The sequence below is a fragment of the Pyxidicoccus sp. MSG2 genome (assembly GCF_026626705.1).
Taxonomy (GTDB): domain Bacteria; phylum Myxococcota; class Myxococcia; order Myxococcales; family Myxococcaceae; genus Myxococcus.
On sequence record NZ_JAPNKC010000001.1, the window covers coordinates 9609964 to 9666562 of the forward strand.

Annotated in this window: 51 protein-coding genes and 1 pseudogene (2 of these 52 running past the window's edge); 35 read left to right on the plus strand and 17 right to left on the minus strand. The window is 71.0% G+C overall.

All coding sequences use genetic code 11. The annotated features are described in order from the left end of the window. The 6 genes from OV427_RS37660 to OV427_RS37685 form a co-directional block, all read left to right on the plus strand. On the plus strand, nt 1-8 hold the end of the coding sequence (locus OV427_RS37660; RefSeq protein WP_267861058.1) for a sensor histidine kinase. The gene continues 1600 nt to the left of window position 1, outside the view; only the last 8 of its 1608 coding nucleotides appear in the window; its start codon lies beyond the left edge, outside the window; its stop codon occupies nt 6-8. A gap of 134 nt (nt 9-142) precedes the next feature. Next, on the plus strand, nt 143-742 hold the full coding sequence (locus OV427_RS37665; RefSeq protein ID WP_267861059.1) for an RNA polymerase sigma factor: 600 nt from the start codon (nt 143-145) through the stop codon (nt 740-742). Beyond that, on the plus strand, nt 739-3780 hold the full coding sequence (locus OV427_RS37670) for a zf-HC2 domain-containing protein (RefSeq protein WP_267861060.1): 3042 nt from the start codon (nt 739-741) through the stop codon (nt 3778-3780). The genes OV427_RS37665 and OV427_RS37670 overlap by 4 nt, the downstream gene beginning before the upstream one ends. 329 nt (nt 3781-4109) lie before the next feature. Next, complete coding sequence (locus tag OV427_RS37675; protein WP_267861061.1) at nt 4110-5006, plus strand: zf-HC2 domain-containing protein; 897 nt, start codon at nt 4110-4112, stop codon at nt 5004-5006. Between the two features lie 293 nt (nt 5007-5299). Continuing rightward, nucleotides 5300-5437, plus strand: coding sequence for a hypothetical protein (locus OV427_RS37680; protein ID WP_267861062.1), 138 nt, complete (start codon nt 5300-5302; stop codon nt 5435-5437). 111 nt (nt 5438-5548) lie between these two features. Next, the gene (locus tag OV427_RS37685) at nt 5549-6922 is read left to right on the plus strand and encodes a M24 family metallopeptidase (protein ID WP_267861063.1); all 1374 of its coding nucleotides are present in this window, start codon (nt 5549-5551) and stop codon (nt 6920-6922) included. Between the two features lie 16 nt (nt 6923-6938). Here the strand turns inward: OV427_RS37685 and OV427_RS37690 are convergent, their stop codons facing one another. Together OV427_RS37690 and rtcR are read right to left on the minus strand one after the other, a co-directional pair. Then, nucleotides 6939-7835: a hypothetical protein gene (locus tag OV427_RS37690; protein ID WP_267861064.1), complete on the minus strand. Its 897-nt coding sequence runs from the start codon at nt 7833-7835 to the stop codon at nt 6939-6941. Nucleotides 7836-8266: 431 nt separating this feature from the next. Continuing rightward, nucleotides 8267-9913 carry an RNA repair transcriptional activator RtcR gene (gene rtcR, locus OV427_RS37695; protein WP_267861065.1) on the minus strand — a complete coding sequence of 549 codons (1647 nt, stop codon included), beginning with the start codon at nt 9911-9913 and terminating at the stop codon, nt 8267-8269. Between the two features lie 144 nt (nt 9914-10057). On the opposite strand from rtcR, the gene OV427_RS37700 reads away from it, so the two are divergent. Next, nucleotides 10058-11293: an RtcB family protein gene (locus OV427_RS37700; protein WP_267861066.1), complete on the plus strand. Its 1236-nt coding sequence runs from the start codon at nt 10058-10060 to the stop codon at nt 11291-11293. A gap of 191 nt (nt 11294-11484) precedes the next feature. After that, nucleotides 11485-12501: an RNA 3'-terminal phosphate cyclase gene (gene rtcA / locus OV427_RS37705; RefSeq protein WP_267861067.1), complete on the plus strand. Its 1017-nt coding sequence runs from the start codon at nt 11485-11487 to the stop codon at nt 12499-12501. A gap of 82 nt (nt 12502-12583) precedes the next feature. Here the strand turns inward: rtcA and OV427_RS37710 are convergent, their stop codons facing one another. From OV427_RS37710 to OV427_RS37720, 3 genes are all read right to left on the minus strand, one after another. After that, the gene (locus OV427_RS37710; protein WP_267861068.1) at nt 12584-13645 is read right to left on the minus strand and encodes a hypothetical protein; all 1062 of its coding nucleotides are present in this window, start codon (nt 13643-13645) and stop codon (nt 12584-12586) included. A 131-nt stretch (nt 13646-13776) separates the two neighbouring features. Next, entirely contained in the window at nt 13777-14445 is a 669-nt protein-coding gene (locus OV427_RS37715; protein ID WP_267861069.1) for a response regulator, read from the minus strand. Further along, nucleotides 14423-17593, minus strand: coding sequence for a ligand-binding sensor domain-containing protein (locus OV427_RS37720; RefSeq protein ID WP_267861070.1), 3171 nt, complete (start codon nt 17591-17593; stop codon nt 14423-14425). The genes OV427_RS37715 and OV427_RS37720 overlap by 23 nt, the downstream gene beginning before the upstream one ends. 258 nt (nt 17594-17851) lie before the next feature. On the opposite strand from OV427_RS37720, the gene OV427_RS37725 reads away from it, so the two are divergent. After that, nucleotides 17852-18289: a hypothetical protein gene (locus tag OV427_RS37725; protein WP_267861071.1), complete on the plus strand. Its 438-nt coding sequence runs from the start codon at nt 17852-17854 to the stop codon at nt 18287-18289. Nucleotides 18290-18304: 15 nt separating this feature from the next. Here OV427_RS37725 and OV427_RS37730 read toward each other — a convergent pair whose 3' ends face one another. Beyond that, nucleotides 18305-18688, minus strand: coding sequence for a hypothetical protein (locus OV427_RS37730; protein ID WP_267861072.1), 384 nt, complete (start codon nt 18686-18688; stop codon nt 18305-18307). Nucleotides 18689-18746: 58 nt separating this feature from the next. Between OV427_RS37730 and OV427_RS37735 the strand changes: the two are divergent. From OV427_RS37735 to OV427_RS37755, 5 genes and pseudogenes are all read left to right on the plus strand, one after another. Next, nucleotides 18747-19355: pseudogene (locus OV427_RS37735) on the plus strand (serine hydrolase domain-containing protein); the annotation flags it as partial. A gap of 65 nt (nt 19356-19420) precedes the next feature. Beyond that, a complete protein-coding gene (locus OV427_RS37740) occupies nt 19421-19885 on the plus strand; it encodes a serine hydrolase domain-containing protein (RefSeq protein ID WP_267861073.1) in 465 nt (154 codons plus the stop codon). Nucleotides 19886-20116: 231 nt separating this feature from the next. Then, nucleotides 20117-20971 (plus strand): bifunctional DNA-formamidopyrimidine glycosylase/DNA-(apurinic or apyrimidinic site) lyase, encoded by an 855-nt coding sequence (gene mutM, locus OV427_RS37745; protein ID WP_267861074.1) that lies wholly within the window; start codon nt 20117-20119, stop codon nt 20969-20971. A 148-nt stretch (nt 20972-21119) separates the two neighbouring features. Beyond that, complete coding sequence (locus OV427_RS37750) at nt 21120-21356, plus strand: hypothetical protein (protein ID WP_163998428.1); 237 nt, start codon at nt 21120-21122, stop codon at nt 21354-21356. A 14-nt stretch (nt 21357-21370) separates the two neighbouring features. Next, on the plus strand, nt 21371-22744 hold the full coding sequence (locus OV427_RS37755; RefSeq protein ID WP_267861076.1) for a sigma-54-dependent transcriptional regulator: 1374 nt from the start codon (nt 21371-21373) through the stop codon (nt 22742-22744). A gap of 1 nt (nt 22745) precedes the next feature. Here OV427_RS37755 and OV427_RS37760 read toward each other — a convergent pair whose 3' ends face one another. Then, nucleotides 22746-23474, minus strand: coding sequence for a hypothetical protein (locus tag OV427_RS37760; RefSeq protein WP_267861077.1), 729 nt, complete (start codon nt 23472-23474; stop codon nt 22746-22748). Nucleotides 23475-23579: 105 nt separating this feature from the next. Here OV427_RS37760 and OV427_RS37765 point away from each other — a divergent pair, with 105 nt between their 5' ends. From OV427_RS37765 to OV427_RS37785, 5 genes are all read left to right on the plus strand, one after another. Further along, nucleotides 23580-24863 (plus strand): response regulator, encoded by a 1284-nt coding sequence (locus OV427_RS37765; RefSeq protein ID WP_267861078.1) that lies wholly within the window; start codon nt 23580-23582, stop codon nt 24861-24863. A 55-nt stretch (nt 24864-24918) separates the two neighbouring features. Next, a complete protein-coding gene (locus OV427_RS37770) occupies nt 24919-25668 on the plus strand; it encodes a YebC/PmpR family DNA-binding transcriptional regulator (protein ID WP_267861079.1) in 750 nt (249 codons plus the stop codon). Nucleotides 25669-25691: 23 nt separating this feature from the next. Continuing rightward, nucleotides 25692-26270 (plus strand): crossover junction endodeoxyribonuclease RuvC, encoded by a 579-nt coding sequence (ruvC, locus tag OV427_RS37775; protein WP_267861080.1) that lies wholly within the window; start codon nt 25692-25694, stop codon nt 26268-26270. Further along, complete coding sequence (ruvA, locus tag OV427_RS37780) at nt 26267-26875, plus strand: Holliday junction branch migration protein RuvA (RefSeq protein ID WP_267861081.1); 609 nt, start codon at nt 26267-26269, stop codon at nt 26873-26875. Before ruvC ends, ruvA begins: the two co-directional genes overlap by 4 nt. A 274-nt stretch (nt 26876-27149) precedes the next feature. Continuing rightward, entirely contained in the window at nt 27150-28682 is a 1533-nt protein-coding gene (locus OV427_RS37785; RefSeq protein WP_267861082.1) for an ELWxxDGT repeat protein, read from the plus strand. A gap of 7 nt (nt 28683-28689) precedes the next feature. Here the strand turns inward: OV427_RS37785 and OV427_RS37790 are convergent, their stop codons facing one another. Continuing rightward, nucleotides 28690-29769 (minus strand): hypothetical protein, encoded by a 1080-nt coding sequence (locus OV427_RS37790; RefSeq protein WP_267861083.1) that lies wholly within the window; start codon nt 29767-29769, stop codon nt 28690-28692. Between the two features lie 5 nt (nt 29770-29774). Next, the gene (locus OV427_RS37795) at nt 29775-31010 is read right to left on the minus strand and encodes a zinc-dependent alcohol dehydrogenase (RefSeq protein ID WP_267861084.1); all 1236 of its coding nucleotides are present in this window, start codon (nt 31008-31010) and stop codon (nt 29775-29777) included. A 99-nt stretch (nt 31011-31109) separates the two neighbouring features. Here OV427_RS37795 and ruvB point away from each other — a divergent pair, with 99 nt between their 5' ends. From ruvB to OV427_RS37825, 6 genes are all read left to right on the plus strand, one after another. Next, nucleotides 31110-32141, plus strand: a complete 1032-nt coding sequence (gene ruvB / locus OV427_RS37800) for a Holliday junction branch migration DNA helicase RuvB (RefSeq protein ID WP_267861085.1) — start codon at nt 31110-31112, stop codon at nt 32139-32141. A 19-nt stretch (nt 32142-32160) separates the two neighbouring features. Further along, nucleotides 32161-33636: a hypothetical protein gene (locus OV427_RS37805; protein ID WP_267861086.1), complete on the plus strand. Its 1476-nt coding sequence runs from the start codon at nt 32161-32163 to the stop codon at nt 33634-33636. 473 nt (nt 33637-34109) lie between these two features. Next, nucleotides 34110-35054, plus strand: coding sequence for a UDP-3-O-acyl-N-acetylglucosamine deacetylase (gene lpxC, locus OV427_RS37810; RefSeq protein ID WP_267861087.1), 945 nt, complete (start codon nt 34110-34112; stop codon nt 35052-35054). 47 nt (nt 35055-35101) lie between these two features. Continuing rightward, nucleotides 35102-36199, plus strand: a complete 1098-nt coding sequence (locus OV427_RS37815) for a thioredoxin domain-containing protein (RefSeq protein ID WP_267861088.1) — start codon at nt 35102-35104, stop codon at nt 36197-36199. A gap of 29 nt (nt 36200-36228) precedes the next feature. Then, a complete protein-coding gene (locus OV427_RS37820) occupies nt 36229-37464 on the plus strand; it encodes a DUF4388 domain-containing protein (RefSeq protein WP_267861089.1) in 1236 nt (411 codons plus the stop codon). A 56-nt stretch (nt 37465-37520) separates the two neighbouring features. After that, the gene (locus tag OV427_RS37825) at nt 37521-38165 is read left to right on the plus strand and encodes a hypothetical protein (RefSeq protein ID WP_267861090.1); all 645 of its coding nucleotides are present in this window, start codon (nt 37521-37523) and stop codon (nt 38163-38165) included. Here the strand turns inward: OV427_RS37825 and OV427_RS37830 are convergent, their stop codons facing one another. After that, nucleotides 38166-39776: a leucyl aminopeptidase gene (locus tag OV427_RS37830; protein ID WP_267861091.1), complete on the minus strand. Its 1611-nt coding sequence runs from the start codon at nt 39774-39776 to the stop codon at nt 38166-38168. Between the two features lie 135 nt (nt 39777-39911). Here OV427_RS37830 and OV427_RS37835 point away from each other — a divergent pair, with 135 nt between their 5' ends. The 3 genes from OV427_RS37835 to OV427_RS37845 all read left to right on the plus strand — a co-directional run bounded on the left by OV427_RS37835 (nt 39912) and on the right by OV427_RS37845 (nt 42198). Continuing rightward, a complete protein-coding gene (locus tag OV427_RS37835; RefSeq protein WP_267861092.1) occupies nt 39912-40805 on the plus strand; it encodes a hypothetical protein in 894 nt (297 codons plus the stop codon). 125 nt (nt 40806-40930) lie between these two features. Continuing rightward, nucleotides 40931-41713, plus strand: a complete 783-nt coding sequence (locus tag OV427_RS37840; RefSeq protein WP_267861093.1) for a sulfite exporter TauE/SafE family protein — start codon at nt 40931-40933, stop codon at nt 41711-41713. Beyond that, complete coding sequence (locus OV427_RS37845) at nt 41710-42198, plus strand: hypothetical protein (RefSeq protein WP_267861094.1); 489 nt, start codon at nt 41710-41712, stop codon at nt 42196-42198. The genes OV427_RS37840 and OV427_RS37845 overlap by 4 nt, the downstream gene beginning before the upstream one ends. A gap of 54 nt (nt 42199-42252) precedes the next feature. On the opposite strand, the gene OV427_RS37850 is transcribed toward OV427_RS37845, so the two are convergent. From OV427_RS37850 to fabF, 3 genes are all read right to left on the minus strand, one after another. Then, entirely contained in the window at nt 42253-43125 is an 873-nt protein-coding gene (locus OV427_RS37850; RefSeq protein ID WP_267861095.1) for a tetratricopeptide repeat protein, read from the minus strand. 7 nt (nt 43126-43132) lie between these two features. After that, nucleotides 43133-44803 (minus strand): helix-turn-helix domain-containing protein, encoded by a 1671-nt coding sequence (locus tag OV427_RS37855; RefSeq protein ID WP_267861096.1) that lies wholly within the window; start codon nt 44801-44803, stop codon nt 43133-43135. Between the two features lie 339 nt (nt 44804-45142). Then, on the minus strand, nt 45143-46387 hold the full coding sequence (gene fabF, locus OV427_RS37860) for a beta-ketoacyl-ACP synthase II (RefSeq protein WP_267861097.1): 1245 nt from the start codon (nt 46385-46387) through the stop codon (nt 45143-45145). A gap of 194 nt (nt 46388-46581) precedes the next feature. On the opposite strand from fabF, the gene OV427_RS37865 reads away from it, so the two are divergent. Then, nucleotides 46582-47106: a PaaI family thioesterase gene (locus OV427_RS37865; protein ID WP_267861098.1), complete on the plus strand. Its 525-nt coding sequence runs from the start codon at nt 46582-46584 to the stop codon at nt 47104-47106. Between the two features lie 12 nt (nt 47107-47118). After that, nucleotides 47119-47742, plus strand: a complete 624-nt coding sequence (locus OV427_RS37870; RefSeq protein WP_267861099.1) for a TetR/AcrR family transcriptional regulator — start codon at nt 47119-47121, stop codon at nt 47740-47742. 14 nt (nt 47743-47756) lie between these two features. On the opposite strand, the gene OV427_RS37875 is transcribed toward OV427_RS37870, so the two are convergent. After that, nucleotides 47757-48086, minus strand: a complete 330-nt coding sequence (locus OV427_RS37875; protein ID WP_267861100.1) for a hypothetical protein — start codon at nt 48084-48086, stop codon at nt 47757-47759. 177 nt (nt 48087-48263) lie between these two features. Here OV427_RS37875 and OV427_RS37880 point away from each other — a divergent pair, with 177 nt between their 5' ends. The 5 genes from OV427_RS37880 (at nt 48264) to OV427_RS37900 (ending at nt 52458) form a co-directional block, all read left to right on the plus strand. Then, on the plus strand, nt 48264-49730 hold the full coding sequence (locus OV427_RS37880; RefSeq protein ID WP_267861101.1) for a hypothetical protein: 1467 nt from the start codon (nt 48264-48266) through the stop codon (nt 49728-49730). A 93-nt stretch (nt 49731-49823) separates the two neighbouring features. Beyond that, nucleotides 49824-50447 carry a YceI family protein gene (locus OV427_RS37885; RefSeq protein WP_267861102.1) on the plus strand — a complete coding sequence of 208 codons (624 nt, stop codon included), beginning with the start codon at nt 49824-49826 and terminating at the stop codon, nt 50445-50447. A gap of 52 nt (nt 50448-50499) precedes the next feature. Next, entirely contained in the window at nt 50500-50769 is a 270-nt protein-coding gene (locus tag OV427_RS37890) for a hypothetical protein (protein WP_267861103.1), read from the plus strand. A gap of 58 nt (nt 50770-50827) precedes the next feature. Continuing rightward, nucleotides 50828-51724, plus strand: a complete 897-nt coding sequence (locus OV427_RS37895; RefSeq protein ID WP_420718315.1) for a DUF692 domain-containing protein — start codon at nt 50828-50830, stop codon at nt 51722-51724. Beyond that, nucleotides 51721-52458, plus strand: coding sequence for a DNA-binding domain-containing protein (locus tag OV427_RS37900; protein WP_267861105.1), 738 nt, complete (start codon nt 51721-51723; stop codon nt 52456-52458). The genes OV427_RS37895 and OV427_RS37900 overlap by 4 nt, the downstream gene beginning before the upstream one ends. A gap of 9 nt (nt 52459-52467) precedes the next feature. On the opposite strand, the gene OV427_RS37905 is transcribed toward OV427_RS37900, so the two are convergent. The 3 genes in view from OV427_RS37905 to OV427_RS37915 are tightly spaced (at most 3 nt apart) and all read right to left on the minus strand, a layout consistent with a single transcriptional unit that may run on beyond the window. After that, nucleotides 52468-55254: a PKD domain-containing protein gene (locus OV427_RS37905; RefSeq protein WP_267861106.1), complete on the minus strand. Its 2787-nt coding sequence runs from the start codon at nt 55252-55254 to the stop codon at nt 52468-52470. Between the two features lie 3 nt (nt 55255-55257). Further along, complete coding sequence (locus OV427_RS37910) at nt 55258-56349, minus strand: carboxypeptidase-like regulatory domain-containing protein (protein ID WP_267861107.1); 1092 nt, start codon at nt 56347-56349, stop codon at nt 55258-55260. Then, nucleotides 56349-56599: the final stretch of a caspase family protein gene (locus OV427_RS37915; protein WP_267863535.1), read on the minus strand. Its footprint extends 1390 nt past the window's final position; 251 of the gene's 1641 nt are visible here — the last part of the coding sequence; the start codon falls outside the window, past its right edge; it ends in the stop codon at nt 56349-56351. The genes OV427_RS37910 and OV427_RS37915 overlap by 1 nt, the downstream gene beginning before the upstream one ends.

Sequence of the window (56599 nt, forward strand, 5' to 3'; positions counted from 1 at the left end):
CTTCGTAGCGCGCCGCGAAGCTGCAAGGAATTGGTACCCCATGTGAGCCCGGTCACAGCGCCGTCACGCGTTTCTGTCTACGACACGGGTACGGGGGGTTGGATGAATTCTGGATAAGAAAACCAGCCCTCTGCGTCTGTTGATGGAAACGGAGGGGGCCGTGAGAGCGAATACGAGACTGTGGGTGGTGAAGTCACCATCCGGGGGTGAGTTCGAGGCTTTCGCGTGGCGCGTGCAACCCACCTTGTTCGCCATCCTGGGTAGGTATTGCGGAGGGATTGAGCACGAGCTCGAGGACCTGGTTCATGACGTCCTGCTGCGGGCGCTGCTGCGGTGGGACCAACTGAGGCATCTGGACGAGGACGCGCAGCGGGCGTGGACGGGGCGGGTGGCCCACAACTGCTTCCTGGACCGGTGCCGCCGGAAGGGGAGCGAGTCCAGCCGGATGGAGGCACTGCTGCGCGTGCACGTGCAGTCGGAGCAGCTCGACGACGCGTGGGAGCCGGAGTTGTGGGAGTTCGTCGGCCCGGAGGACCTGCTCCAGGCCGTCGAGCGGCTCAGCAGCCCGAAGCTGCGGCGCACCTTCGAGCTGTTCCTCCAGGGAAACTCGTACGCCGAGATTGGAAGGGACACGGGAGAGAAGCCCGGCACGGTGGGGGCGCGGCTGACGCGGGCGCGCCGGGAACTGCGGGAGCTGTTGCGTGAGACCGCGGAGCGGCGGCGGCGGGAGCGGCGGCGATGAACTCCGTCGGATGCGAAGTGCTGCCTCGCTTCCTGGATGGCGAGCTGCCACCCGAGGAGCAGGGGCGCTTCCGCGAGCACCTGGCCGGCTGCGAGGCGTGCTCCGAGGAGTTCCGGGACTCGCTGCAGCTGGAGCTGCTGGGGCAGTTCACGCTGGAAGAGGGCCCCGTGCGCTCCCCTCCGAAAGTCCCCCAGGCGCGCGCCGGGAGCGAGCGGTGGTGGAGCCGCCGGCGGGTGTGGCTGCCCGCGGGCGGCATGCTGGCGGCGCTCGGGGCGTTGCTGCTCCTGACGCTCTCGCGCCAGGAGGACGCGGAGGACGCGGCGTGGCTCGTGCCCGCGAATGGCCGGCACCTGGAGGCCCGGCTGACGTACGCGGCGGTGGACGGGCACTACCAGCGCTACGTGCCGGAGCGCAGCGGGCCCGAGGACGACGGCCCGGTGACGGCGCTGCCGCTGCACGCGCTGTCCCGCCTGGAGGCCCGGAAGGACTTCCATGGCATCGCCACGGCGTACCTGCTGCACGGCGCGCCGCTGCAGGCCCGGGCCTTCCTGGAGCGGATGCCGCGCTCGGCGGACCGGACGTGTGACCTGGCGGTGATTGCCCTGCAGCGCGCGAGAGGCACGCAGGCCTCGGGGGTGGAGGGCGCCTGGCAGAGGCAGGCCCACCTGGAGGATGCGCTGCAGTTGCTGGAAGGGGTGCTGCGTGATGAGCCGTCGCACCCGCAGGCGCTGTGGAACCGGGCGCTGGTGCTGCGAGAGCTGGGGCTGACGCTGCTGGCGGCGGAGTCGTTCGAGGCGGTGGCGAAGCTGGGCGAGTCCGGCTGGAGCGAGGAGGCGTGGGGACTGGCGCGCGGACTGCGTGACGGCACCGCGGCGCGAGGGCGCGAGTGGACGGATGCCTCGGCGGCGACGCGGGAGCTGCTGACGGACCCGGGCGCGCGGCTGCCGCTGGACGTGGCCCGCACGCATCCCGGCCTCGTCCGGCGGGCCTTCTACGACGTGGTGCGCGCGGCCTCCTCGCGCGAGGCCGTGCGGCGGCTGATGCCGCTGGCGGAGGCGCTCGACGCGGGCCCCGGAGGCGACGTCCATGTCCTCGCAGGCTACGTGCGGCGCGTGGCGGAGCGCGACTTCACCCTCCGGGGGCCCGCGGCACGGCGCTATGCGCGGCTCCTCCAGGAAGAGCCGCCAGCGAGCGCGGAGGCAGGCGCGGAGGTAGGCTCGGAGATGCTAGAGGCGCTGCGGCGCTCGGGCGAGGAAGACCTCCTCCTGGGCGCGCTCGTGCGCGCGAGCACGGCGGGAGTGGCGGTGGACGTGGAGCTGCTGGCGCGGCTCGCCAGGGCGCAGGGAGATTCGTGGCTGGTCCTCCAGGCCGAGCAGGCCTGGGCCCGGAGCGAGGCGCGAGCGGGGGCCTGGTGGAAGGCCGAGCAGCGACTGAAGGCGGCGCTGGAGGCCTGCCAGGGCGCGGCGCTCGTGGACCGCTGCCTCGGCCTGGAGCAGGAGCTGACGCGCCTGTACCTCGACCTGCACCGTCCGGCGGAGGCCCTCCCGTACGCGTGGAGCGGCTGGGAGCGGGCGAAGTTGACGCGGGACTGGCGCGTCGAGCAGGAGTTCCTCCTGGAGCTGGCGGACGTCCTGCGCTTCCAGCACGCCTTCGCGAGTGCCCGTGCGTACCTGGAGGAGGCCCTGGCGCGGATGCCGGAGGACTGTGAGCCGCGCTCGCGCGTCCACCGCACCCTGGCCGCCGTGGAGTGGGAGCGCTTCCACCCGGACGACGCCCGCCGCGCGCTGGACCGGGCCCTGGCCTGCGAGCGGCCGCTGGAGTTGACGGGCGCGCTCGTGCTGTCGGACCTGGCGCGTGTGCGGCCCGAGCCCGGGGACGTGGACCACCTGCGCCGCGCCCTCTCCGCGCTGCGCCGCGACGCCGGCCCGCCCGGCCGCGAGGCCCTGCTGCTCTCCCTCGAGGGTCAGTTCGAGCTGGCGCGCTCCCGCGGAGCGGGGCAGTTGCTGCTGTGGCGCGCCGTGGAGCTGGCGGAGCAGGGGCCCGACGCCGTGGACGCGCGCCTGGCCCGGGTCCGCGCCTACGGCGCCCTCATCTCCGAGGCGGCGAGGACGGACGGCTGGAGCGAAGTCCTGGCGCTGCAGGGCCGTCAGCTCCGGATGGCGGCGGTGCCGGAGCGCTGCGTGCTGTCGGTGTCCGTCCACCACGAGCGCACGGTGGTGGTGGCCCGGGGCCCCTCCGGCAGGCTTCAGGGGTACTTCGACGCGTCGCGCACCGGGCCCCCGCGCGAGGCCGAAGCGCTGGTGCCGGAGCCGCTGGTGGAGGCGCTGCGCGGCTGTGAGCACGTGGACGTGCTGGCCCTGCCGCCCGTGCACGGCTTCACCGGGCTGCTGCCCCCGGACCTGGCCTGGAGCTACCGCGTGGGTCGGAGCACTCCCGCGTGGCCGCCTCCAGCGCGGGACGCCGCGCGGCACCTCGTGGTGACGGAGGTGGCGGACCCGCCGTCGCTGAAGCTGCCGCGGCTGCCCCGGCTCCAGTCGCCCCGGGTGCCGGACCCCTTGCGCATGGAGCTGCGGGGAAGCCAGGCCACGCCGTCGCGCGTGCTGGAGGCCATGGAGGACGCCAGCGAGGTGGAGCTGCACGCGCACGGGATGTTCAGCTCCGCGGTGTCGGATGCGTCGCTGGTGGTGCTGGCCCCGGATGGGGACGGCCGCTATGCGCTCACCGCGGACCGGGTGCGCCGGGCCCGGCTGACCCGCGCGCCGGTGGTGCTGCTGGCCACCTGCAACGCGGCGCGGACGGCGCCCTACCTGAGCGAGCCTTCCAGTCTGCCGGTGGCCTTCATCGAGGCGGGCGCGAGCGTGGTGCTGGCCTCCACGACGGACATCCCCGACACAGCGGGCGCGTTCTTCGAGGAGGTGCGGGAGCTCATCCGCGGCAACGCCCGGCCCTCCACGGCGCTTCGTGACGCCCGCGCGCGGTGGCTGAAGGAGCACCCCGGCGACGCGTGGTGGCTCACCCACGTCCTCCTCTTCGAGTGAGCCTGCCCGGCCCCGCTGGAAGTCGGGGAGCGCTGTCGCTCAGGTGGCGCAAACCCGCGTGACTGCGTCGGTTTCCTGACGGCCACCCAAGGATTCACCCCGAGCGCGTTCCGAGAAGGCGTGCAAGGAGTGTGGAGGTCGATGACGGTTCAACGCAATGCCACGGGCAGCCCTCACCCCGTGGCCCGGGGTTTCGACGTACGACAGGGCGGCTTCGAGGCGCTCGCGCGGATGAGCAGCCAGGCAGGCGTCGACCCGGAGGAGCGGGGCCCATCGCCATTCGCACCCGGACCGCCGCGGACCGGCGGTGACGGCCGAGGGGAGGCGTCATGAGCTCCCAGTGCGACAAGCTGTACCTCTTCCTCGACGGTGAGCTGGGCCCGGTGGACGAGGAGCACTTCCGCCACCACCTGGCCCGCTGCGAGGCGTGCGCGACGGGGCTGCACGAGGCGATGCAGTTGGAGATGCTCAGCCTGTATGCGCTGGGGGAAGGGGAGCTCACGGCGAAGCCCGCGGCCGTGCCGCCGGTGAAGCCGGAGCGGGCGCCGCGCGGGCGCTTCCTCCGCGTGCTACCGGGAGGCCTCCACGTCGCGGGCGCGGCGCTGGCGCTGGTGCTGGCCGCGGGGCTGGCCGCGCTCGTCGTCTACGCCCCGTCCCCGGGCGCGGTGCCCCGGGAGGTGTGGCTTGCCCAGGCGCCCACGCGGATGCTGGAGGCCCGCGTGGCGTATGCCCGAGCGGACGGGCACCGCCCCTTCGCGCCCATGCGCAGCACCGGCGACACGTCCTCCGACATGCCTCGGCCGCCTCCGCTGCGCGAGCTGGCGGACCTGGAAGACGCGGGCGACCTGCACGGCATCGCCGCCGCGTACCTCGTCCGCAAGGACTGGCGGCAGGCGTCGGACTTCCTCCGTCGCTCGCCGCCGTCGCCGGACCGGGACAGCGACCTCGCCGTCATCATGCTGGAGGAGGGTCACCTCGAGGAGGCACTCGAGCTGCTGGAGGACGTGCTGCGCCGGGTGCCCACCCACCCGCAGGCGCTGTGGAACCGGGCGTTGGCGCTGCGGGATTCAGGCCACACGCTGCCGGCCGCCGAGGCCTTCGAGGCGGTGGCGAAGCTGGGCGAGCCCGGCTGGAGCGAGGAGGCGCTGATCCGCGCCCGGGCGCTCCGCCATGAAACACAGGCACGCGGGCGGGCCTGGAAGGCGGGCCTCGCGGTGGTGGACTGAGCCACGATTCCTGGACTCACTGGATTTTGAGCCGAATTTCCTGATTTTCGGAGCACTGCCCCATGGGGCGGTGCTCCGAAACTTTTTTGAGCAGGACGCACAAGAAAAAGGGCTGTGTACGTATTTGAAATGAAGGCAGACGCGGGGCGGAAGCGCCGCGAAGCCGACATCGCAAGGGGGGAGTGATGTTTCGTTGTGACGCGCGCGGCCATGGGGAGGCCAACGGAATGTGGGCGCCCGAGGAGGGACGTGGGGCGGTCGGGGGGCCGTGGGGGGCGAGGTCGGGAGCGGGCGTGGAGGAGTTGGCGCCAGTAGACCGGGGGGACGCGCGGTTTTCAGTGGGGGCCAGCGGGGACGATGAGGACGTGGGGGCGCTGGAAGTCGAGCTGTTCTACGAGGATGACCTGGAGTTCCAGATCGCCAGCTTCTGAAGCCTGGCGCGAGGGGGTCCGCTCCCGGAGTCTCCAAGGGCTCCGGGGGCGGGGCCCTTCGGTTTCTGGGAGTAGTAGGGTGCGGGCTCCTTCTCGATGGGGAGTCCTCGAATGCGTGGTGGATGCTGGGTGGTCCTCTCGTGCGTGCTGCTGGCCGCTTGTGCCACGCCGGCCCGGAGAGGCCCCGGTGCCGATGCGCCGCGACTGCTGACCTGGTCCGAGCAGATGTCCGTGCGCGAGGCCTGGCTGGAGAAGCGCCACGGGCTGCTGCTGGACATGATGCGCCGTCACGGCGTGGGCATGTGGATTGTCGTCAACGAGGAGTTCCATGACGACCCGCTCACGCAGTTCGTCGCGCCGCCGCGGCCGTACGCGGGCAACCGGGACATCTTCGTCTTCGTGGACGCGGGGCCGGAGGGCCTGAAGCGGGTGGCGCTGACGGGCTACGCGGAGGCCGCGCTCACGCGCTTCTTCGAATTGCCCGCCGAGGGTCGCACGACGCGCGACGTGCTGACGGAGTTGGACTCGCGCTATCAGCCGAAGACGATTGCACTGGGCATTGGCGGCAGGCGCGGGGTGACGCGCAGCCTGACTCGCGACGGGTATGCCTTCCTGGTGGAGACGCTGGGGGCGGGGGCGGAGGCGCGCTTCGTGAGTGCGGCGCCGCTCATCGAGGAGTACCTGGACACGCGGCTGCCCGAGGAGTGGGAGCACTACCGCGCGCTGGTGGCGCTGACGGACGCGGTGGTGAAGGAGGCCTTCTCGCCTGCCGTGGTGGTGCCGGGGAAGACGACGGTGGGCGACGTGCGTCGCTGGCTCTACGACAGGCTGTGGGAATTGGGTGTGGACACGTGGTTCCAGCCGGACCTGCGCGTGCAGCGCAAGGGGCTGGTGAGCTCCACGTCGCGCGGCTTCCTGGCGCCCTCGACGGAGGACGTCGTCATCCAGCGTGGTGACCTGCTCCACGTGGACTTCGGAATCACCTACCTGGGGTTGAACACGGACTGGCAGAAGATGGCGTACGTGCCGCTGGAGGGTGAGATGGACGTGCCCGCGGGGCTGAAGAAGGCGCTCGCGAACACGAACGCGCTGCAGGACGCGCTGATGCTGCGCAGCTCGCGGCCGGGCCGCTCGTCGGCGGACGTGTACGAGCAGACGATGGCGGAGATGAAGGAGAAGGGAATCGAAGCGATGGTCTACAGCCATCCGCTGGGCAACCAGGGCCACGCGCTGGGGGCGCACGTCGACTTCCGCTCGGCCAGCCGCAAGGAGGAGCCCAAGCTGCTGCGCGAGGGCTCATACATCGCGATTGAGCTGAACACGGCCACCGTGGTGCCCGAGTGGGACGGGCAGAAGGTGTTCGTGATGCAGGAGGACCCGGCGTACCTCACGGGCGAAGGCTGGAAGTTCTTCGTGCCGCGGCAGGAGGCCTTCTACTTCCTCGGGAGCCAGGTCTTCACGACGCGCGGTGCGCCCATCCACTGAGATGGCGTGAAGGCCCTCAGAAGCCGATGCCCGCGCCCACGCTGAAGGCCCACATGCGCGCGGTGCCGGCGGTGCGGAGGCCCTCCGGCGTGTCCACGTCGATGCGGACGCCAGCCCGCGCGAAGCCGGAGCCGAGGCGGGCGCGGACGAAGGGCTCGAGGGAGAGCTGGGAGTCCTTGCCGTCCCACGTCGCCTCGGTGAGGTGGGGCGAGACGAGCTGGGCGCGCAGGCCGGGCTCCAGCAGCCCGAGCCCGAGCGAGGCCTCGGCGCTGGCCTGGGCGACGAAGTGGGTGTCCTCCGAGGAATGTGAGACGGGCACCAGCATGCCGAGGGCGACGTCGGCGCGGAGCTGGAAGCCCGGCAGGTCCATGCCGACGGCGAGGGGCAGCACCACGGACGTGGTGTCGAGCGACCACAGCCACGGGTCCGCCAGCCCGCGCACGGCGGAGGCGGTGGCGTAGTTGGCGCCCTCCGCGGCGGTGGCGGACTCGCCGGCCTTCCGCGCGTCGGTGCGCAGGGCGACGGGAAGGGCCACGGCGGCACCGACGCGGACGAAGAGGACGTCCTCCGCGGCCGTGCGCGTGTGGTGGATGCCGAGGAGGAGGTTGGAGGGGCCGACATGGCTCCACTGGCTGCTGCTTCCGGTCGCGAGCGTGGTGTAGGGCAGCCCCCAGTCCACGCGGAGCTGTCCGTGTTCGGACACCTTGAAGCCCGCGGAGAGCGTGGGTGAGAAGTGGCGCGTGGACACGTCGTTCAGCCGGGGCGCCGACGAGAAGAGAAGGGTGGTGGCGACGAAGTTGTCGGGCTCGCGGACCTGTGCCGAGGCGGCGGTGCTCGCGAGCGCGAGGCAGGTGGCGAGGAGCCACGCGGCGGCCCGACGATGCGGGGCGCGACGGCGGAGAGGTGTCTGCATACGGTGTGTCCCGTGAGGCCTGTCCGGCTCACGGCCCCCTGTACTTCCTGGAACACCGGTAAAGACGCAGACGGTCACCCGTCCTTCAACGCGGCGGCTGATTTTTCGCCATCCGTGCACGAGCGGACACGACAGCGGCACGTCTCATCCTGCGACAGTCCGAGAACGCGCAGCCGGTGGCCATGAAACGACGCATGCCTGACGCGGAGAGGCGCTTCATGGCGCGGACGCGACGAGCCCCTCCGGCGACCGGCCATGCCGGAAGGAACGTTCATTCCGCGGGGCAGGTGCCCGGAGGTGTGCCTCGCCGACCTCCGGCGGCCGGTCATGCCGGAAGGAACGTTCATTCCGCGAGGCAGGTGCCCGGAGGCGTGCCACACCGACCTCTCTCCGGCGGCCGGTCATGCGGGAAGGAATGTTCATTCCGCGAGTCAGGCCGCGTCGGTGGCCCCGCGCCCGCTCACGTCCGTCCAGGTGAGGCCGAAACGCGCGAGGTACTTCTTCAGCCGGTCCGCGTCGTTGACGCTCTTCTTCTGCGCACGCGACTGCGCGAACAGCACGCGTCCGGCATCCGACAGCGTGCGCGAGGAGCGGCATACGCTCAGCACGTCCGCCAGTTGCACCCGGTCGAACCGGTCCAGTTCCCTGGCCAGGTCCTCGCCAAGAATCTCCGCCACCAGGTCCACCGCGCCACCGCGCGACTCGGAGCGAGCCCCGGCCGGGCGCCACTGCTCGCGCAGCCGGCCAAGCTCCTCGTCCACCACCTCGCGCGTAATCCGTCCTCCTGCGGCGAGCGTGGCCATGCGCAGCACGGCCGCATTGAGGTCTCGGAAGTTCCCCGACCATCGCGCATCCGGTGACGTGGCGAACCCGAGGAACCGCTCCTGCGCCTCCTTGTTCATGGTGACGCGCGTGCCCATTGCCTCGGACGCCTGGTCCAGCTCGTAGAGGAGGTTGGGCGGAATGTCCTCGGGGCGCTCGCGCAGCGCGGGCAGCCGGAAGGTCCACAGGTTGATGCGCGCGAGCAGATCTTCACGGAAGCGCCCACGCTCCACCTCGATTTGCAGGTCGCGGTTGGTGCCGGCGATGAGCTGGAAGTCGCTCTCCACCTCCCTGTCGGAACCCACCGGCAGGAAGCGCTTGTCCTCCAGCGCGCGCAGCAGCATGGCCTGCTCGTCCGCGCCCAGCTCGCCAATCTCATCGAGGAACAGCACGCCGCCATTCGCCTGCCGCAGCAGTCCGGGCCTGTCCTGGAGTGCCCCGGTGAAGGAGCCCTTCACGTGGCCGAAGAGGGCGGACATGGCACCGTCACCTCGCAGCGTGGCGCAGTTGAGGTCCACGAAGGGACCGGCCACCCCACGCCGCGTCTTCTTCAGCGCATAGACGCGGCGCGCGAGCTGTGACTTGCCCGCACCCGTGGGGCCGGTAATCAGCAGCGGCGCCTTCGACTGCACGGCCACCTGCTCAATCCGCTCGATGAGCCGGTTGAAGGCGGGGTTGAGCGTGTCGATGCCGGCCTTGAGGAAGGATAGGCCCTCGCGCTGCTCCTGCTGGAAGCGCGCGGCCAGCGTGTCGTACTGCGACAGGTCCAGGTCGATGAGCGTGTGCGAGCCCGGCCCCGAGCGGTCCCTCCCGGTGCCCGCGGGCGACATCTGCACCAGCCTGCCGGGGATGAGCCGGCTCTCCACCAGGAGGAACATGCAGATCTGCGCGATGTGCGTGCCCGTGGTGATGTGGACGAGGTAGTCCTCCTCCTCGGGATTGAGGGCGTAGCCGCGCACGTAATCCAGCAGCGCGCCATACGTCTCCTCCAGGTCCCACGGGTTCTGGATGTCCAGCACCGTGGGGCGCACCTCCGTCTCCGGTGACACCTGGTGGATGTCCGCCACGAGCGTGCCCGCGAGCGCCGTCGCGTTGGGTGGGTGCAGCAACTCCAGCCGGTGCACCACCAGGTCCTCCTGCTGGCACAGCGCCACCGTGGGCCGCCACTTCGCCCACCGATGCGGCCCCTGTCCCGTGTCCAGCGTCGTCCCCAGCATCCCGAGGACCACCGTCTTGCGCGCCCGCGTTTTCGCCATGCGGATAGGACTTTATCCCAACGGATAGGCGGAGGCACTCCTCCGGGAGTCCTTCCCTCTGGAGAAGGGTTGGCACGCCGGCTGCTCTACCTCCCGACGTGCCCGGGACGCAGAGCCCGGGCGGACGACCGAAAGGTGAAGGCCATGAACCGCAACAACGCGAACTACGAGGTGCTGTCGGACGAGGCGGGTCGCCCCATCAAGGCGTGGACGGTGGGTGTGCCGTTCGAGGACGAGGCGAAGAAGCAGCTCAAGAACCTCCGGGGCCTGCCCTTCATCCACAAGTGGGTCGCGGTGATGCCGGACGTGCACCGCGGTTACGGCGCGACGGTGGGGAGCGTGGTGCCGACGGTGGGCGCGGTGGTGCCGGCGGCGGTGGGCGTGGACATCGGTTGCGGGATGATTGCCGTGCGTACGACGCTGCGCGCGGACCAGCTCCCGGACTCGCTGCGCGGGGTGCGCTCCGCGATTGAGCAGGCGGTTCCGCACGGCCGTACGGACAACGGCGGCCGTAACGACGCGGGCGCGTGGCGCTCGGCGCCGGCTCCGCACCAGGCGGAGTGGAAGCGACTGATGGAGGGGTACGACGTCATCGTCGGGAAGCACCCTCGCATCGGCCGTGGGCCGGACATCGCGCACCTCGGGACGCTCGGGACGGGGAACCACTTCATCGAGCTGTGCCTGGATGAGTCGGACGGCGTGTGGCTGATGCTGCACTCGGGTTCGCGCGGGGTGGGTAACCGCATCGGGAGCCACTTCATCGAGCTGGCGAAGGAGGACATGCGCCGCTTCTTCATCCACCTCCCGGACGCGGACCTGGCGTACCTGCCCGAGGGCTCGCAGCACTTCGATGACTACGTCTTCGCCGTGAGCTGGGCGCAGGACTACGCGGCGACGAACCGTCAGTTGATGTTGCACTCGGCGGTGGACGCGCTGAAGCGCAGCGGTGAGCTGCCCCCGTTCGAGCTGGCGGACGAGGCGGTGAACTGCCACCACAACTACATCTCCCGTGAGCACCACTACGGGAAGAACTGCTTCGTGACGCGCAAGGGCGCGGTGCGGGCGCGCGAGGGTGACCTCGGCATCATCCCCGGCAGCATGGGGGCGCGTTCGTACATCGTCCGCGGGAAGGGGAACGAGGAGAGCTTCCACTCCTGCAGCCACGGCGCGGGCCGGGTGATGTCGCGTGAGGCGGCGAAGAAGCGCTTCACGCTCGAGGACCACGCGAAGGCGACGGCGGGTATCGAGTGCCGCAAGGACGTGGACGTCATCGACGAGACGCCGGCTGCGTACAAGCCCATCGATGCGGTGATGGCGGCGCAGGCGGACCTGGTGGAGGTCGTCCACACCCTGAAGCAGGTGGTGTGCGTGAAGGGTTAGGGCACGCGAAGTCATCGACAACCCAGACACCTGAGCGAGGTGGCCATGCCGGGATGAAGACACCGAGGCGCCCGCTTCCCCCTGAGAGACCGAAAGGTCGCCAGCATGGGGGGAGCGGGCGCCGCTATTTTTGGATAGGTGTCAGGCTGTCCCGGGTGGTGCGTGCGTCGCGGGGAGCGAGGAGGCTGAAGATGGTGCGCATCGATGGTTCTCAGGGAGAGGGTGGCGGACAGGTGCTGCGCACGTCGCTGGCGCTGTCGCTGGTGACGGGGACGCCGTTCACCATGACGAACATCCGCGCGGGTCGGAAGAAGCCGGGCCTGTTGCGCCAGCACCTCACGGGGGTGAAGGCCGCGGAGGCGGTGGGCGCGGCGGAGGTGTCGGGCGCGGAACTGGGCTCGCGCGAGCTGACGTTCCGTCCGCGAGCGCTGGCGGCGGGCAACTACCACTTCTCGGTGGGCACGGCGGGCAGCGCGACGCTGGTGATGCAGACGGTGCTCCCGGCGCTGCTGATGGCGGGGACGCCGTCCACGCTGATGCTGGAGGGTGGGACGCACAACCCGGCGGCGCCGCCGTTCGACTTCCTCCAGAAGGCGTACCTGCCGCTCTTGCGGAAGATGGGGCCAGCGGTGGAGGCGACGCTGGAGCGGCCCGGCTTCTTCCCGGCGGGTGGAGGGAAGTTCCGCGTGGACGTGCGCCCGGCGCCGCTCGAGCCGGTGAGCCTGCTGGAGCGTGGACGGGTGCTGCGCCGCGAGGTGAAGGCGGTGGTGGCGATGATTCCGTTCGACGTGGCGAAGCGCGAGCTGGACGTGGCGGGTGGGGCGCTGAAGTGGCGCCCGGACGAGCTGCGCACGGAGGAGCTGAAGCGCTCACCGGGCCCGGGCAACGTGCTGATGGCGGAGGTGGAGAGCGAGCACGTGACGGAGGTCTTCACCGCGTTCGGCGAGCGGGGAAAGCGCGCGGAGATGGTGGCCGAGGAGATGGTGGCGGAGGTGAAGCGCTACCTGGACGCGGAGGTGCCGGTGGGCGAGCACCTGTGCGACCAGCTCCTCCTGCTCCTGGCGCTGGCGAAGGGAGGCACCTTCCGCACGCTGCCGCTGGACGGGCACGCGGAAACGCAGCTGCACACGATGGCGCACTTCCTCGACGTGAAGGTCCAGGTCCGCGAGGTGTCTCGCGAGGTGCGCGAGGTGGAGGTGCGGGGCTGAGGTGAGCCGGGGGCTGGACGGAGGCGGGGAAGCGCCCTGGGGCGGAGTCACCACGTCCCCGCCCCGGGGCCTGTCCCTGCTTCTACCTGGGAATCATCGCGTAGGCATGGACCGCACCGTTGTGCGTGCCGGTGCCGACGATGACGCCGGTATCGCTGATGCCGTAGGCCGAGTTCGAGGTGCCCGTCAGGAGGTTCCAGCCGGAGCCGGCCGGCAGCAGGTCACCCAGCCGATAGGTGGTGACACCGTCGAAGAGGAAGGGGACCGACGACGCGCTGGAGGCGGTGCCCACGGCCCAGCCCGCCGAGTTCACGCCGCGCGCGGAGCCGGACGACGTGCCCGCCGGGAGCGGAATCGCCCGCATCCCATTCGCGCTGTCCCAGATGAAGGGCACCCCCGAGCCCTGGTTGCTCATGCTCGCCCCCACCACGCGGCCGTTCTCGCTCACATCGAAGGCGACGGCGCCGTTGCGTCCTGACAGGGCGCCCACTTCGGTCGCGGTGTTGGTCACCGAGTTGTAGACGATGCCCACGTTGCGCGCGGCGTTGTTGGGGTCGACCCCGATTCCCACAATCAGGCCGGCGTTGTTGATGCCAAAGGCCGAGACCAGGTAGCACCCGGTCGACGTGGTCTGGGTGATGAGCTTGCCGGCGCTACCCGAGTACAGCGCCGCGCGCTCCGAGGTGCCGCTTCCCGCCGAGCCGACCGCCACCAGGGAGCTGTTCACGTCGTTCGCGCGCCCGACCGACTGTCCGGGCGGGAGCGGCAGCTGCGAGACGACCCCGCTCTTCCAGATCAGCGGCAGCGGGTTCACGCCGGTCGCGGTCGTCGTCCCGGTGCCAACCACGGCGCCGGCATCATTGGCGCCGTTGCCCGCGCTGTAGATTCGAGACGGGGAGGTGAGGTTCGGCAGGCCGACGAGCCCGGCGGCCTGGGTCCAGCGAAAGGTCCGGTTCTGGCTGGTGCCGAGTGAGCGCCCGGTGGCGACGCCGCCCGGGGAGATGCGAAAGGCCTGCGAGGCGGTATCGGACGACTGGACGGTGCCCAGGTCGATGATTGTGTACTGCGGCGCGGCTGCATTCGCCACGCCGCCCAGGGCCAGCAGGGACAGGGCGAGGGTTCCCAACCTTGAAGCATTCCGCATGGTGTTCCTCCTGAAGGATGGTGCGCGAGCTGACCGGCTCCCCGAAAAAGCTGCGAGCCGGGTAACTGTTGTAGCCACACGTGGAGTGTGCCAGCCATCAGGGCGCCCCCTAGAAGGGCCTAAGGAATCCCCTACGCGCCCCCGGGCTCGGGGGGTTCGCCCGGCACCAGCCCGTGTCGGACGGCGAGGCGGACGAGGGACGGCACGTCGCGGATGTCGAGGCGCTCCATCAACTGCGACCGATGGGCCTCCACCGTCTTCACGCTCACGTGGAGTCGCTCGGCGATGGCGCGGGTGGCATGCCCCTCCGCGATGAGCTGAAGGACTTCGCGCTGGCGGGTCGTGAGGAGGTCGAGGGGGCGCGCGGCCGGCGCCTCCTCGGTGACGCGCAGGAAGCCCTCCACCACCCGCTGCGAGACGGCGGGGCTCAGGTAGGTGCGGCCCTGGCGCACCGCTTCCAGCGCCACCTTGAGCTCCGCCACGGCCGCGTCCTTGATGAGGTAGCCGGCCACGCCCGCGCGCAGCGCCTGGGCCACGTACTCCGCCGCGGTGTGCATGGAGAGCACGAGCACGCGGGTGGAGGGGCTGACCTTCGGCACCCGGCGCGCGACCTCGATGCCGTTGAGCCCCGGCAGCGAGATGTCCAGCAGGAGGACGTCCGGCTGCAGGCGGTCCGTCAGCGCCAGGGCCTCCTGCCCATCACCGCACTCGGCCAGCACCTCGATGTCACCGAACGTGTCGAGCAGGGCCCGCAGGCCCGCTCTCACCAGTTGGTGGTCATCCGTCAGCACCACTCGCATGATTCTCCTCCATGGAATTCTCGTCCCGGGCCATTGGCACCTCGGCCACCACGCGCGTGCCCTCCGCGAGGCGGGACGTCACCTCGAAGCGGCCTCCCAGGTCGCGCACCCGCTCCTGCATTCCGAACAGGCCGAAGCTGCCGGGGGCGCCCCCCGCGAGCACCTCCTCGGCGGCGAAGCCCCTGCCATCGTCCCGCACCTCCAGGCGGATGGCCTGCCCGGCGGACTCGAGCCGGACCTCGAGCCGCCGTGCCCTGGCGTGGCGCAGGGCGTTGGTGATCGCCTCCTGGATGACCCGGAAGATGACGATGTCGCGCTCCACGCCCAGCGAGGGCAGGGACGAGGCCGAGGTGAACACCAGCTCCACCGCGCTGCGCTGTGCGACTCCGGCCAGGTAGTTCTCCAGGGCCGCGACGAGCCCCAGCTCGTCGAGCTGCGGAGGCCGCAGGTCGAGGGAGAGGGAGCGGACCTGGCCGATGAGCCTGTCGATGAGGGAGATGGCGTCCGGGAGTCGCCCGGCGAGGGGGCCGCTCGGACGCGCCGTGGCGGCCACCAGGCCGAGGTTGAGCTTCACGGCCGTCAGCGCCTGGCCGAACTCATCATGCAGCTCCCGGGCAAGGTGCTTGCGCTCCTCCTCCTTGGCGGCCTCCAGTCGCATGTTGAGGCGGCGCATGTGCTCACGGCTCGCCTGCGCCTGGCGCAGCGCCTGCTCGCGCTCGGCCTGGAGCTCGCGGAGCGCCTGGTTGCGCTGCTCCAGGAAGCGCGTCCGCCACGCGAGCCCCGCGATGAAGACGAGCAGCGTCCCGGCCAGCGCGCCGAACCGGACGTCATTGCGTTGCCAGAAGGGAGGGGCCACGCGCAGGGTGAGCGGGCGCGTCTCGCTCCAGGGCTGGCCGGGGCTGCGCCCGCGCACCTGGAGCTGGTGTTCGCCGGGCGGCAGCGCGTGGAACGTGAGGTGGTTGCGCGTGCTCAGCGGGAGCCAGGCGCCCTCGGCGGACAGCCGGTACTCGTACTTCGCGTCGCTGCGCCCGTAGTCGAGGACCGCGAACTCGAGCGTGAAGGGCTGGCGCCAGGGCACGTCGAGCGAGGACAGCTCCCAGGCGGGCCGCGTGGGCAGCGCCGGGGACTCGAGGCCCTCGACGGAGGTGATGACGAGCGGCGGCGGCGGCCCCTTCCGCGGACGCACCAGGGGCTCCAGGGCCACCACGCCCTTGGCGGTGCCCCAGTAGAGCCGCCCGCCGAGGCGCGACACCGCCGCGCGGTTGAAGGTCCCGGTGGGCAGGCCGTCGGAGGGGCCATGGTTCTCGAAGGTGCCCGTCGCCACGTCGAGGCGCGACAGCCCCGCGCGCGTGCCCGCCCAGAGGGCCCCGTCCGGTGCGCGTGCCAGCGCCATGACGTGGTTGTCGATGAGGCCCTCGTCCTGCGTCCAGTGGTCCGCCCGCGCGGGCAGGCCCGCCGCGTCGAGCCAGAGGCGCTGCAGCCCTCCGCCCACGGTGCCCACCCACACCGACCCCTCCGGGTCCTCCAGCAGGGCGCTGACGAAGAAGTGGCCGAGCCGCGGAGTCGTCTGGGGGCCCAGGCGCACGCAGTCGAGGCGGTCCGCCTCCACCGTGCAGATGTTGAGCCCGCCCGATTGGGTGCCTATCCAGAGCCGCCCGCGGCGGTCCTCCATGAGCGTGCTGATGGAGTCGTCGGAGAGCGAGCGTGGGTCGCCCGCGTCGTGCCGGAACGCGAGGAAGTCGTCGGTGTCGGGGCGGTAGAGGTGGATGCCCTCGCTCGCGCTTCCGAGCCACACACGTCCCTTCGAGTCCTGCAGCAGCGAGTTGACGTACCCGGGGGCCTGGTCCCTGCCCTGCCCGAACGCGTGGCGATACAGGTGCAGGCGTCCGGTGCCGGGCTCCAGGCGGTAGGCTCCCTGCGTGAGGCCCACCCACAGCGCGCCGTCGCGGGTGCGCAGCAGGCAGAGGACGCCCTTCCAGTCCTCGTCGCTGGGGACGGGGACGTTCAGCGGCTCCACCTGCCCGGTGGCCACGTCGAGGCGGTCCACTCCGCCGCCGAAGCTCCCCACCAGCAGGTGGCTGTCTCCTTCGGAGAGCACCGCCCAGACGTCCTCGTTCGCCAGCCCGTGCGTGCCGTCCGTGCCCTTGCCGCGGAAGGTCTGGAAGATGTCGGGCCGCAGCGAGGCGTGGAACAGGCCCATCCCGAACGTGCCGATGAAGAGGCCACCCGCCGGGTCGAGCTCCAGCGTCCCTTCGTCGATGCGCTGCTCGTACCCCGGTCCATCCGAGGGGAGCCGCTCCGCGTGCACCTCGCCCGTCGCCGTGTCCATGCGGAAGAGGCCGGCGCCAAAGGAGCCGATCCACAGCGTCCCCCGTCCGTCCGGCTCGAGCTCGGTGATGTTGAAGAGCTTGCTGGCCACCTCCGGCGGGGAGAGGGGCACGGGGTGCAGGCTCGAGGTGCCGGGCAGCATCCGGTAGAGGCCTTCCCTGGCGCCGACCCACAGCCCGCCTGCCCCATCCTCCGCGAGGCTGAAGATGTCCTGGGCGGCACCGCTGTTCGCGTCGGTGGCGACGTGCTCGAAGGTGCTCTCCCCGGCGCGCCGCCGGAACAGGCCACGTCCGAGCGTGCCCACCCAGAGCGTCCCCGCGCGGTCTCTGCGAAGGGCCAGCACGAATTCGCCTCCCCCACCGGGCACGAGGGGCGTTCGCGTGGCGCGCCCGGTGGCGGGGTCCAGCACGGCGAGGCCGGCCCGCGTCCCGACCCACAGCCGGCCCCCTTCCGCGTCCTCCAGCGCGAAGATGGCGTCGTGGGGGAGGCTCTCCGGGTTCGAGGCATCATGCCGGAAGTGCTGGAACGACCAGTGCGCCCGGTCGGCCAGGCTCAATCCCCCGTTCATGGTGCCCACCCACAGGCGACCGTGGGCGTCCTCATGCAGGGTTCGCACCTCATCGCTGGTCAGGGAGGCGGAATTGCCCGGCTCGTACTGGAACCTGCGGAAGCGGTGGCCGTCGTGGAGGAAGAGCCCCTCGCGCGTGCCAATCCAGAGCAGCCCCACCCGGTCGAGCAGGACCTCGGTGATGTACTCGGACTGGAACTCGCGGGAGGCCCCCACCTGGTGCAGGCCGAGCGCGGGGGTGCCGGAGGCCACTCCGGACCAGAGCAGCAGGAGGAGGACCCCTGGGAGCCTGACCCCGAGACGGACGCGACCGGAAGCCGGGCGCTGGGAGCGGTGTGTCACCGGCGTATGGACCTCCCGAGGAGCGGCATCCGTCGGGTCGTTGCCGGTCGGACGCGTGACTCTACAAAAGAAACGGTTGGCGGGACCTTGTCGGCACGGTGCGGCCGTGTGCCCGCCTGGGTTCCGGGCGTCCCATGGAGCAGGCAGGTGACATACAGTGGCGCGCCCATGCGCCCACTTCCCAACCGTCTCCTCCCGGTGTTGTCCCTGCTGCTGGTCGTCACGGGCTGCTCCCGAGGGGGCGGAGACGGAGGGTTGCAGAAGGACGTCGCGATGCATTGCGCGGAGCTGCAGCGCAGCACCGAGCAGGCGGCGAAGCTCTACCGGGCGGGACACAACGACCTCCATCCCATTGGTGGTGTACTCAGCGGGCACCTGATCTCGCGGCTCTACAATGAGGCCAACTGGTGCTCCCGGGTCCGCTCAGAGGGACAGCGGGAGATGATGATGCTGGCGCAGGAGCTGTCCATCATCGCCAGCGAAGTGACTGAATTGCTTCCGCAGGCCACGTCGGGAGCGGGCGACGCTCGCGCGGAGATCTCCAAGCACCTGGACCGCTTCGCGGCCATCGTCGGTGAAATCAACCAGCGCCCGCTCAAGCGCTGAAGCCCGCGCGCGGCTTCAGCGTACGAAGCCCGCCACCGGGTTCTCGAACACCTTGCTCACGACGTTCATCGTCCGGAGCCAGGCGTGGGCCTCCTCGCCGAGCCGGCCGTACACCCGCACGTCGATGGGCTTCACGACGCCGAGGAGGGCCTTGAACTCGGGCCAGCCGGAAATCATGTGGATGTGGTCCATGACCTGGCTGGAGTCGGCGAAGGTGATGATGGCGCCCGCTTCCGAGTCACCCGGGCCCCCGTAGAACTGCACGCCGACGAGGCGGCTCACGCCCTCGATTTCCAACCGCCGCACCGCGGCGCGGAGGGTGGCCTCGAACACTGCGAAGGGCGCCGTCAGCTCGAACACCTCCACGAGGGTGATGCGCTCACTGGCTGGGGGCTTCATCTCTTCCGCTCCTTTGCCGTGCTCCTCTCTGCATAATCACGGCATGGAGCCACGAGCCATGTCCGTCCCCTCGCTTGTCGCCGTCGCCCTCCTCGCCCTGGTCGTCGGTTGTGCCGGCACCACCGCGAGCACCCGAGCGCTCCCTGCCCCGGACGTGGGCACGGTGGATTCACTCTTCCGCGACTACTCCGGACCGGACAGTCCCGGCGCCAGCGTGGTGGTGATTCATGACGGGCAGGTCGCCCTCGAACGGGCGTACGGCCTGGCCGACCTGGACCAGCGAGCGCCCGCCACGCCCGAGAGCGACTACCGGCTCGCGTCGCTCTCCAAGCAGTTCACCGCCACGGCCATCCTGCTGCTGGTACAGGACGGCAGGCTGCGCCTCGACGACCGCGTGGTGGATGTGCTCCCGGGCTTCCCGCCGTACCTGCGAGAGGTCCGCATCCAGCACCTGCTCCAGCACACGTCGGGTATCTGGGACTACGAGGACTTCGTCCCGGCCACGCAGACGGTGCAGGTGAAGGACCGTGACGTGCTGGAGTTGCTCTCCCGCACGGAGCGCACGTACTTCCCGCCGGGGACGGCGGTGCGCTACAGCAACTCCGGCTACGCGGTGCTCGCGCTCGTGGTGCAGCAGGTCAGCGGGAGGTCCTTCGCCACTTTCCTGCACGAGCGCGTCTTCGCTCCGAGCGGCATGCCCTCCACCGTGGCGCATGAGGAGGCGTCTCCACGGTGCCCAGGCGCGCGTTTGGCTACGCCGTGGGGCCCCAGGGCTTCATCCCCAGGGACCAGAGCAACACCAGCGCCGTGCTGGGGGATGGCGGCATCTACACGTCCGTGGTGGACCTCGTGGCGTGGGACAGGGCGCTGGACTCGCATGGGCTCGTCAGCGCGCAAACCCAGACGCTGGCGTGGACGCCACCGACGCTTCCGGATGGCAAGGCCGGTACGTATGGCTTTGGCTGGTTCGTCGACGACGACGGCGGCAGGAAGCGCCTGTCCCACCATGGCGAGACGTGTGGCTTCACCAACGCCATCGTGAAGTATCCCGAGCAGCGTCTCACGGTCATCGTCCTGACGAACCGCGCGGGCGGAGAACCGTGGCGGCTGGCTCAGCGAATCGCGGACCTCTGGCTCGGCACGTCGCTGCCCGCGAGCCGGCCCTGGCCGTTCGAGCACATGCCCAACGCGCATTGATGTTTTGCCCGTTGGGCGCTCCTTCCTGGGCAAGGCCGACGACGGTGACCGGGAGGGCACGCTGGCGTGTTCCACCGGGGCTGCTCGCCTGGAAGTCAGGCGGCGTGGGGACGCTCAATCCCAGACGGGCCTTCGCTCGTGGGGCAGCCGGGCTACACCGCGAAGCAACCTCTTGAGTAGCGCGGAGCACGGCCTACGCAGCATGTATCCACGCAGCAGGAGGAAGCTCGCGTGGCCGAAGTCCCCGAAGTCGAAATCATCGTTCGAGACCTCCGGCAGGCTGTCGTGGGGCGGCGCTTCACGGATGCCGAGGTGCTGTCCCCGGTCGCCGTGCGCTTCCCCTCGCCGCCGGACTTCATCGAGGTGCTGCGCGGGCGCACCGTTACCGGTGCGCAGCGGCGGGCGAAGTTCATCCTGCTGCCGCTCGATGACGGCCGGACGCTCGCCATCCACTTCATGCTCTGGGGGGACTTGAAGCTGCGCCCCCAGGGCAGCGAGCGTGCTCCCGCGACGCTCGTCGTCTTCACGCTCGAAGGCGGCGAGGAACTGCACCTCACCGACACGCTCGGCTACGCGCGCGTGGCGGTGGGGCGTGCTGCCGAGGTGGTCTCGCGCCTCAAGCTCGACGAGCTGGGGCCCGAGGCGCTCGATGACACCTTCACCCCGGAGGTGCTCGCGCGGCAGCTCCGCAGCCGGAGGAGTCCGCTCAAGACGGTGCTGCTCAACCAGCGCGTCCTCGCGGGCCTGGGCAACCGCGACGCGGACGAGAGCCTGTGGCAGGCGGGGTTGGACCCGCGCCGGCTCGCATCGTCCCTCACGCGAGAAGAGTTGGCCCGTCTGCACCGCGCCATCCGCGCAGTGCTGGAGGAGGGGCTGCGCCTTCGCGGGACGCAGAAGGACCTCTTCGGCGTGCAGGGCCAGGCGAAGCACCGTCGCAATGTCTTCGGCCGCACGGGCGCGCCGTGTCCTCGCTGCACCACGCCCGTTTCGCATCTGCGCATTGGCGGGCGCAACACGCACTGGTGCGCCACCTGCCAGCCCGAGTCCGGCACTCCCTCGGCGCCGGCGCAGGCCTCGCTGTTGTGAACGATTGACTGGGACGCGGAGCCGAGCAGTCGAATCCCGTGCTCACGCCGAGGCGGCACGGGCCTCGCTGTTGTGAGCCATCAGTCGGGACGCTGAGCCGTGCCGGGCCGGGTGTGCGCCGGGCCCGGCCGCTGTTATGAAGCACGGCGTGTCCGACGTCACCGAGCCGCCATCTCTCGATGCCGCGCTGGCCCGAGCCAGCGAGGAGCTGGGCTTCCCCAGCTACTACCAGTCCACCGTGCGCCCGCTGCTGCGCAACCCCGAGGGGCGCTGGCCCCGCTGCTGCGGCGGAGGCTGTGAGCCCTGCGCCCAGACGCTCATCCGCGTCGCACTCCGCGCGCTGGAATTGATGGGCACCCCGCGCCAGAGCCCCCTGCCGGACTGAGCCTGGAGACACGCATGCCCGCACCGCACCCGCTGCTGCTCGTGGATGACGACGCCGCCTTCCGCAAGGTGTACGGCGGCCTGCTGCGCGAGTCGGGCTACGAAGTCACGGAGGCCGCGGACCGCCCCTCCGCCCGCGCCGCCTTCGACGCCCGGGACTTCCCCCTCGTCCTGTTGGACCTGATGCTCCCGCCCGACGGCAGCGTGAAGGCGGGGCTGGAGGGGCTCGCCGCGCTGCTGAGCGCGAGGCCCGGCACCAAGGTCATCGTCACCTCCGGGGCAGGGGACACGCGCCACACGCTGGAGGCCGTTCGCCTGGGCGCCTACGACTTCCTGACCAAGCCGGTGGACCCGGACGTGCTGCTCGTCGTGGTACAGCGCGCCCTCGCCCGCGTGACGCTGGAGCGGCAGGTGGAGTCGCTGCGCACGTCGCTGGCGCGCGCTGGAGGCGACACCGCGTTGGTGGGGCAGAGCCCGCCATTCCTCGCGGCCGTGACCCTCGCCGAGCGCGTGGCCCCGAGCGACATCCCGGTGCTCGTCACGGGGGAGAACGGCACCGGCAAGGAGTTGCTCGCGCGAACGGTGCACCTCAAGAGCCGCCGCCATGCCGGGCCCTTCGTCCCCATCAACTGCGGCGCCCTGCCGGAGTCGCTGCTGGAGAGTGCCCTCTTCGGCCATGTGAAGGGCAGCTTCACCGGCGCGACGAAGGACCACCGCGGCCTCTTCGCGGAGGCGGACGGGGGCACGCTCTTCCTGGACGAATTGGGCGACATGACGCCGTCGCTCCAGGTCAAGGTGCTGCGCGCGCTGGAGACGGGCGACATCCTCCCGGTGGGCGCGGACCTGCCGGTGAAGGTGGACGTGCGGCTCATCTCCGCCACGCACCAGGACCTGGGCCGAATGCAACAGGAGGGCACCTTCCGCGAGGACCTCTACTGGCGCGTGAAGGGCGTGGAGATCCGCCTGCCACCGCTGCGCGAGCGCGCCTCGGACCTGCCGCTCCTGGCGAAGCACTTCCTCAACCAGTGCGCCCACCTGTGCCCGGACGGGCGCGCCCGGCTGCTGTCGGACGCGGCCGCCGAGGCGCTCGCCGCGCACGCCTGGCCCGGCAACCTGCGCGAGTTGCGGCACGAGATGCAGCGCGCCACCGTGCTCGCCGGAGAGCGCCGCGAAATCCAGCCCGAGGACCTGTCCTTCACCGGCAGCGAGCGGCCCCACGCCAGCGCGCCCGGCGCCCGCACGCTGGCGCAGAAGGTAGAAGCGCTGGAGCGGCGCGAAATCGAGGAGGCGCTGAAGCGCTGTGGCGGCAACCGCACGCACACGGCCGAGGCGCTCGGCCTGTCGCGACAGGGCCTGCTCAAGAAGCTGGAGCGCTTCGGCCTGACGTGAGTCAGAAGAGGCGCGCGCCCAGGCCCAGCTTCGTGGCCCAGCCCAGGCGCGTCTGGCCCTCGCCGGGCCGCTCGCGGAACGTCTCCAGCCCCACCTGTCCCGCCGCCAGCACAGACAGGTTGGAGCCCAGGTACACCTCCACGCCGCCACCGCCGAGCGCCTGGAAGCGCCGCGCCTTCTCGCGCGACAGGCCGATGTCCAGCGGCAGGTCCACCAGTCCCAGCAGCGACACCGTGTCCGCGACGCGGTAAGCCGCCACCAGCCCCGGCGTCACCCGCAACAGCACGCCAGAGAAGTTGTCCTCGTCCATGTACGTGGCCCCGGAGTTGAGCACCACGCCCAGCCCCAGCGTTGGCGCCAGCGCCAGCGGCCCGCGCTCGTACACCTTGCGCCGCACCGCCAATTCCAGCGCCGCGGAGAGCTGGAACCACTGCAGCTTCCCGCGCGCCTCCAACTCGAAGCCGGCGATTCCCTGCCGGAAGCCCACGCCCAATTCCGGCGCTCCGACGTAGCCGTAGAGGGCCGTGGTGCCGTCCGGCAGCGTCGCCGGCGCCACCACCGCGCCCAGCGGGTCCTGCTCCACCCCCTCGCTTCGCGCCGCGTCGGAGCGCGTGACGCGCTGCTCCCCGGTAGGGGCCGGAGACGCGGGGGCGGATTCCTGGCCGAAGGACTCCAGGGAGGCCAGCAGCAGCGCGGACACGAGCAGTCGGGACGGAGCGGAGCGCGTCATGGCGCGCACCCTACCTCGGGGCGTCCCGCCTCGAAACCCAACGATTCCGGGGGCTTGTACGGCGCCTTATGATCTGTCAGGCTTGCCTGGAAGAATACGGAATCCATGGCTGCCGCCCACTCACAACCTTTCACGTCTGCTGAATCCGGCACCACCGCCTCGGCGGAGCCGCGTCGTCGCGCGTCACGCGGGCGCTCGCGAGTGCTGTTGGTGGACTCGGACGTGGGCGCGCAGACGGTGCTCGCGGCGGGGCTGGCGGAGGCGGGCTTCGAGGTGCTGATGGTGGGCGGCGCCCACGCTGCGCTGGAGGCGCTGGCGCAGGACGGCCGGCTCCCGCACCTGGTCCTCGCCGAGGTGGAGTTGCCGGACGGAGACGGCTTCAGCCTCTGCGGCCAGGTGCGTGCGGACGCGCGCACGGCGCACGTGCCGGTGGTGCTGCTGGCGCGGCGGCAGGAGGACTTCCACAAGGACCTCGCCGGCGGCGTGGGCGCGGATGACTACCTGCCGCAGCCGGTGCTGGTGCAGGACGTGGTGGCGCTCGCGCGGCTGAAGGCGGGCCGGCGCATGGGTGACGGCGCCTACGAGTCCCACACCGCGCGGCTGTCGCTGGCGCACGTGGCGCGGGCGCTGCTGGCGGGCGTGCGCTCCGGCCGGGTGGTGCTCGCGGAGGGCGCGGGCTGGTTCGCCTTCCGCCACGGGCTGGTGGTGGACGCCGTCTTCCACGGTGAGCGCGGCAGCCTCGCCTTCCGGCGCATGCTGTGCTTCGGCAGCGGCGCGTACGCGGTGGCGCTCGGGCCGGAGTTGCACAAGGGCTCGTTCACCATGGACCGCGCGTACCTGTGCGACACGGTGCTGCCGGGCCTGGAGCGCTTCGACGCACTGCGCGCGCGCGGCCTGCCGCTGGCATCTCGGCTGACGGTGGACTTCGCGCGGCTGGCGGAGATGCTGTCCACGCTGCCCGAGGACGTGGGCGAGGTGGTGCGCCTGTTCGACGGCCGCCGCACGCTGCGCGCCATGCTGATGGAGTGCCCCTTCCCGGAGGCGGTGGCCTACGAGGCCTCCACGCGGCTGTTCGCGCTCGGGGTGCTGGTGCCGGCCTGCCATGTGGAGGAGCGCGAGCGCGCCCGCTGCGGCTCCACCGTGCCCGGCTTCTTCGAGCCCGCGCCGTCCCTGGAGTCGGAGTCCCGGCCGGCCGCCATGGACACCGCGGCGCCGGACGCCTACGAGGCCTCGGTGGACCTCGCGGCGGACGGCCCTTCCGAGCTCCTCACGCTGGTGGGCGGTGCCCAGCCCCCGGTCATCCTGACGTTCCCCAAGCAGCCCGCGCGCACCGTGAGTGGACCGGGCGCGAGGGACCCGGGGGCCGTGCCGGACGACGCGGGGATGTGAAGGGTTTGACTCGGCGGGCCGGGGTGGGCGAGAAGGCCCGCGAGAGGCCACACCCATGTCCGGTCACAATCGGTGGTCGAAGATAAAGCGCCAGAAGGCAGCCATGGGCGCGACCAAGGGCAAGCTGTACTCCAAGGTCATCAAGGAAGTTACCGTCTCCGCGCGACTGGGCGGAGGAGACCCCGCCGGCAATGCCCGGCTGCGCGTCGCGCTCGCCCTGGCCAAAGAAGCGAACATCCCCAAGGACACCATCGAGCGTGCCATCAAGAAGGGCACCGGTGAGCTGGAGGGGGAGAGCTACGAGGAGGTGACGTACGAGGGCTATGGCCCCGGTGGCGTCGCCATGCTGGTGGAGTGCCTCACCGACAACCGCAACCGCACCGCCGCGGACGTGCGCTCCATCTTCGGCCGCTACGGCGGCAACCTGGGCGCCGAGGGCGCGGTGGCCTGGATGTTCCAGAAGAAGGGCGCGATTACCGTCAAGCCGGGCCCCACCGAGGACCAGGTGATGGAGAAGGCCATCGACGCGGGCGCCGAGGACGTCCTCAACCATGGCGACGAGGGCTTCGAGGTGCGCACCGCGCCGGCGGACCTGCACACGGTGGCCACGCGCCTGGAGTCCGCGGGCCTGGCGCTGGGCGAGCAGAAGTGGACGTACCTGCCGCAGAACACCGTGCAGGTGGAGGGCGACAACGCGCGCGGCCTGCTGAAGCTGATGGACGTGCTCGAGGAGAATGACGACGTGCAGAACGTGCACGCGAACTTCGAGCTGGACGACTCGGTGATGGAGTCCCTGTCGCAGTAGCGGCGGGGGAATGGAGAGGCAACGTGCGCGTGCTCGGCGTGGACCCCGGCAGCCGGTTCATGGGCTACGGGGTGGTGGAGGAGAAGCGGGGCCGGCTGGTGCATGTGGGCCACGGCGTCATCAAGGTGGATGAGTCGGCGCCGCTGGCCTCCCGTCTCAAGGATTTGCACGCCGCGCTGGTGGAGGCGCTGGCGCGCTACGCGCCGGACGCGGTGGCGGTGGAGGGGCTGTTCACCTTCCGCAACGCACGCAGCGCGCTGGTGCTGGGGCATGCGCGGGGTGTGGCGCTGCTGGCGGCGGCACAGGCGGGGCTGGTGGTGCACGAGTACGCACCGGCCAAGGTGAAGAAGTCGGTGGGCGCGGGCGGCGCGAGCGGCAAGGATGCGGTGGCGCGGATGGTGCGCACGTTCCTGTCGCTGGAGGCGTCGCAGTTCCAGCGCGCGGATGCGAGCGACGCGCTGGCGGTGGCGCTGTGCCACCTCAACCACGGCCGGGCCTCGGTGCCCACGGCCACGGCGGCGACGGGGAAGAAGCGCAAGGGCGCGGCGGGGCTGCTGGCGGACCGGCTGGCGTCCGCCTATCGGAAACCGGAGGCGAGATGATTTCGCGGTTGCGCGGGACGGTGCTGGAGAAGGACCTGGAGGACGCCACCATCGACGTGGGCGGCGTGGGCTACCGGGTGAACTTCTCCACGCTGGCGTTGGGCAAGCTGCCGGCGGACGGACAGCCGGTGGACGTGCGCGTGCGCACGGTGGTGCGCGAGGACGCCTTCGAGCTGTTCGGCTTCCTGTCGAAGGCCGAGGAGGACCTCTTCCAGATCCTCACCGCCGTGACGCGCGTGGGCCCCCGGCTGGCGCTCACCGTGCTGTCCGGCATGGAGGTGGCGGAGCTGGTGGCGGCGCTGTCTCGCGGCGAGGTGGCGCGGCTGTCGAAGATTCACGGCGTGGGGAAGAAGACCGCCGAGCGGCTGGTGCTGGAGCTGAAGGACAAGGTGAAGAACATCCACCTGGAGGCCGTGGCCCGTGGCACGGCGCCGGCCGCGGCCAGTGGCACCCGCTCCGACCTCGTCTCCGCGCTCCTCAACCTCGGGTATAAACAGCCCCAGGCGGAGAAGGCGGCGGAGGTCGCCAGCGAGCGGCTGGGCGCGGAGGCCACCTTCCAGGCCCTGTTCCGCGAGGCGCTCAAGGCCCTGCGCTCCGGCGGCTGAGTGGACTACCTGGGGTGGGTGTGACCGCGCTGTGACGAGGAGCTTGGAGTTCCCCGCACAGTCCGCCGAAGCTCCCTTTCCCCAAGAAACCGAATGGGTCCGCGGCCCGACGGACCCGGTGTCTGACTGTCGGCACGGGTCGCCAAGTCTCGCGAGATGGCGGACAGCCTGAGCGATTTCCTACCCTGGTCTGAGTAGACTCTTACGACATGAGTATCACTTTTCAGCTCCGGCGGTGGTGCCCCCGCGCCACCGTGGACAAGGGGCTGCTCACATGAAGTCTTGGCGTGGCGTTCCGGTGCTGGTGTCCCTGCTCTCCGGGCTGGTGGTGGCGTGTGGGCCCGTACCGGAGGGCGAGGCGGAGGCGGTGGATGGGATTGCGCCCGTCCGCGAGTCGGAGCCTGCTGTCGGAGCGGTGACAGCGGAGGGGCTGGTGCCCCTGCCCGGCCCCGGCTGGGACGTCTGCGAGGACAGTGCGCAGCGCGTGCGGGACATCAATCCCCAGGGCAGCTCGAGCCCGGTGGAGCTGGTCGAAGCCAACGGGCGGCTGCTCTTCGTCGCGACGGACCCGGCGCATGGCCGGGAGCTGTGGATGAGCGAGGGGCCGGGGCGGCCCACGTCGCTGGTGATGGATGTGAATCCGGGGGTTGGGCACTCGGTACCGCGCGCGCTGACGGTGATGGGACGGTGGGTGTTCTTCGTCGCGGACGACGGAGCGCACGGCGTGGAGCTGTGGCGCACCGACGGGACGGAGCGGGGCACGGAGCTGGTGAAGGACGTGCGGCCGGGAGTGGCGGGCTCGTTGCCGGACAAGCTCACGGTGGTGGACGGCACGCTCTACTTCACGGCGAACGACGGGCCGCACGGCCGCGAGCTGTGGCGCACCGACGGCACGGAAAAGGGCACGGAGCTGGCGTACGAGTTCGCGCCGGGCATGGGCTCCGCCGGATTCGACAGGCTGCTGGCCTGGGAGAAGGACCTGGCGCTGGTCGTCTACGACGGCACGACGCGGCTGACCACGCTCTGGACGGTGGACAAGTGGGGGCGGGTCGGCGCGCTCTTCACGTTGGACAACGGCGTGTTCCTGGAGCTGAAGCCCGCGGGCCGGCAGCTGTTCTTCACGGTGAACCCGGGCACGGACGAGGCGGACCTCTGGGTGACGCGGAGCGTGCCGGACACGGCCACCTGGCTGCGGCACTTCCCGGGGCAGGAGCCGAAGGGCCTCACGGCGATGGGCGACGCGGTGTACTTCGCGGCGGGCGGCGAGGGCTATTGGGGCGACCTCGGCGACCCGCAGCACGGGAGCGAGCTGTGGCGCAGTGACGGCACGGTATGGGGCACGCGGCTGCTGCGGGACATCAATCCGGGCGCGGAGGGCGCGTTCTCTCCCTACCTGGATCCGGGCTTCGTGGTGGTGGACCGCACGCTGTACTTCGCCGCGGATGACGGCTGGTTCGGACGCGAGCTGTGGCGCAGTGACGGGACGCTGCTGGGCACGTGGATGGTGGCGGACCTGGAGCCCGGCCACGCCGGGAGCGACCCGCAGGACCTGAAGACGGACACGGGCTGGCTGTTCTTCTCCGCGACCACGTCGGAGCACGGGAGCGAGCCCTGGTCCAGCGGCGGGCGGCTCTGGAACACGCGCTCGCTGGTGGACATCGCGCCGGGAATCGCGTCGTCCAACCCGAGGGGCTTCGTGCGCGCGGGCTGGAACGTCTTCTTCGCGGCCACCGACGGCGCGGGTGACCAGGAGCTGTGGTCCGTGTCGTTCCGGCCGGTGCGGTCCTGTGGAGCGCCGGCGTTCTGAGTAAGCCCTATGCCGCGCGCCGTGCCGCGGGCGTGGGGCGCACGTCGCCGAAGTTGGGCGCGGGCAGGACGATGGTGGGCGCCAGGGCTGGCGCCATCAGGTGGGCCGTGAGCAGCGAGGACGGGTGGAAGTTGACGAACGCCCCCTCCACTGCGGACGTGCCCGCGAACAGCTTCTCCACCACCATGGACGTGTACTGGTCCAGCGAGTCCTCGCGGGTGTTGCCGTTGAGCACCACCTCCCAGCCCATGTGCTCGGCGTAGCGGCGCACGCCGGGGATGGCGGACTGCAGTGGCGTGTAGCACTCCGTGGCCACGCCATTCTCGCTGACGACGAACACCTCGCGCGACGTGGCGACGGCCAGCGACATGTTGCCCTGCGTGTGCCCCGGTGTGCTGAGGAGGGCCGCGCCCTGGCCCAGCCACACGTCACCGTCCAGCAGCACCACGCGCTCCGGCGGCACCTCCGCGCCGCCCGGCACGAACCACACCGTCTGCATCGGGTGCAGGTCCTTCACCATCTCCCACTCGGCGCGCTGCACCAGCAGCCTCGCGCGGGGGAAGTACGCGGGCAGGCCGTCTCCGCCCAGCCAGCCGCGCAGGTCCTGGATGTGCAGGTGGTCGAAGGCGAGGTAGTCCACGTCCGCGGGCGTCAGCCCCAGCGAGGCCAGGTGGCTCTGCACCGTGCCGTGGCGCTGGGACATCACCTTGTCGGAGACGAACGCGCCGTAGCGCTCGCGCAGCGCGCGGTAGAAGGGCGCCAGGTGGCCCTTCTCGTAGTCCGACGGGTTGAACAGCAGCGTGCGCCGCTCGCCCTCGCGGTCCACGAACTGCACCACCTGCATGCGGTTGGTCATCATCACGTACGGCGCCGGAGACAGCGCCGCGCCGCTGAAGGCGAACTGCGCGGGGTACGGGAAGGTGATGAGCTCGCACGTGGCCACCGCCGCCACGGGGCCTTCCTTCACGAAGGCCTCGCGCGCATCCAGTGCCGCGCGGCGGAGCTTCTGCAGCTTCACGCCGGGCACGGACTCGGCGCGCGCACCGGCGAGGGAGGGGAGGGGACGGAACACAGGGCTCGTGTGCATGGCAGTCACCACCGGGTCAGGTCGAAGACCGTCTTGACGGACTGGAATCTCGCACGTGCCAGATTGGCCTCAATGGCCTCCTGGTAGCGAGTCAGGGGGAAGGTGTGCGTGACGAGAACGGAACAGTCCGGCCCTTCCTTCCGGGCCAGCAGGTCCAGCACCAGGTCGAAGGTGTGCCGGCGCTCGCCCCGGAAGCTCTCCGGGCCGTACACGTAGGAGCCGAGCAGCGTCAGCTCGTTGCGCCACACGGTGGTCCAGTCCACCCGGTCCAGGATTCCCGCCGCGCCCACCAGCACCACCTTCCCCAGCGCGCGCGTGTAGCGCAGGGCGTCCTGCACCGAGGCCGCGCTGCCGATGCAGTCGATGGTCAGCTCGAAGCCGCCCGTCATCGCCGGAGGGCCAATCACCGGGCGGTACACCTTCGCCCCCGTGCGCCGCGCGACTTCCTCGGCCTCGTCCACGTCGCCCCGCACGCGGAAGGCGTCGTCCGCGCCCATCCGCTTCCCCAGCTCCAGTTGGTAGTCCTCCGCCGCCAGCAGCGTCACGTGGCAGCGGTGCCCCAGCGCCCGCAGCGCCCACAGCGTCGCGAAGGCCACCGGCCCGCCGCCGATGACGAGCACCCGGTCTTCATCCCGGGGCGGCGCCTTGAGCACCGCGTGCAGGCTCACGGAGAGGGGCTCCACCAGCACGCCCGCCTTGTCGGAGACGCCGTCCGGCACCGGGTGGAGTTGCGAGGGGTGGGCCACCATCTCCGTGCCCATGCCGCCCGGCAGCTCGCGCTGGTAGCCGAGCATCTGTCCGGCCGCCAGGCACCCGTCCGCGGTGCGCTCGCAGCCGTTCTCCTGCCCCGCCGCGCACGGCTTGCACGGCGGGGAGATGCCCCGCAGCCGGCAGGGGAGCAGCGGGTCCACCGCCACTCGCTGGCCGACCTGCACGCCGCGCGTCTCGGGCCCCACCTCCGTCACCTCGGCGAGGATTTCGTGGCCCAGCACGGCGGGGAAGCTGTTGAAGGGCTCCAACTGCGGGCTGGCCTTGAAGAAGAGGGTGGCCATGTCCGAGCCGCACAGGCCGGTGAGCAGCGGCTTGAGCCGCACCCACTCCGGGCCGGGCGGGGTGGGGCGGGGGAGCTCGCGCAGGGAGAGACAGCTCCCGGCCCCGTAGTGAAGCTTCGGGTACAGGCCGCCCAGGCCCCGGGCCACGACGTACTTCGGGATGGAGAGGTCGAAGACGAGACCCTTCATGGCGATGGGCGCTCCCTGGCTGCTCGGCCTGCGGGCCGTCCGAGTCTAGCCCCGCCAGATGTGCGGCGACACGCGCGGCCTTCCTGTATAGGGTGCTGAATGGCTATGGCGAGGAAGTCCGACACACTCTCGGAAGACGTCCAGCCCGAGGACGTCCGGCTCGAGGCCTCCCTGCGTCCGCGCTCGTTCGACGAGTACGTGGGCCAGGGGCCCGTCGTCGAGAAGCTCAAGATCTACGTGCAGGCGGCCCGCAGCCGCGGTGACTCCCTGGACCACTGCCTCTTCTCCGGCCCCCCGGGCCTGGGCAAGACGTCGCTGGCGCACATCATCGCGAACGAGTTGGGCGTGGGCATCCACGTCACCAGCGGTCCCGCCCTGGAGCGCAAGGGCGACCTGGCGGGCCTGCTCACCAACCTCAACGCCCGTGACGTCCTCTTCATCGACGAAATCCACCGCCTCAACGCCGCCGTGGAGGAGTACCTCTACCCGGCCATGGAGGACTTCCGGCTGGACATCACCATCGACACCGGGCCCGCCGCCCGGGCGATGAAGATTGACCTGCCGCCCTTCACGCTCATTGGCGCCACCACGCGCACGGGCCTGCTCACCTCTCCGCTGCGGGACAGGTTCCAGATCCAGGAGCGCCTGGAGTACTACGACGCCAAGGCGCTGGAGCTCATCCTCCACCGCTCCGCGCGCATCCTCGGCATCCCCCTGGACAAGGACGCCGCGCGCGAGGTGGCCAGCCGCTCGCGTGGCACGCCCCGCATCACCAACCGGCTGCTGCGCCGGCTGCGCGACTTCGCGGAAGTGGAAGGCGACGGGAAGATCACCCTGGAGCTGGCGAAGAAGTCACTGGACCGGCTGGGCGTGGACGCCAGCGGCCTGGACGCCATGGACCGGAAGATCCTGCTCACCATCATCGACAAGTTCGGGGGCGGCCCGGTGGGCGTGGAGACCATCGCCGCCAGCGTGGGCGAGCAGCGGGACACGATTGAAGACGTGTACGAGCCCTTCCTGATGCAGGAGGGCTTCCTCCAGCGCACCCCCCGGGGGCGCATGGCCACGCACAGGACCTATCAGTACTTCAAGAAGCAGCCACCGGCCACGCCCCAGGGCAACCTGTTCTGAGACTAAGCTCTTACTCGCCATGAGCCAGGACACGCCTCCCGCCTCACCCGCCACCGGACGTGACTTCTACGCGGACCTGATGCGCGCCTCCCAGACGTCGCGCGCCGGGTTCCTCGCCGAGCGCGAGCGCTGGCTGCGCGGCGTGCCCGTGGAGGGCCGCGAGGAGCTGCTCTTCGAGTTCGAGATGCTCCTGCGCGCGGTGGAGCGCTACCTCAACCTCAACACCGTGGTGGACGCGCGCGACAGGCCGCTCGTCACGCGCGACTTCCATGAAGAGCTGGCGGACGTGCGCGACGCCATGGACCGCGCCATCCGCGTCGCGCGCCACCTGCAGGACCCGGACAGCGACCAGAAGATGGTCTTCCGCAAGTACGTGGAGACCCAGCTCGCGGACGACCGCGTCCGGCGCGCCCTCATCGAGGAGCAGCTGGACCAGGAGACGCCCCCGGAGAGCCTCTTCGTGCTGCGCGAGGCCTTCGACGCGCTGAAGAACCTGCTGGACCACCTGCTCAAGCTGCCGGTGGCCAACCTCGGCCTCTTCCAGGACGTGGGCAAGCTGGCCCTGCGCGAAATCGTCCTCAACCGCTACTTCCGCCCCTTCCGCCCGCTGGAGTTCCGCGTCGAGTACGACCGGCTGCGCTCCGTGCGCCTGCTCGACACGCTGGGCACGCTCCCGGAGGACCAGCGCACCCTCTTCTCCACCGCCTTCCTCGGCCTCTTCCGCCTCCTGCACTACCTGGCCTACGTGGACGCGGAAGGACAGCCGCCGTACTCGCGCCGCGTGCGCGTGCTGCTGGCGCTGGTGCGCAGCGAGGCCACCTCGCTCGCCGCGTGGATGCACTCGGAGCTGTCCCCGAAGGCGGCCTCCAAGTCCCTCCAGGCCGCCACGCTGCGCGCCGCGCGCGACATCGCCCGCGAGACGGAGCGGGTGGCCCGCGAGGTGCTCGTCAACCTGGACCGCGACCTGGAGGCGCCCGCGCGCGCCGCCGTCGCCTTCACCTCGCTGCTGCGCACGCAGGTGGTGGTGCTGCTGGAGACGCTCGCCCCCAACGGCGGGCTCGCGGACGGTGTCTTCGACGAGCTGATGAGCCCGCAGGACGCCGCGCTCCGGCTGCGCAAGGACCTGTGGGTCTACGCCCAGCTGTGCCGCACGGCCGAGACGTACCTGCGCGCCGAGGACGTGCCCGCCGCCGAGCGCGCGCTGGACGCCCTCAAGTCCTTCCTCGACTATTTCCACGCCGGCGGCTACCAGTTGCTGCGCTACGCGGACTACGACGCCTTCGACCGCTTCACCGCGCTGCTGGTGGAGCTGCCCTGGCCGCCGGAAGGCCCCGGCATCCGCGCCCGCCTCGCGGAGGACCTGCGCCGCTTCGTCCAGACGCTGGAGACCACCTTCCACGCCGTCAGCCGGCGCACCCTCCTGCAGGGGCGCGGCTTCGACAGGCAGGAAGCGGAGGCCCTCCGGGACCGCTTCCTCTCCGCGCCCGCCCGCTGACGGCGGGACCGCGGCGCCCCACCTCCCCCACACGCTCCGTGCCAGGGCTCCCCCACCCGGGGTGGCTCCGGCGCGTTTGCGTCCAGCCGGTTCCTTGCGCTATGGACGCGGCGGTGTTGCATGGAAGACACGCTGCGGCATGGCGGGGCAGGGTGAGGGGACGCGGATTCCGGGTTCTGACGAATCCCGGACATCGGTGTCACGGTATCGGGCGAATCCTGCAGGCTTCACACCGGGGGGAGGGTGTCGGACCGGAGATGGCACCCACCACGACGCACCCAAAAGCCGAGCCATTCCAAGGAGTTGGAGCTGTTTCCACCTCCCCCGGCCCGGCCCCGCACGTCACGTGTCCGTGGCGTGCCGATTGCAGAATCACCGCGTCGCGTCAGATCACTGATGAACGTTTACGGGTCCAACCGGCGGGACCCGGACCGGAAGTCCCGCAGCACGAGCAGCCACGAGGCGACACCGACATGCGACCGTCCTCCTACAACCAGCGCACCGTTTCGATGACTGCCACCCTGCAGGGTGTGGGACTGCACTCGGGTGCCAAGGTGACGCTCACCCTGCGTCCGGCGCCCGCGGGCCACGGTATCGTCTTCGTGCGTACGGACCTGCCCCGGCCGGTGAGCATCCCCGCGCTGGCGGAGTTCGTGGTGGACACGTCGCTGGCGACCACGCTGGGCCGCGACGGCGTGCGCGTGGGCACGGTGGAGCACCTCATGTCGGCGCTGGCCGGCCTGGGCATCGACAACGTGCGCGTGGAGCTGGACGGGCCGGAAGTCCCCATCATGGACGGCAGCGCGGCGCCCTTCGCGGCCCTCGTCCAGGAGGCCGGCGTGCGCGAGCTGGACGCGCCCAAGGAGCTGCTCGTCATCCGCAAGCCGGTGTCCGTGGTGGACGGTGACAAGCAGGCCTCGCTCACGCCGTCCAAGCACTTCCGCATCAGCTGCACCATCGACTTCGAGCACCCCGTCATCCAGGGCCAGTCCTTCGACCTGGACTTCAGCGACAGGGAGTTCTCGCGCGAAATCTCCCGCGCCCGCACCTTCGGCTTCCTGCGCGACGTGGAGAAGCTGAAGCAGCTGGGCCTGGCGCGCGGCGGCTCGCTGGAGAACGCCGTCGTCGTGGACGAGGTCTCCATCCTCAACCCGGACGGGCTGCGCTTCCCGGACGAGTTCGTGCGTCACAAGATTCTCGACGCCATCGGCGACGTGTCGCTGTTCGGCCGCCAGGTCATCGGGCACATGACGGCGTACAAGACGGGCCACGCGCTCAACCACAAGCTGGTGCGCAAGGTGCTCTCGGACCCGAGCTGCTACGAGATCGTCCCCGCCCGTCGCCGCGAGCTGGAGGGGATGGACCTGGGCTTCACCGGCCTGACGGGGGCGCTGGAGCTGGAGCCCCTCGTCGCCTGAAGCCATTTCCTTGCAGGTCAGGCTTAGCTCGACTAGGACGCGAGCTTATGCTCAAGCCCACCCGAGTCATCCTCGCCGCTCTCCTGGCGGCCACCATCACCGCCGGCTGTAACAAGGAGAAGGCGCCGGTCACCGCTCAGGGGCCGGCCGCCACCGCTCAGCAGGCCAATGCGGGTGAGCCCGCGCCTGACGCTGTCGTCGCGACCTTCGGCGACGGGCAGAAGATCACGTACAAGGAGCTCAACGACAAGATCGCCGAGCCCCTCTCCAACCTCGAGAAGCAGAAGCACCAGCTGCGCAAGCGCGGCCTCGAGGGCATGGTGACGGAGAAGCTGGTCGACGCCGAGGCGAAGAAGAAGGGCATGACGCAGGAGCAGTTCCTGAAGGCGGAAATCGACGACAAGGTTCCCGCCCCGCCCGAGGAGAAGATCAAGGAGGTCTTCGACGGCGCCAAGGGCCAGCTGCCTCCCGGGTCCACCTACGAGCAGATGAAGCCGCAGATCGTGGACTTCCTCACCCAGCAGCCGAAGCAGGAGCGCGCGCAGGCGCTGTTCGCGGAGCTGCGCAAGAACGCGAACGTGCAGATCACCCTGCCCGAGCCCCCGCGCCCGCCCGCCGAGCGCAAGCAGGTGGCCGCCACGGGCGCCGCCAAGGGTGCCAAGGAAGGCGCGCCCATCACCATCGTCGAGTTCAGCGACTTCCAGTGCCCGTTCTGCAGCCGCGCCAACGCGTCCGTGGACCAGGTCATGAAGGAGTACCCCGACAAGGTCCGCCTGGTGTTCCGTCACTTCCCGCTGGAGTTCCACAAGGAGGCGCCGAAGGCCTCCGAGGCCGCGCTGTGCGCCGGCGACCAGGGCAAGTTCTGGGAGATGCACGACACGCTCTTCGCCAACCAGCAGAAGCTGGGCGTGGATGACCTGAAGAAGCACGCCGCGGACCTGAAGCTGGACACCGCGAAGTTCAACAAGTGCCTCGACTCGGGTGAGAAGGCCTCCGTCGTCCAGGCGGACCTGGCGGACGGCAAGAAGGTCGGCGTGTCCGGCACCCCGGCGTTCTTCATCAACGGCATCCTGCTGTCCGGGGCGCAGCCGTTCGAGGAGTTCAAGAGCATCATCGACGAGGAGCTGAAGACCGCGCAGAAGTAGTCGCGCGCGTCATTCGGGGGGCACGGGCGGTGGCGTCCAAACCGAAGGCCACGCCTCGTGTCAGCGGTGAGCAGGCCTCGCTCGAGTTGGAGCGGCCGCTCACCGCCGGCCTGTCCCCCTCCCGTCCCCTCGCGGCCTGGTTCCATGGGCCCGAGGGGATGGTCCTCCTCCAGGAGCCGACCGGCTTCGCTGGCTTCCTCGCTGGCAGCCTGGGCACGCTCTCTGTCGAGGAGGTGTTCGCCCACGTCCTCTCCGGCATCCGCAGCGGCCTGCTGGCCGTGCAGGGCGGCACGGTGCGCCGCACGGTGTCCTTCCGGGACGGGCAGGTGGTGTTCGCCACGTCCACGGAGCGCTGGGAGCGGCTGGGCGCGGTGCTGGTGCGGCTGGGCATGCTGAAGCAGGCGCAGCTCACCCAGGCGCTGTCGCGGGTGACGCCGTCGCGGCGCATCGGCCAGGTGCTGACGTCCGAGGGCCTGGTGTCCGAGGCCAACCTCTACAGCGCCATGACGTACGTGGTGCGTGAGGTGGTGCTCAGCCTCTTCGAGATGGTGGAGGGCAGCTTCCTCTTCGTGGAAGGCCCCGCGCCCATGGCGGACGTGGTGAAGCTGCCCGAGCGCACGCGGGAGCTGGTGCTCACCGGAATCAAGCGCTCGGAGGAGGTGTCGCGCCTGCGCCGCCGCTTCCCGGAGGACATGCGCGTGGAGCCCGGGCCGGCGGGTCCGCTGCCCGGCGAGGTGCGCCTCTTCACGGGCCTGGGCAAGGGCGGCCCCCTGGGCGAGCTGCGGACGCTCTACGAGGGCGGGCCCTACGCCTTCTACACGTGGCTGGACGAGGCCGTGCGTGGCGGCCACCTGGCGGTGCGGCCTCCCGCGCCGCCCCCGGTACCGGGCCCTTCCGTGGAGGGCATGGCCTGGGAGCTGCTCTCCGCCGAGGAGCGCTACAACCTGCTGCTGTCGCTGATTCACCGCGCGCTGCGCGACGCGGGCAAGGAGGAGGACCTGCTGAAGGGCTTCCTGGACGCGCCGCCCTCGGGCCTGGAGGACGCCTTCGCGGGGGTGACGCCGGGCCCGGACGGGCGGGTGGACGTGGCGCGCCTGCGCGCCAACCTCGCCGGTGGAGGAGAGGCCGTTGGGCGCGCCCTCACCCTGGAGGCGCTGGACGCCATTGTCTCCTACGCGCTCTTTTCAGCGCGCAACGCGCTTCCTCCCGACGTGGCGGAGCGGTTGTCCAACACCTACCGCACACTCCAGGGGGGGCTGGCCTAGGGGAGGCCCCGTGCCCACGTTGGCGTCCACTGCCTTTGCGGCGGGGGACGAGCGACATGGGCGCGATGCGGAAGCTGGGGTGGGGACTCCTGGTGCTGGGCACGGCCTGCGGAGGCTCCCGCGCGGCGGTGAAGGACTCCCGGGGCGAGGCCGTGAAGCACGAGCAGGTGCAGGGCGTGGGCGGCTCCGGTGATGCCGGCCGCTCCACCACCCGCCGCTACGTGGACGAGGACCTGGGCTTCGAAATCATCCGGCCCACGGCGGACTGGCAGCTCGACGAGACGAACGAGCGCACGCCGGAGGGACTCTCCATTCCCGTCATCCTCCGCCACAACACCTCCGGGGCGCAGGTGGTGCTGCAGGTGGCCCCGGCGGTGGCGTCCCCCACGCAGTTCGCCGAGCGGCTGACGGAGGGACTGCGCCAGCAGCCGGGCTTCACCACCACGGACCCGGTGCCGATTCCCCTGTCCGAGAATGCGGTGGGCTTCGACTTCACGGTGGGGGACGCGGTGCTGGGCCGCGTCGCCGTGCGCGAGGGCCGGCCGGGCCGCGTGCTGATGATGCTGGCCACGTGGCCGGCACAGTCGGCGGCGGACGTCACCCGGAGCGTGGACGCCCTCATCGAAGGCGTCCGTCCGCTCCCGGGGCCCGGGCCCGGCGCGGTACAGGCGGCGCCGGTGTCCCAGGCGTCGCGCCGGTAGCTACGCGCGCGAGGACTTCCGCGTGCCCTTGCCGCCCTTCGCCGCCTTGGGGGCCGGCGCCGCGGGCAGCGCGTAGGCCTCGGGATTCGCGGCCTGCGTCTGTGCGCGCAGCCGCACCCACTCCACCAGCGTGCGCACGCCGACGCCGGTGCCGCCCTTGCTCAGGTAGCCGCGCTCCTTGGGGCTGTTGGACGGGCCGGCGATGTCCAGGTGCACCCAGGGCGTCTCGCCGACGAACTCCTTGAGGAAGAGCGCGGCGTTGATGGAGCCGCCCCAGCGCTCGCCGGAGTTCTTCATGTCGGCCACCTCGGAGCGCAGCGCGTCCTTCTGCAGCTCGCTCACCGGCATGCGCCACATCTCCTCGCCCGCGGTGCGCGCGGCCTGGAGCACCTCGTTCACCGCGCCGTCGTGCTCGCCGAAGGCGCCGACGATGTAGTTGCCCAGCGCGATGACACACGCGCCCGTGAGGGTGGCCAGGTCGATGACGGCGGACGGCTTGTGCTCGCAGGCCCAGGTGAGGATGTCGCCCAGCACCAGGCGGCCTTCCGCGTCGGTGTTGGTGATTTCCACCGTCTTGCCCAGGCGCGAGGTGAGGATGTCACCGGGCTTGTACGCGTTGCCGGACGGCATGTTCTCGCACGCGCCGATGAAGGCGTGCACGGGGAAGGGCGGCTTGAGCGCGGCGATGACCTTCATCGCGCCCAGCACCGCGGCCGAGCCGGCCATGTCCGTCTTCATCTCCACCATGCCCTCGGTGGGCTTGAGGGACAGGCCGCCCGAGTCGAACGTAATCGCCTTGCCCACCAGCGCCAGCGGCGGGCGCTTCGCGTCACGCGCGTTCTTCGGCGTGTAGGCGACGTGGATGAGGCGCGGCTCCTCGGTGCTCCCGGCGGTGACGCCCAGGAACATGCCCATGTTGAGCTTCTCGATTTCGCGCTGGCCTCCGATGGTGACCTGCAGGCCGCCTTCCTTCGCCGCCTGCCGCGCGGCCTCGGCCAGCGCCTTGGGGGTCACCGCGTTGGGCGGCTCGTTGACCAGGTCTCGCGCCCAGTTGGTGGCGTCCGCGATGCGCTTGCCCAGCGCCAGCGCGTCGTCCAGGGCCTTCGACTTCTCGGTGCCGTCGGGCAGCACCAGGGCCACCTTCGTCACCTTCGCCGGGTTCTTCTCCTCGCGGGCGGAGGACTTGTACTTGTCGAAGCGGTAGAGGCCCAGCCCCAGGCCCTCCACCGCCGCGCGCACGGCGCTCTCCGCCGCGTCCGTGGCCGGCAGCACGAAGGCGACCGAGCCCACCTTCAGCCGCTGCGCCGCCTTCACCGCGCGGCCGGCGGCCAGGCGCAGCACCTCGGGCTGGAAGCGGGCGCGGTTGCCCAGGCCCAGCAGCAGCACGCGCTCCGCGGTGGCGCGGCCGTGCGTGTGCATCAGGAAGGACTGCTCTGCCTTGGCCTTGAAGCCCTCCTGGGTGGCGGCGCCGCGCAGGCGCCCCTCCAGGGCGGAGTCGGCCGCGGCCAGGGAGGACGGGGCGGTGTCTCCCAGCTCGCCCTCGAAGAGGGGAATGACGAGCAGCTCGCCGCTCGCCTTCGTGACATCGCCGGAGACGAAGCTGAAATTCATGGGCCGATGAACTCCTGAACGGATGGAAGGGGATGCTGGAGGTCGCGGACTGTAACGCCCACCCTGTCGAGCGCAAAGCGCTCGATTTCATTCGAGCATTGCAATGACGTGAGCCACTGGATAGCAGTGTGGGGAATGCCCACGCTGCTGATGCATCTGACCGCCATCGAACGGATGGCCGCCAATCCGGGCGACCTGCCGGCGGACTGGGTGCGCGCGCTCGCCGAGGACCTCCCGTATGCGCGCTTCGGCGCGGCGCTGCCGGACCTGCCGCTGTGTGAAGGCGTGCGCGGAGGGCTGTCGGCCTTCCTCCCGGAGCGGGAGCGGCCGCACTTCGCCCGCCTGTACCACGAGCGCGCGCCGGTGGGCTTCGGCCTGAAGATGGCGGAGCTCGTCGCCGCCGGCGCGCTGGTGGGCAACGAGGCGGGGCTCGCGCTGTTGGCGGGCTATTTCACGCACCTGTGTCTGGACCGCCGGCTGTATCCGGTCGTGGACAGGCTGGTGAGCCGCCACCGCCGCCGCGGCGAGCAGGCACGCGACGCGCACCGCGACATCGAGTGGGCGCAGACGCTCTTCTATCTGCGCGAGCTGCACGGCGTGGAGCTGATGGGCACGCCGCGCATCCGCGAGAAGTGTCAGGTGGTGAAGAGCCCGGGCTTCCCGTGGCGCGGCATCGGCCGAGGCATCTACGAGCTGGTGCGCCTGTCGTCGCAGGAGCGCGTGGGCCAGTCGCCGTCCAAGGCGGACGTGGACGGCTGGGTGCGCGGGCTGTACGTCTCCGGACTCTTCCTCTCCAGCCCCATGGGGCGCATGCGCTCGCTGCCGGCCTACGCGCACCTGTCCTTCCATGAGCTGTACCGCAACGACACCCTCGACTTCGCCGCCGAGGTGGAGGGCGCGCTGGAGTCCGCGCGCGGCGTGTTGCGCAGGCTGCACGGCTACATGGCCCGGGGGACGTTCACCCCCCGGACGCGCGCGCGTTTCCTCGAGGTGTTTCCCGAGGGCACACTCGGCGCGTGTGCCGCATAGCGTCCATGCGTACTGGCTGACAGCACACAGTTCCTCGCGCGCAGGGCAGGCATCCTGGCGAGCATTTTCCCCAGAGGGGAATGCCGCTGTCCGAACCAGGGGACCGCTCCTATCCTCGTGGAGGAATGACGGTCCTACTCCTCATGGTGACGGGCGGCCTCGCGGGCTCTCTCGGGGCGATGCTTGGCATTGGAGGAGGCATCGTCCTCGTCCCGGTGATGGTGTTGTTTTTCGGCATCCCCCTCGAGGAGGCGGTACCGGCCAGCCTCATGTGCGTGGTGGCCAACTCGTGCGCGGCGGCCGCGGGCTACGTGCACAATCACCTGAGTGACATCCGGCTGGGGCTGACGCTGGAGCTGGCCACGGTGATGGGCGCCATCGCCGGTGGCGTGGTGGCGGCGATGGTGGCCCCGGCGATGGTGGCGGTGGTGTTCGGCCTGTTCACCCTCTACGTCTCCCTGCAGATGCTGCTCTTGCGCTCGCCGCGGCGGGAGCCGGCGACGCTGGATGACTACACGCCGATGAACTACCCGCTGGGCATCTCCGGCTCCTTCATCGCGGGCGGGCTGTCCTCGCTGCTGGGCGTGGGCGGCGGCCCGCTGAAGGTGCCGCTGATGAGCTACGGCATGCGGGTGCCGTTCAAGGTCGCCAGCGCCACCAGCAACATGATGGTGGGCGTGACGGGGGCCGCGAGCGTGGCCGCCTACGCACTGCACGGGCATCTCAAGCTGGCGCTGGTGTCTCCGCTGGTGGTGGGGGTGCTGTTCGGCGCGTACGTCGGCGGCCGGCTGATGCCCAAGGTTCCCACCGCCGTGCTCAAGCGGCTCTTCGCGGTGGTGCTGCTGGTGGTGGCGAGCCAGATGTTGTGGAAGGGAGGGGCGGGACTGTGGCCGAGCATGGTGAAGTGAGCGAGCCGGAATCAGCCGGCGCCAAGGCGCATGTGGTGTCCGCGGCGGTGATGGCGGACACGCACCGTGCCCACAACGCGGTGGTGAACACGGCGCGGCCGGAGTCGCTGGCGCCGGAAGTGGAACCGGAGCCCATCACCCACCCCGGGTTCGACACGACGCCCGGGGCGCGTGCGCGGCGTCGGGACCTCGCGGTGGCTGGAGACCGGTGGATTGCCCGGGTGCTGCGCGGCGGCGCGGTGCTCAGCGGCGGCATGTTCGTGGTGTCGCTCGGCCTGGAGGCCCTGCCGCGCTCGGAGGACGTGCACGTCACCATCGACCTGCTGCGCAAGGGCGCGGCGTCGCTGCTGCTGGTGACGCCGGTGGCGCGCCTCGCGGTGGCGGGTACGCTGCTCGGGCTCAAGGGCGAGTGGCGCTACACCGTCATCGCCGCGGGCGTGCTGGGCCTGCTGGCGATTGCGGTGGGTGCCGGCATCCAGGCCTGACGTGACGCAGGTGCGGCGCTCTTCCCCTGGAGCAGGGGAGGAGCGCTTCGTATTTCAGACGCCGCGCGCGGCGAAGTGGGCCAGCACGTTGCGGACCTTGGCGACCTCGTCCGCGCGGCCCTGCTCCTCGTACAGCGGCAGCACCGTCTCGAACTGGGCGCGGGCCGCGGCGAAGTCCTGCAGGTAGTAGCAGGACAGGCCCAGGTCCCACCGGGCGCGGGCCTCGTACACGTGGTCGTGCAGCTCCTTGTAGAGCTCCACCGCCCGCAAGAGGTGGGGGCGGGCGCCGTCGTGGTTGCCCAGCAGGCCCTCGGACTCGCCCAGCAGCAGGTGGCCCTGCGCGAGCGCCTCCGGGTCCTCGCCCTGCTCCAGCAGCGGCACGGCCTCCAGGAAGCGCTTGCGGGCGGGCTCGTACTCGCCCTTCTCCATGCGGATGTCGCCGATGTCGAGCAGCAGCCGCGCGATGCGGTCGGGGTTGCGCGTCTGGCGCAGGAGGATGAGCGCCTCCTGGTACTTCTCCTCGGCGGCCTCCGGCTGGCCCAGCGCGCGCAGGGACTCGCCGATGCAGGCGCGGGCCAGGGCCTCGCCCTCGCGGTCCTTCGCCTCGTTGAAGAGCAGGGCCGCCTGGGCGATGTGCTCAATCGCGCCGCGGTGATCCTCGAAGTTCGCCTTCACGATGCCCAGGCCGAGCAACGCCTGCGCCTGGCCGGGCTTGTACTTCGCCTGCTGGAAGAGGCCGAGCGCCTCCTCGTAGAACTCGCGGCTCGCGGCATGGTCCTCCAGCAGGCCGTGCAGCTCCGCGAGGCTCACCAGCCCCTGGCCCACCTCGGTGGGCGAGCCGGTGATGCGCAGCGGGGCCAGCGCGTTCTTCTGCTTCTGGATGGCGTCGAGGATGTGGGCGCGTTGGGAGTCGTCGGTCGGGTGCATGCGAACCTCAGGCGTCGCCACCCTTGCGGCGCCGGGGCGCCTTGTCCAACGAATCGTCCTTCTCGCTGATGTGAGTCCCGTTGACGGGGACCTCGAGCGGGCCATTCACGGGGCGCACCTGCACGCCGCCCCCGTGCGCATGGGCCGGGCCTCCGTCCGCCGAGTGATGCACGCGCTCCGCCTTGTCGCCCTGCTCGTGGACGAGCAGCGGGGAGAAGAAGCAGTCCTTCTTCGTGTACTCGTCGAAGGCGAAGGCGAAGCGGTAGCTGGCGGCCGCGCGCTGGTTGCAGTCCGTGCGCTCGCAGAAGCGGCAGGAGATGCCGGACGGAATCGCGTCCTTGCGCAGGTCCGTCGTGGGCAGGCCGTAGGCCAGGTACTTCGCGTTCTCCGCGTGGGTGCCCAGGCCGATGGAGTAGGCCGTGCCCTTCACGATGGAGCCCTCAATCGGCTGCAGCTGCACCTTGGCGAAGCAGAAGTACGTCGTGCCGTCCGGCATGATCGAATACTGACGGGTGATCTGGGACGGGTTGAGGAAGGCCAGGTGCACGGCCCACTTCGCGCAGCTTCCGCCGCCGGTGGCGAAGCGGATGCCGGTGCCGCTGTAGCGCTTGGAGATGTTGCCGGCGATGTCCGCGCGCAGGAAGTGGAAGGGGATGCCCGGGCGCTTCGGGTCCGACAGGTTGCAGAGCCGGTGCGCCACCGTCTCGTAGGTGGAGCCGAAGATGCTGGAGAGCAGCTCCACGTCGTAGCGCGTGCGCTGCACCTCCTTGAAGAAGTCCCCGTAGGGCAGCATCAGCGCGCCGGCGAAGTAGTTGGCCAGGTTGACCTTGATGAGCCGCTCCGTCTCGCCGTGCCGCATGCGGCCCGCCACGAGGATGCGCTCCACCAGCTTCTCGCGGTCCATGACGAGCAGGCCGATGGACGCGGCAATCTGGAACTTCAGCGGCTGCTCGGTGAGGAAGGGCGACAGGGTGAGCGTCTTCTCCTCCGGGTCCAGCCGCCGCACCACGGACGAGCCACTGGGCGCCGGGTCGTCGAAGAGGACGCGGTAGCCGAAGCGCTCCTCCAGCAGCCGGATGAGCTGGCCGCTGGTGAGCTGGCGCTCCAGGCTCATGTCGCGCCGCATCGCCTCCGCCTGCTCCTCCAGCTCCGGGAAGTAGTTGCGGTGCTTCTCCAGGAAGTCGCTGACCTCGTCGAAGGGCGAGTAGTCGAAGCGAACACCCGGCACCGTGCCGTTCTGCGCGCCGCCCTGCGCCCGCGTGCGCTCCTCCACGTTGAGCTGCGCGAGCACGTTCTCCAGCTGCGTGCGCGTGTTCTTGTAGAGGTTGAAGAGCGCGGCCACCGTGCCGGCCAGCTTCGGCTCGGCCGACAGCGACTGGAGCGACTCGGGGTCGATGTCGAGGCTCTTGAGCAGTGGCTCATCCAGCAGCTTCGCCAGCGCCTCGTCCACGCGGCCCTCGCCCAGCGTGGACATGAACTGCTCGGGGTCCTGGTCGAAGTAGCGCAGGGCCTTCCAGAGCAGCGGGAAGGGCATCACCCGCTTCCCCTTCTCGATGAGGTTCAGGTACGCGGGGGACACCCCCAGATCCTTGGCCGCGTCTGCCTGCTTGATGTTGCGTGCAAGCCGCAGCCCACGGAGCTTCAGGCCCACGTTGGCGTTCAGTGCGTTGTCGTTCATGGCCGAATCGGTGGCCCTTCTGGATCGCGCCGGACCTCGCGCTCCTCGGGCCTGGGGCCACTTTGCAAATCGATTTACCGATTTGCAATGAACGTTTTGGGGTGGGGGCACCCCTGTCTGGCGGGCGACGGAACAGCTGCCCACCGGTCCGACAGGTCAGCAGAAACCGCCGTAAGCCTATATAATCACACTGCTTTCGGCCTACGGGCGTGTGGGCTCCAGCAGGCCTTCGCCGCACCTTGTCAAAGGTTTACTGGCGCACTGCGACATCGGACCTGTAGCACGTCAGTAAACAGGATTTCACGGTTTACAAAGAGAGAACTGGCGAAGGGCGAAGGCTCAGTCGGCCGAGCGCCGGAACACGAGTGACACATTGGTGCCGCCGAAGCCGAACGAGTTGCTCATGACGGCGTCGACGCGGGCCTCGCGGGCGGTGTGGGGCACGCAGTCCAGGGTGATTCGCGGGTCCTTGTTCCGGAGGTTGATGGTGGGCGGGAGCACGCCGCGGGTGAGGGCGAGCACGCTGATGACGGCCTCGGCGGCGCCGGCCGCGCCGTTCATGTGGCCCGTCATGGACTTGGTGGAGGACACGGCGAGCGAGCGTGCGGCGTCGCCGAAGACGCGGGCAATGCCCTGCATCTCCAGCACGTCGCCGATGTCCGTCGAGGTGCCGTGCGCGTTGACGTAGCCGATGTCCGCGGGAGTGAGGCCCGCGTCCTTCAGGGCGGCGCGCATGCTGCGCTGGGCGCCCTCGTGCTCGGGTGCGGGCGAGGTGACGTGATGCGCGTCGGAGCTGGCGCCATAGCCGGACAGCTCCGCGTAGATGCGCGCGCCCCTCGCCCGGGCCTGCTCCCACTCCTCGAGCACCACCATGCCGGCGCCCTCGGCGAGCACGAAGCCGTCGCGGTCCGCGTCGAACGGGCGGCTGGCCTCCTGGGGCGCGTCGTTGCGCGTGGACAGGGCCTTCATCGCCGCGAAGCCGCCCACGCCCAGCAGGGAGATGGGGGCCTCGGAGCCGCCGGCCACCGCCGCGTCGAACTCGCCGCGTTGGATTCCGCGCATCGCCTCGCCAATGGAGTGGGCGCTGGTGGAGCAGGCGGAGTTGGTGGACCAGGAGGGCCCCTTGATTCCGTGGCGCATGGTGACGTAGCCGGGCGCCATGTTGATGATCATCTGGAGGATGAAGAACGGGCTGATGCGGTCCGGCCCCTTCTCCAGCGCCTTGCGGTAGGTCTCCTCCATGCTGGCGATACCGCCGATGCCGGAGCCGATGATGGCGGCCACGCGCTCGGCGTTCTCCGGGGTGATTTTCAGCCCCGAGTCCGCCAGGGCCATGTCCGCCGCCACCACCGCGAACTGCGCGAAGCGGTCCATCCGCCGCACCTCGCGCCGCTCGATGTAGTCCTCGGGCTCGAAGTCCTTCACCTCCCCGGCGATGCGGCAGTCGAGCCGGCTCGCGTCGAAGAGGGTGATGGGCCCCACGCCGCTCCGCCCGTTCACCAGGGCGTCCCAGCTCTTCTCCACGCCCGTGCCACAGGGGCTGATGAGCCCCAGCCCCGTCACCGCGACTCGCCGCTTCTGCATGGCCTTGCTCTCCCTGCACGCCTGGGAGGAGGCGATGAACGGGCCGGACGCCCGGACCCCCGCTTCCCGTGTGCGCTCACCAGGTCTTTTTATTATGTGCATCATGCCATCATGGCAAGCAGATGTGTGCCGGGGTTGCAGGCCTGGCTGAAGTATTGGATGACGAGCATCATTCCAACCGGGAGGAAGCACCGATGAGTGAGGGGAGCGCTGGGCACCGGACTCGCACCGTGACGTGGAGGGACCCGCGCGAGGGCGTGGCGGCGGCGAAGACGCTGTCCGGCCTGGAGTACCTGCGCGCCATCATCAAGGGTGAGGTGCCCGGGGCGCCCATCGCGGAGCTGATGGGCTTCGCGCCGGTGGAGGTGTCGGAGGGGCGGGCGGTGTTCGCGGTGGAGCCGGCGGAGTACCACTACAACCCCATTGGCACGGTGCACGGTGGGCTGGCGGCCACGTTGCTGGACTCGGCGCTGGCGTGCGCGGTGCACTCCACGCTGCCGGCGGGCTCCGGGTACACGACGCTGGAGCTGCACGTGAATCTGGTGCGCGCCATCGCCCATGACACGGGGCGGCTGACGTGTACGGGGGAAGTGGTGCACGTGGGCGGGCGGGTGGCCACGGCGCAGGCGAAGCTGACGGATGCCTCGGGGAAGCTGTATGCCCACGGCACGACCACGTGCATGCTGTTCCGGCCCCCCGGCGCCGGAGGCCGCGAGTAGGAGACGCAAGCGATGCGGTATGGACCGGAGCACAAGCAGGCCACGCGCGAGCGAATCCTGACCGCGGCGGAGAACCTCTTCCGCAAGCAGGGCTTCGAGGGCGCGAGCGTGGAGCGTGTCATGCGCGCGGCGGGGCTGACGGTGGGCGGCTTCTATGCCCACTTCACGTCGAAGGACTCCCTGCTCGCGGAGTCCGTCCGCGCGTTCTTCCAGCGCAACGGCGAGCGGTGGCTGGGCGGGCTGGAAGAACTGCGGGGCGCGGAGTGGCTGAGCCACTTCGTGCGCCGGTACCTCAACCGGCACATCCGCGACAACATGGAGACGGGCTGTGTGATGCCGTCCATCTTGTCGGACCTGGCGCGGGGCACGCCCGAGGCGCGCGAGGTCTTCGCCGAGGGAATCGACGGGCTGGCGAAGGAGATGGCCGCGCACGTGCCGGGCGAGGACGGCGTCACCGCGCGGAAGCGGGCGCTGGCGACGGTGACGTTCGTCATCGGCGCGATGACGCTGGCCCGGGCGACGAAGGGACTGCCGCTGTCGGATGAAATCCTGGAAGCGGCGCGGGAGTTCCTGCTCGCGGGCGGGAAGGGGACGGAGGCGGCTCCGGCTCCGGCCTCGGGGAAGAAGTCACACTGAGTTTGGGGTGGTGCTCACCACCACCGGAGGCCGCCGCGTGGGCCCCGGCGCATCGTGTTCCGCCACAGCGCGTGCGCGCCCACGGCGAGCAGCAGCCAGAGCAGGCCGAAGCCCGTCAGGCGCATGCCCATGAGCACGGCGGCGAGGACGTACCAGTGGAAGTGCTCCTTCCAGCGCCACCGGGGGCGAGTGCCGGCGACCTCGCTCACCGGCCGCCAGGGCTCCGACTCGGAGAGACGAATCTGGTCCGTGGGATCCACGAGGCCCGTCGTCAGTGCCTGACGGACCTCGTCCAATCCTCGGTAGGACATCTCGCCATCAGGCGTCCGGATGGTGACGGGCATGGCGCGCGACTCTAGGGCAGCGCCGCTCGCGTGAGCCATCCGCGCCCGGTGAAGAATGGCCGGGGAGTGGCGGGAGCCATCCATGCCCGGTGAGCGCTGTTCGTGGCGTGGCGGCACGGACGGCCTCGCGCATTGGCGTATTCTCGCGACCGCTGGCGCAGCGCTTCGAGGTGACGCGTGGGACGCAGACTGGATGAAAGCACTGCTTCGGCGCGCGCCTGGATGGGGCGCTCACGGTCGGCCGCACTGCTCCTGCTCGCGCTCGCGGCGCTGTCCTGCCAGACACCCGCACGCACGCGTCCGGAGGGAGACCCGGCGGCGCTCCGCTACAACATCACCTACGTGCGCGAGCCGGAGCACTCGCTCGACGTGGAGGTGGTGCTCGTGCGTGGCTCGCCCCGCGAGTTCCTCTTCAGCGAGCCCGGCGGCGTGGACTCCGTGCAGGTCTGGAGCGACGACGGCGAGGTGCGCTCGCTACCTGTCCGCAGCGGCGCGGTGAGCCTGCCCTCCGGTACGCGCTTCCTGCGCTACCGCTACGCGCTGGACGCGCGCATCCGCACAGAGGGGCCGGGCTTCTTCTCCGGCATCGGTGACGGTGACGCGCGCCACGTGGCCGGGCGCGAGTACCTCATCCGCCCGCGTGTGGTGCCCCCGGAGCTGCGCGTGGAGTTGTACGTGGAGGGCGCGGACGCGCTGCTTCCGTGGACGCCGGGGGAGGGTGGCCTCTACCGGCTGCGCGGCGAGGACCTGGTGGACTCGGGCTTCCATGGCTTCGGCGGGCGCAGGTGTCAGGTCCAGCTTCCCGACGCGGTGCTGGACGTCGGCATCCTCGGGCACTTCACGCACCTGACCGACGCGGAAATCTGCGAGTGGCTGCGCCAGGCCGCGGAGGAGGTGCGCACCGTGCGCCGCGCCTTTCCGTACCCGCGCATCTCCGTGCGTGTCATCCCCGTGGCCGCGCGCCGCGGCTCCAGTCTCTTCGGCATGGTGCAGTGGAGCTCGCCGCCCAGCATCTCCATCCTCGTCGGCCGCGACACCGAGGCCGCCGCCTTCCAGCGCGACTGGGTCGCCGTGCACGAGATGCTTCACCTCGCCCACCCCGTCATCCTCCCGCGCGTGCCCTGGCTCTCGGAGGGACTGGCCACCTACTTCACCGAATTGGCGCGCGCGCGCTCCGGGCGGCAGAGCGCGGAGCGCGCGTGGGAGGAGCTCGCGGACGGCTTCTCTCGCGCGCGCGCACGGTCCGGTGACAGGACGATGGAGGAGGTCATCGCAGGCAGCCCGTTCTCCCTCGGCGTCTACTGGACGGGCGCCCTGTTCGCCCTGCGCCTCGATGTGGAATTGCGCCGTATCACTGGAAACAAGCGCCGGCTGGAGGACGTGCTGGAGCTGCTGGCGGAGCGCGGGCCTACGTCCACCTTCGGCGCATTTGGCTCGGCGGTGGATGCTGTCGCGGGACAGCCCCTCTTCAATGCGCTGCTGTCGCGGCACCTCCAGCGACCTTCTTTTGCGGAGGTGGAAGGTCTGCTAGAAACCCTGGGGGTCAGGGCTGACACGGGCGGAAGAGTCAAGCTGGTGCCGGCCCCGGACAGCCTGTTGCGTGAGGCGATGGACGGTCGGCGCACCCGCGGCGCTGGCTTCTGAACGAAGGTGGCGGGACGGACGGTGTAACCGGCGGACGGAAGCTGCGTACCGGATGCATCCGCGAACTTCCGACACCCGTAAATGAGGTCCAACATGTCACCCCGTTTCCTCGCGCTCGTCGCCCTCCTGTCCCTGCCCGCGCTCGCCGCGGAGCCCGCCGCCACGACGCAGGCCTTCGTCTTCAATGACCCGAACAGCCGCGACACCGTGGCCTTCATGCTGGACGCGCCGCTGGAGGTCATCAACGGCCTGTCCAACCAGGTGAAGGGCCGCGTCGAGGTGAAGGGCAACAAGGCGAGCGGGAAGTTCCAGGTGCCCGTGAAGTCCATCAAGACGGGCAACGAGACGCGCGATGGGCACCTCCAGAATGACCGCTGGCTGGACGCCGCGAAGTCCCCGGACATCACCTTCGAGTTCGCCGACCTGGCGCTCCCCGCCGCGCTGGAGCCGGGCAAGCCGCTGAAGGTGCAGGGCAAGGGCCGCTTCACCGTGCACGGAGTCACGCGCGAGGAGCCGGTGGAAGTCACGGCCACGTACTTCAAGGAGTCCGCCGAGACGAAGAATCGCGCCGCCGGTGACCTGCTGCGCGTGCGCGCGAAGTTCCAGATTCCGCTCGAGGCCTACGGCATCAAGCGGACGGAAGCGTTGGTGCTCAAGGTGGGCGAGACCGCCGAGGTCTCTGTCGACGCCTGGGGTTCCACGCAGTTCAAGCTGTAGCAACTCGAGCCGTACCTCACCCCCCAAAGCAGTCTCGAAAGGAAGCAACACCATGAACGTCAAGACCCTCGCGGCGATCGTCGGCACCCTCTCCCTGTCCGCGCTGGCCACCGGCTGTGCGTCCACCAAGTCCGCGGAGGCCCAGCCGGCCACCGCCGAGAAGGGCGCCGAGGGCAGCTGCGGCGCGAAGGCCACCGAGGCGAAGGGCGCCGAGGGCGGCTGCAGCGGCCAGAAGCAGGAGGGCGCTGCTCCCGCCGCGACCCCGGAGAAGGGCGCCGAGGGCAGCTGCGGCTCCGGTTCCTGTGGCGGCGCGAAGAAGTAATCGCGCTTCATGCCGGGGGCCGGTGAATGCCGGCCTCTGATCGCGGGCGGTGGGAGGAATGCTCCCGCCGCCCGTGTCGTTCGTACCCCCTGAGGAGGAGTCCCCGGTGGTTGCAACCTACGCGAGCCGACACGGGCTGAAGCCGCTGGGCGCGGGCATCGGGTTGAGGCGGAGCTTCTACGAGGAGCTGCCCCGCACCGAGCGCTCGCTCGACTGGGTGGAAATCATCCCGGAGAACTTCCTCACGCTGGGAGGAAGGCCGCAGCGCACCCTGGACGCCTGCGCGGAGCGGTGGCCGGTGCTGCCGCATGGCGTGGGGCTCGACATCGGCGGGCCGGATGCGCTGGACGGGGACTACGTCACCCGGCTGGCGGCGCTGGTGGCGCGCGTGGATGCGCCGTTCTTCTCGGACCACCTCTGCTACTCACGGCTGGACGGCGTGTACCTGCACGACCTGTTGCCGCTGCCCTTCACCGAGGCCGCCGTGGAGCACGTGGTGCCGCGCGTGCGTGAAGTCATGGCGCGCGTGGGCCGGCCCTTCCTGCTGGAGAACCCGAGCTACTACGCGAACATGCCGGGCGGCACGCTGCCCGAGGCGGACTTCCTGCGGCACGTGGTGGAAGAGGCGGACTGCGGCCTGCTGCTGGACGTGAACAACGTCTACGTCAACGCGCTCAACCACGGGTACGACGCGCGCGCCTTCGTGGACGCGCTGCCGCTGGAGCGGGTGGTGCAGGTCCACCTGGCCGGCCACACGCGCTACCCGGACGTCATCATCGACACGCACGGCGACCGCGTCTGCGGCGACGTGTGGTCGCTTTATGAGTACGTGCTGCGACGCACCGGTCCGGTGGCGACGCTCATCGAGTGGGACCAGGACATCCCCTCGCTGGACGCGGTGCTGGACGAGGCGGACGTGGCGCGCGCCGCGCTGCGGAAGGTGGCGGAGCGATGAAGCCGGGGCTGAAGCACTTCTTCGACAGCATGGGCGCGTACTTCGCCCGCCCCGGCGCGCAGTCGCTGGACGCGCTGTACGCGGAGCACCCCGGCTGGGACGCGCCGCGCGGCCGTGTCTCCGTCTATGGCGACTTCGTGCGCGGGCACGTGCGCGGCGTGCTGGACAAGGTCTTCCCGCTGGTGCGCAAGGCGGTGGAGGCCGAGCCCTGGGACGCCCTGGTGGAGGCCTACACGCTGACGCGGCCGGCGCGGCACCACGAATTGAACCACCTGGCCGAGGGCTTCCCGGCCTTCGTCGCGGACGCGGCGGCGCCGCGGGGGCTCGCGGCCTTCGTGCCGGCGCTGGCCCGCTTCGAGTGGACGGACTTCGCGGTGTTCGCCTCCGAGGCCCCGCCGGAGCGGGTGGAGCGACTGACGGCCAACCCCACGCTCGCGGTGCTGGAGCACCCCTACCGGCTCTGCGCGTACGTGCGCGCGCAGGGGACGCTGCCGGAGCCGGAGGCGGGGGAGGAACTGGCCCTGCTGTGGCGTCACCCGGAGCACCTGGTGACGTACTACGTGGAGGCCACGCCGCCCGCGCTGCTGGTGCTGAAGATGGCGGTGGAGGGACTGGCCGTCGCCGACGTGGCCGCGGCCACCGGCATGCCCGAGGCGGAGCTGCGGGGCGCGGTGGAGCGCTTCTCCCGCGACGGCCTGGTGCTGGCTCCGGCTCCGGGTGGCTCCAGGGACTGAAGTCCCCGCCTACTGTGCCGAGTACCGCGCCACACCCTTCGGGGTGGCGATGTAGCGGACACCCTCCGGCGTCGCGAGCAGTGCGCGCACGTCCGAGTCGGGCAGCCCCTCGTTGGTGCCGAACGGGGTGACGATGTCGGCGGCCACGTCGTAGCGCACCAGCCCGTCCCTCGTGCCGGCCCACAGCACGTCGCGCGTGCCGGCCTCCGTGGTCCGCCGCTCGAAGTGGAGCGCCGTCACCCGCTCGTCCGACAACTCCCACGGCGCGGCGCGCAGCGCGGGGCCAGGGCTGCCCAGCGCGCTGAAGCCCCTGCGCGTCCCCACGAAGACCTGCCCCTCCGGGCCCACCGCCACGGACAGCACGTCCAGGTCAGGCACCTCGGGCGGCACGTGGAACGCCACCGAGACGTCGGCGAGCGCCGGCTCGAAGTCGTTCCCCGCGGTCAGGGTCAGCTCGGCCAGGCCGGCGGATGTCGCGGCCCAGGCCTTCACTCGCGTGGATGTGGACCGGGGTGAGAAGACCACCTGCCGCACCACGCGCCCCTCCAGCAGTCGCTGGCCGACGATGGTGCCGGCGCGCCCACCCGCGGAGGGGTTGCTCGCGCGGGTGAGGATGAGCCCCCGGCCCGTGCCCAGCAGCAGCAGGTCCGGAGCCTCCCTCACGGCCATCGCCGTCACGCGGTCTTCCGTGGCGCCCAGCGGCCCGCCCGTGAAGCGCGTGCACGTATTCTCCACGCACCGGTGCACGCCGCCACCGTCCGTGCCCACGAAGAGCACCTCGCCGGTGGAGGTGCGCAGGGTGGACAGCGCCAGGGCCGGCGCGCTCACGGCCAGCGTCCCCACGGAAGGCTCCGTGCTGAACACCGAGGCCGCGGCGCCGTCCACGAAGCGCAGCCCGCCGCCGAAATACGCCAGCGCCATGGCGGACTCATTCGCGCCCGTCACGACGTCCATCAACCGAGGCCGCCCGGTGGGAAGCACCGTGAAGGAGGCCGCGGCCCGGCCCACCGCGCCGTCGCGGACCTCGGCGAGCAGCATCACCGTGTGCCGGCCCACGCCGGGCGCGGTGAGGGTGACGACGGGGCTGTTGCCCGCGCCCACCTCCACCTGGCCGCCCAGGCTGTCCAGCCACGCCAGCCTCGAGAGGGCAGTCGGAACTTTCAGGTCGTTCACGGAGCCGGTGGCGATGATGGGCTGCCCCTCGCGGCACGGCTCCTCGAGGCAGTCGGTGTCGCCCTGGCGCAGGGCCTCCACGCGGACCTCGGGCGCCCCGTTCACCGTCACGGAGACGGTGGCGGCGCAGGCCAGGCCCCAGGGGTCCGTCACGGTGAGCGTCAGCACGTGCGTGCCCGGGGTGGTCAGCCGGTTGGTGGTGGTGCCCGCACCTCTCGCCAGCGCCCCGTCACGCGAGGACGTCCAGACGAAGCGCAAATCTCCCTGCGGGTCCTCCGCGTCCGTGGCCGAGCCCGCCAGCGTCAGCGTCCGCCCGGCATTCCCCACCGCGCCTGGACGGGGCGCCTGGATGGCGCAGCCCGAAGGGGCCGAGTTGACGATGACGCGCACCTGTTGCCGCGCGCAGCCGCGCAGCGTCGCGTCCTCCGGGTCCACCGCGCAGGCGGTGAGCGTCTGCGCGCCGGCCACGGTGAAGACGGTGTCCAGGACCTCGCCCGTGCCCAGCGGCGTGGAGGACACGCTGGTGGCCCAGGTGGGTGCCACCGTCGCGCCCGTCTCCGGGTCCACGCACCGGCCGCGCAGCGTACTGGACGCGCCCCGAAGCAGCCGCGCACTGGCGAGCGGCGCGTCGATTTCGCACCACGGGGGCAGGTTGGTGACGAGCCGGATGCGGACGCTGTCGGTGGCCGCGTTGCCCTGGCCGTCCACCGCGCGCGCCGTCACCGTGTACTCACCGGGCTCGGTGAAGGTGTGCTCCAGGGAGGGCCCTTCGCCGAGCTCGATGCTCCCCGGCTCCAGCACCCACCGGATGACGCCGTCCAGGTTGCCCGCGCCGCTGTCGGCGTTGAAGTCCTGCGCCGTGGCGCGGAAGAGGAGGGTGGACGCGAAGGGCACCGGCTCGCCCGTCTTCACGTACACCTCCGCCTGCTCGGGGCGGGTGATGAGCACCGACGGCGCCCGGGTGGCGCGCACGGTGACGCGCACGGTGGCGGTGGTGCTGACGCCCGTGTCCGGGTCCGTCGCGGTGCAGGTGAGGGTGTCCTCGCCCGCCACCCGCAGCGTGGTCCGCGCCGTCTCGCCCGGGGGCAGCGGCCCCGTCAGGGCGGACGTCCAGTGCACCGCGCCGCCCGTCAGCCGCAAGCCGCCGACGGTGCGGGCCTCGCACTCCAGATCCAGCGGCTCACCCAGGTTGAAGGCGCTGCCGGCCGCGGGGCGGAGCACGCTCGCGGCGGGCGCGCCCGTGCCCAGGACATTCAGCCTCAGCGACGCGCTGGAGACCTGGCCACCCGAGTCCACCACCGTGGCCGTCAGCGTCACGTCGCCCTCCTCGCGGAAGGTGGCGGTGGCGCGCACGCCTCGGGTGAGCTGCCCTTCCCGCGAGGACACCCAGAGCACGCTGTCGCCCAGCGCGTCGCCGTCCTCCGCGTCCTCGACGTGCGCCTCGAACTCCACGGGCTGGCCCACGCGCAGCCCCGTCGCGGCTTCCGGACGGAGGATGCGCAGCACGGGCGCGGCGTTGGGGGCGGGCTGCGACGGGCCCGGGGGCGTGTCACAGGCCCAGAGGCTGGCGGAGACGAGGGCTACCAGGGCCAGCCGGGCACGAAGGTGGGGCCGGGGATTCACGGGTCAGCGCTTCGCCCGGCAGACGCGGCCGACGGCGGAGTCCAGACAGCGCAGTGAGCCCGGGCACTCACGGTCCGAGCTGCACGCGACGGTGCACGCACCCTCCACGCAGAGCCCGTCGGACAGCCCCTGGTCCCTGCATCGGGCATCGCCGTCGCAGGGCATGTCGAGCCCCAGCAGGGCGTGGCACCCCGCGAAGCGCGCCGCGTCCGGCAGGCACCGGCCGGACTGACAGGTGAAGCCCGGCTCACAACCCTTCTCCGGGGCTACCTCATCGCCGCACTCCGCCACGCACGCCGCGCCGCCCTCGGGCAGGTCCTGGCAGCTCGTGCCCTCCTTGCACTTCCAGTCCCCGTCGCACGGGGAGCACTGGGGACCGGCGCCCTCGCAGCGGAAGCCCTTGCAGGACAGGCCCCCGGCGCACTGCGCGTCCTCGTAGCACTCCACGCACTTGTTGTTGGTGGGCGCACACGTCAGGCCGTCCGCGCAGCCCGTCACCGCGCAGCCGCGGTTGACGTACTCCGGGTCGGCCTCCAGGGTGACCTTGAGCTCCTTCTTCTCCCCGGCGCCCACGCACGCCTCGGCCTGCGTCAGAGGGAAGCCGGTGGCGGACACCGTCACGCCGTAGCACCCGTCCGGCAGCGGCCCCACGCGCAGGCGCCCCGAGTCGTCCAGCAGCAGCCGCTGGAAGGGCGTGCCCACGACGGACACCTGCGCGCCCGTCAAGCGCTCGCCCTGCGAGGCCTTCACCCGCATGTCGAAGAAGCCCGCGGCGTTGGGCGCAACACCCTTCACTTCAATGGACTGGCCGCCCTGCACCGTGATGCCGACGCGCAGCGCCTTCTCCGCGGTGGCCACGATGAACAGCTCCGCGGGGCCCGCGGGCACACCCTCGAGCACGAAGCGCCCTTCGGCGTCCACGTTGCTGCGCACGCCGGGCTGGCCCACCAGCGACACCAGCGCCACGGCGGCGTCGAACTCGGTGAGCTGCCCGCGCACGGTGCCCACACGGAACGGGTCGTTCTGGATGTTGCCGCACGCGCCCGTCATCAGGGCGAGCAGCGCGGCCATCGCGATGTGGAAAGTCGTGCGCATCAGAACCGATACCCCGCGCCGGCCCATCCGCCGGTGAAGCCCACGGCCTGTCCCCGCCCGTCCACCACCACGTACGTCAGCATGAGCTGGGCCTGCGACATCAGCTCCAGCCGCTCACCGACACGCCACACCACGCCACCCACCACGCCGGGGCTCACCGTGAAGAAACTCTGGCTTCCCGCGAAGGCCTCCACGTCGAAAGACCGCCCCAGGTACAGAGCGGCCACACGCGGGCCGGCGAACAGCGTCA

Bases quoted from the DNA above. Each gene is read 5' to 3' on its own strand.
- OV427_RS37785 (WP_267861082.1), top strand. From the start codon at position 27,150: ATGAAGTCTTGGCGTGGCGTTCCGGTGCTGGTGTCCCTGCTCTCCGGG.
- OV427_RS37825 (WP_267861090.1), top strand. From the start codon at position 37,521: ATGGGCGCGATGCGGAAGCTGGGGTGGGGACTCCTGGTGCTGGGCACG.
- OV427_RS37835 (WP_267861092.1), top strand. From the start codon at position 39,912: ATGCCCACGCTGCTGATGCATCTGACCGCCATCGAACGGATGGCCGCC.
- OV427_RS37725 (WP_267861071.1), top strand. From the start codon at position 17,852: ATGCGCCCACTTCCCAACCGTCTCCTCCCGGTGTTGTCCCTGCTGCTG.
- OV427_RS37850 (WP_267861095.1), bottom strand. From the start codon at position 43,125: ATGCACCCGACCGACGACTCCCAACGCGCCCACATCCTCGACGCCATC.
- OV427_RS37685 (WP_267861063.1), top strand. From the start codon at position 5,549: ATGCGTGGTGGATGCTGGGTGGTCCTCTCGTGCGTGCTGCTGGCCGCT.
- OV427_RS37815 (WP_267861088.1), top strand. From the start codon at position 35,102: ATGCTCAAGCCCACCCGAGTCATCCTCGCCGCTCTCCTGGCGGCCACC.
- OV427_RS37865 (WP_267861098.1), top strand. From the start codon at position 46,582: ATGAGTGAGGGGAGCGCTGGGCACCGGACTCGCACCGTGACGTGGAGG.
- OV427_RS37670 (WP_267861060.1), top strand. From the start codon at position 739: ATGAACTCCGTCGGATGCGAAGTGCTGCCTCGCTTCCTGGATGGCGAG.
- OV427_RS37710 (WP_267861068.1), bottom strand. From the start codon at position 13,645: ATGCGGAATGCTTCAAGGTTGGGAACCCTCGCCCTGTCCCTGCTGGCC.
- OV427_RS37665 (WP_267861059.1), top strand. From the start codon at position 143: ATGGAAACGGAGGGGGCCGTGAGAGCGAATACGAGACTGTGGGTGGTG.
- OV427_RS37895 (WP_420718315.1), top strand. From the start codon at position 50,828: ATGCTCCCGCCGCCCGTGTCGTTCGTACCCCCTGAGGAGGAGTCCCCG.
- OV427_RS37730 (WP_267861072.1), bottom strand. From the start codon at position 18,688: ATGAAGCCCCCAGCCAGTGAGCGCATCACCCTCGTGGAGGTGTTCGAG.
- OV427_RS37715 (WP_267861069.1), bottom strand. From the start codon at position 14,445: ATGCGAGTGGTGCTGACGGATGACCACCAACTGGTGAGAGCGGGCCTG.
- OV427_RS37760 (WP_267861077.1), bottom strand. From the start codon at position 23,474: ATGACGCGCTCCGCTCCGTCCCGACTGCTCGTGTCCGCGCTGCTGCTG.
- fabF (WP_267861097.1), bottom strand. From the start codon at position 46,387: ATGCAGAAGCGGCGAGTCGCGGTGACGGGGCTGGGGCTCATCAGCCCC.
- OV427_RS37790 (WP_267861083.1), bottom strand. From the start codon at position 29,769: ATGCACACGAGCCCTGTGTTCCGTCCCCTCCCCTCCCTCGCCGGTGCG.
- ruvA (WP_267861081.1), top strand. From the start codon at position 26,267: ATGATTTCGCGGTTGCGCGGGACGGTGCTGGAGAAGGACCTGGAGGAC.
- OV427_RS37675 (WP_267861061.1), top strand. From the start codon at position 4,110: ATGAGCTCCCAGTGCGACAAGCTGTACCTCTTCCTCGACGGTGAGCTG.
- OV427_RS37700 (WP_267861066.1), top strand. From the start codon at position 10,058: ATGAACCGCAACAACGCGAACTACGAGGTGCTGTCGGACGAGGCGGGT.
- OV427_RS37830 (WP_267861091.1), bottom strand. From the start codon at position 39,776: ATGAATTTCAGCTTCGTCTCCGGCGATGTCACGAAGGCGAGCGGCGAG.
- rtcA (WP_267861067.1), top strand. From the start codon at position 11,485: ATGGTGCGCATCGATGGTTCTCAGGGAGAGGGTGGCGGACAGGTGCTG.
- OV427_RS37805 (WP_267861086.1), top strand. From the start codon at position 32,161: ATGAGCCAGGACACGCCTCCCGCCTCACCCGCCACCGGACGTGACTTC.
- OV427_RS37765 (WP_267861078.1), top strand. From the start codon at position 23,580: ATGGCTGCCGCCCACTCACAACCTTTCACGTCTGCTGAATCCGGCACC.
- OV427_RS37870 (WP_267861099.1), top strand. From the start codon at position 47,119: ATGCGGTATGGACCGGAGCACAAGCAGGCCACGCGCGAGCGAATCCTG.
- OV427_RS37770 (WP_267861079.1), top strand. From the start codon at position 24,919: ATGTCCGGTCACAATCGGTGGTCGAAGATAAAGCGCCAGAAGGCAGCC.
- ruvB (WP_267861085.1), top strand. From the start codon at position 31,110: ATGGCTATGGCGAGGAAGTCCGACACACTCTCGGAAGACGTCCAGCCC.
- rtcR (WP_267861065.1), bottom strand. From the start codon at position 9,913: ATGGCGAAAACGCGGGCGCGCAAGACGGTGGTCCTCGGGATGCTGGGG.
- OV427_RS37875 (WP_267861100.1), bottom strand. From the start codon at position 48,086: ATGCCCGTCACCATCCGGACGCCTGATGGCGAGATGTCCTACCGAGGA.
- OV427_RS37910 (WP_267861107.1), bottom strand. From the start codon at position 56,349: ATGCGCACGACTTTCCACATCGCGATGGCCGCGCTGCTCGCCCTGATG.
- OV427_RS37885 (WP_267861102.1), top strand. From the start codon at position 49,824: ATGTCACCCCGTTTCCTCGCGCTCGTCGCCCTCCTGTCCCTGCCCGCG.
- OV427_RS37795 (WP_267861084.1), bottom strand. From the start codon at position 31,010: ATGAAGGGTCTCGTCTTCGACCTCTCCATCCCGAAGTACGTCGTGGCC.
- OV427_RS37690 (WP_267861064.1), bottom strand. From the start codon at position 7,835: ATGCAGACACCTCTCCGCCGTCGCGCCCCGCATCGTCGGGCCGCCGCG.
- OV427_RS37890 (WP_267861103.1), top strand. From the start codon at position 50,500: ATGAACGTCAAGACCCTCGCGGCGATCGTCGGCACCCTCTCCCTGTCC.
- OV427_RS37900 (WP_267861105.1), top strand. From the start codon at position 51,721: ATGAAGCCGGGGCTGAAGCACTTCTTCGACAGCATGGGCGCGTACTTC.
- lpxC (WP_267861087.1), top strand. From the start codon at position 34,110: ATGCGACCGTCCTCCTACAACCAGCGCACCGTTTCGATGACTGCCACC.
- OV427_RS37840 (WP_267861093.1), top strand. From the start codon at position 40,931: ATGACGGTCCTACTCCTCATGGTGACGGGCGGCCTCGCGGGCTCTCTC.
- OV427_RS37755 (WP_267861076.1), top strand. From the start codon at position 21,371: ATGCCCGCACCGCACCCGCTGCTGCTCGTGGATGACGACGCCGCCTTC.
- OV427_RS37855 (WP_267861096.1), bottom strand. From the start codon at position 44,803: ATGAACGACAACGCACTGAACGCCAACGTGGGCCTGAAGCTCCGTGGG.